General features: G+C 76.5%; 11 protein-coding genes (2 of these 11 only partly in view). 1 reads left to right on the forward strand and 10 read right to left on the reverse strand.

Annotated features, from left to right (window positions below; genetic code table 11):
- From Dvina_RS05755 to Dvina_RS05800, 10 genes are all read right to left on the reverse strand, one after another.
- Positions 1-846: the 5' end (the start) of a type I polyketide synthase gene (locus Dvina_RS05755; protein ID WP_223101303.1), read on the reverse strand. The gene continues 2,157 nt to the left of window position 1, outside the view; only the first 846 of its 3,003 coding nucleotides appear in the window; the start codon lies at positions 844-846; the stop codon falls past the left edge of the window.
- Positions 843-12,785 carry a type I polyketide synthase gene (locus Dvina_RS05760; protein ID WP_223101304.1) on the reverse strand — a complete coding sequence of 3,981 codons (11,943 nt, stop codon included), beginning with the start codon at positions 12,783-12,785 and terminating at the stop codon, positions 843-845. The genes Dvina_RS05755 and Dvina_RS05760 overlap by 4 nt, the downstream gene beginning before the upstream one ends.
- 15 nt (positions 12,786-12,800) lie before the next feature.
- Entirely contained in the window at positions 12,801-18,086 is a 5,286-nt protein-coding gene (locus tag Dvina_RS05765; RefSeq protein WP_223101305.1) for a type I polyketide synthase, read from the reverse strand.
- Positions 18,087-18,165: 79 nt separating this feature from the next.
- Entirely contained in the window at positions 18,166-29,115 is a 10,950-nt protein-coding gene (locus tag Dvina_RS05770; protein ID WP_223101306.1) for a type I polyketide synthase, read from the reverse strand.
- A 494-nt stretch (positions 29,116-29,609) separates the two neighbouring features.
- Positions 29,610-34,364: a type I polyketide synthase gene (locus Dvina_RS05775; RefSeq protein WP_223101307.1), complete on the reverse strand. Its 4,755-nt coding sequence runs from the start codon at positions 34,362-34,364 to the stop codon at positions 29,610-29,612.
- An 8-nt stretch (positions 34,365-34,372) separates the two neighbouring features.
- Complete coding sequence (locus Dvina_RS05780) at positions 34,373-40,579, reverse strand: type I polyketide synthase (RefSeq protein ID WP_425516561.1); 6,207 nt, start codon at positions 40,577-40,579, stop codon at positions 34,373-34,375.
- 66 nt (positions 40,580-40,645) lie between these two features.
- A complete protein-coding gene (locus tag Dvina_RS05785; protein ID WP_223105353.1) occupies positions 40,646-53,758 on the reverse strand; it encodes a type I polyketide synthase in 13,113 nt (4,370 codons plus the stop codon).
- 94 nt (positions 53,759-53,852) lie between these two features.
- Positions 53,853-55,490, reverse strand: a complete 1,638-nt coding sequence (locus Dvina_RS05790; RefSeq protein WP_223101309.1) for a 3-hydroxyacyl-CoA dehydrogenase family protein — start codon at positions 55,488-55,490, stop codon at positions 53,853-53,855.
- An 18-nt stretch (positions 55,491-55,508) separates the two neighbouring features.
- Positions 55,509-56,522, reverse strand: a complete 1,014-nt coding sequence (locus tag Dvina_RS05795) for a 3-oxoacyl-ACP synthase III family protein (protein WP_246656055.1) — start codon at positions 56,520-56,522, stop codon at positions 55,509-55,511.
- On the reverse strand, positions 56,516-57,292 hold the full coding sequence (locus Dvina_RS05800) for an SDR family NAD(P)-dependent oxidoreductase (protein WP_223101310.1): 777 nt from the start codon (positions 57,290-57,292) through the stop codon (positions 56,516-56,518). Before Dvina_RS05800 ends, Dvina_RS05795 begins: the two co-directional genes overlap by 7 nt.
- Positions 57,293-57,462: 170 nt before the next feature.
- Between Dvina_RS05800 and Dvina_RS05805 the strand changes: the two genes are divergently transcribed.
- Positions 57,463-57,671, forward strand: partial view of a nucleotide disphospho-sugar-binding domain-containing protein gene (locus Dvina_RS05805; RefSeq protein ID WP_223101311.1) — the 5' end (the start) only. 1,018 nt of this gene lie beyond the right edge of the window; the window shows 209 of its 1,227 coding nt (coding positions 1-209); its start codon is at positions 57,463-57,465; its stop codon lies off the right edge, out of view.

Raw genomic sequence — 57,671 nt, forward strand, 5'->3', positions numbered from 1 at the left:
CAGGCGTTCCAGGGCGATGAGGCCGGCGCCCTCGGCCCAGCCGGCGCCGTCGGCGGACGCGGCGAAGGACTTGCAGCGGCCGTCGGGAGCCATGCCGCGCTGGCGGCTGAACTCGACGAACAGGCCGGGCGTGGCCATCACGGTGACGCCGCCGGCCAGCGCCAGGTCGCAGTCGCCGGCGCGCAGGGACTGGCAGGCCAGGTGCGTGGCGACGAGCGACGAGGAGCAGGCGGTGTCGACGGTGACGGCCGGGCCCTCGAAGCCGAACGTGTAGGCGATGCGGCCCGAGGCGACGCTGCCCGCGCTGCCGTTGCCGAGCAGGCCTTCCCACTCCGAGGCGGGGGTGCCGGCCAGGCGGGCCGCGTAGTCGCCGTACATGAGGCCGGTGAAGACGCCGGTCAGGCTGCCGCGCAGCTGCTCCGGCGGCACGCCCAGGCGCTCGACGACCTCCCAGGCCAACTCCAGCAGCAGGCGCTGCTGCGGATCGACGGCCTGGGCCTCGCGCGGGCTGATGCCGAAGAAGGCGGCGTCGAAGTCGGCGGCGTCGTAGAGGAAGCCACCCTCGCGGGCGTAGGAGGTGCCGGGGTGGTCGGGGTCGGGGTGGTACAGCGCCTCGACGTCCCAGCCGCGGTCCTGCGGGAAGCCGGACACGACGTCGCGGCCGTCGCGGACCACGGCCCACAGGTCGGCCGGGCTCGCGATGCCGCCGGGGTAGCGGCAGGCCATGCCGACGATCGCGATCGGCTCGCGGTGCCGGGACTCGGCGTCCCGCAGGCGCCGGCGGGTCTCGTGCAGCTCGGTGGTGACCCGCTTGAGGTACTCGACGAGCTTCGCCTCATCACTCATTTTCGCCCGAACTCCTCATCGATGAAGTCGAACAGGTCGGCGGCCGACGCGTCCTGCAGCCGTTCGGCCACCGCCGACACCGGCGGGGTGGCCACGGCCGTGATGCGGGCCGCGAGGTCGCGCAGCCGCTCGGCGAGCCGGGCCGCACCCGGGTCGTCGGGGCTCAGGGCCGGGAGCAGGCGCTCCAGGCGGTCCAGCTCCTCGGCGCCCGTCTCGCGGGCCGGCGCGGTGGCGGCGGTGTCGTCAGGCATCGCCGGGGCCAGCTGCTCCAGCAGGTGGGTGGCTATCGCGTCGGCGCTCGGGTGGTCGAACACCAGCGTGGCCGGGAGCCGCAGGCCGCTGATGGTGTTGAGCCGGTTGCGCAGGTCGACCGCGGTCAGGGAGTCGAAGCCGAGCTCCTGGAAGGCCCGGGCGGGGTCGATGCCGCGCGGGTCGGCGTGCCCGAGCACCGCGGCGACCTGCTCCCGGACCAGGTCGGCGACGAGCCGGCGGCGCCGCTCGGCGTCGAGGCCGGCCAGCCGCTGGGCCAGCGACGGGCCGGCGGCCGCGGCGCGGGTGCGGCGGGCCTGGACGAGGTCGCGCAGGGGCGGGGTGAGCGCCCCGCCGGTCGCCTGGTCGCGCAGGGACGGCTTGTCGAGTCGGCTTGCCAGCAGTACCCCCGAAGCGTGCAGGGTCTGGTCGAAGAGCCCGAGGCCGTCGGCGGTCTCCAGGGGGAGCAGGCCGTTGCGGCGCATCCGCCGGTGATCGGTGCCGTCGAGGTGGGCCGTCATGCCGGTGCCCTCGGCCCAGAGGCCCCAGGCGATGGAGACCGCGGGGAGGCCGGCGGCCCGGCGGTGCTCGGCGAGGCCGTCGAGGAAGGTGTTCGCGGCGGCGTAGTTGGCCTGCCCGGGCGCGCCGAGTACGCCGGCCGCCGAGGAGAACAGCACGAACGCGTCGAGGTCCAGGTCCTTGGTCAGCTCGTGCAGGTGCCAGGCGCCGTCGACCTTGGGCCGTAGCACGCCGACGAGCCGGTCCGGGGTCAGGGACGTGACGGTGGCGTCGTCGATGGTGCCGGCGGCGTGCACGATCGCCGTGATCCGCTGTGGTACCGCCCCGAGCAGCGCCCGCACCTGCTCGCGGTCGGCTACGTCGCAGGCGAGCACGTCGACCGTCGCGCCGAGCTCCCGGGCGAGCGCGTCCGCGCGTGGGGCGTCGAGGCCGCGGCGGCTGGTGAGCACGAGGTGTCGGACGCCGTGCCGCTCGACGAGGTGCCTGGCGACCAGGCGGCCGAGGGTGCCGGTGCCGCCGGTGATGATGACCGCGCCGTCCGGGTCCAGGACCGTCCGGGGCGGGGCGGCGGCCGCGGGCCTGGCCAGCCGGGGCACGAGGAGGCGGTCGCCGCGCAGGGCGGCCTGGGGTTCGCCGGCGGCGAGGGCGGTGCGGGCCGCCGCGTGCAGCCGCTGCGGGTCGGTGCCGGGCTCGGCGTCGAGGATCGCGATGCGGTCGGGGTGCTCGGCCTGAGCGCTGCGCAGCAGGCCCCACAGCGCGGCGGCGGCGAGGTCGGTGATCGGCCCCGCGACCGCGCCGGTGGTGACGAACACCAGGCCGGTCGCGGTCTCGTCGAGCCGGCTCCGCAGGAGTTCGAGGGCGTGCAGGGTCAGCTCGCGGGCGCCGGTGGTGGGGTCGTCGCCGGTCCAGGTGGCGGGGATCAGCTCCAGGTCCCGCGCGGGCGCGTCCATGTCTACTGTGGACAGCTCGCGCCAGGTGAGGTCGAGAAGGCTGCTCGCGGCGGTGGTCGGGGCCGGCCGGACGGTCAGGGTGGTGATCGACCCGACCGGATTGCCGTCGCCGTCGGCGAGCTCCAGCGCCACGGCCCCGCTCGGGAGCGGGGTCAGCCGGACGCGCAGCGCCTTCGGCCCGGGGTTCGAGATCGAGACGCCCGACCATGCGAAGGGCAGGCGGACCTCCTGGGCGCTGTCCACGAAGGACATCGCGTGGAGTGCGGCGTCGAGCAGGGCCGGGTGGATGACGAAGGCGCCGGCCTGGTCGGGGGCCTCGACCTCGGCGTAGATGTCGTCGCCGGAGCGCCAGGCGGCCCGCAGGCCCTGGAACGCCGGGCCGTACTCCAGGCCCGCGGCCTCGAGCGTCGGGTAGAGCGCGTCGATGTCCAGCGGTGTCGCGTCCTTCGGGAGCCAGGTGACCTGTGCGGTCACATGGCCGCGTCCGAGCTGGCCGGTGGCGTGGGCGGTCCAGCCCTCGCCGGCGCGGGCCGAGTAGATGGTCACCGCGCTGTCGCTGACCACGACCTGGAGGCGGATCGGCTCGCGGTCCGGCAGGACCAGGGGCTCCTGCAGGGTGAGTTCGTCGACGCGGTCGAACCCGGCGCGCGCGGACGCGTGGAGGGCCAGGTCGAGGAAGGCGGTGCCGGGCAGCAGGACGGTGCCCGCGACCGCGTGGTCGGCCAGCCAGGGGTGGGTGGCGAGGCCGACCTGGCCGGTGAGGATGAGGCGGTCGTCGTCGGCGGTGCGGACCTCGTCCGTGAGCAGGGCGTGGCCGGTGCCGCTCCCGCTACCGCCGCCCGGGCGCGGCTCGAGCCAGAAGCGGGTGTGCTCGAAGGGGTACGTGGGCAGGTCGACGTGAGCGGCCGGGCCCCATTCGACAGGTGCGCCGTGGACGTATGCGCGTCCGAGCGCGGCGAGCAACGCGCCGCGGCCGTCGCGGTCGCGGTGCAGGGTGCCGGTGACGGTGGCGCGGACACCCGCCGCGTCGAGCACCTGCTCGACCGGCACCGTGAGCACCGGGTGCGGGCTGGCCTCGACGAAGAGCCGGTAGCCGTCGGCGGCGAGCGCGGTGACCGCATCGGCGAAGCGGACGGTCTGGCGCAGGTTGGTGTACCAGTACTCGGCGTCGAGGAGCGCGTCGTCGGCCAGCCGGGCGCCGGTGACCGTGGAGTAGAACGCGATCCGCGGCGGGCGCGGGGTGATGCCGGCGAGGGCGTCGAGCACCTGGGTGCGGATCGCCTCGACGTGCGCCGAGTGGGAGGCGTAGTCGACGGGCACGACCTTCGCGCGGGCGCCCTCGGCCTTGATCGCGGCGACGAACGCCTCGACGGCCGCGCGGTCGCCCGACACGACAGTGGTGCGCGGGCCGTTGCGGGCGGCGATCGAGACGGTGGTGGCGCCGGCGAGCCGCGCGGTCACGTCGGCCTCGGGAAGCTCGATCGAGGCCATGGTCCCGGTGCCGGCCAGGGCCGTGATCGCCCGGCTGCGCAGGGCCACGACACGTGCGGCGTCCTCCAGGCAGAGCGCGCCGGCGATGTACGCGGCCGCGATCTCGCCCTGGGAGTGCCCGACGACCGCGTCCGCGCGGACGCCCGCGGCCTGCCAGTGCGCGGCCAGCGCGACCATCACGGCGAACAGCGCGGGCTGGACCACGTCGACCCGGTCGAGCGACGGCGCGTCCGCGCGCTGTTCGATCACGTCGAGGAGGGACCAGCCGGTGTGCGGGGCGAGCGCGTCGGCGCACTCCGTGAGCCGGGCCGCGAACGCCGGTGAGTGCTCCAGCAGGTCGCGGGCCATGCCGGGCCACTGGGAGCCCTGGCCGGGCAGGACGAACGCGGTCCGGCCCGGCCCGGCCTCGGCGACGCCCGCGGTCACGGCCGGGTGCGGGGCGCCGCTGACGAGCGCGGCCAGCCCGTCGCGCAGCTCGGCCGGGCCGGAGCCGACGACGACCGCACGGTGCTCGAACCGGGCCCGGTGCGCGCCGAGCGCCCGCCCGGTCGCGGCCGGGTCGTCCCCGCCGGCACCGAGCATGCGGCCGGCCAGGGCCCGCAGCGCCGCCGGTGTCCGGGCCGACAGCGGCCAGGCGACCGGGCCGGCCGCCTCGGGGGTGGTCGCCTCGGGAGTGGCCGCGTCGGGGGCCTGCTCCAGCACGATGTGCGCGTTGGTGCCGCTGATGCCGAACGACGACACCGCCGCCCGCCGCGGCCGCCCGGTCTGCGGCCACGGCATCGCCTCCGCGAGCGGGGCGACGGCGCCGGCGGACCAGTCGACGTGCGGGGTCGGGGCGTCGAGGTGCAGGGAGGCCGGCAGCGAGCCGTGCCGCAGCGCCTGGACCATCTTGATGATCCCGGCGACGCCCGCGGCCGACTGGGTGTGGCCGATGTTCGACTTGATGGAGCCGAGCCGCAGCGGGCGGTCGGCGGGGCGCTCCCGGCCGTAGGTGGCCAGGAGCGCCTGCGCCTCGATCGGGTCGCCGAGGGTGGTGCCTGTGCCGTGCGCCTCGACCACGTCGACGTCGGCCCCCGTAAGCCCGGCGTCGGCGAGTGCGGCCCGGATGACCCGCTGCTGTGCGGGGCCGTTGGGGGCGGTGAGGCCGTTGCTGGCGCCGTCCTGGTTGACCGCCGACCCGCGGACGACGGCCAGCACGCGGTGGCCGCGGCGGCGCGCCTCGGAGAGCCGTTCGAGCAGGACCAGGCCCGCGCCCTCGCCCCAGCCGGTGCCGTCGGCGGCCGCCGCGAACGGCTTGCACCGCCCGTCGCCGGCCATCCCGCGCTGCCGGCTGAACTCGACGAAGATGCCGGGCGTCGACATGATCGTGACGCCGCCGGCCAGGGCGGCCGTGCACTCGCCGGCCCGGATGGCCCGGGCCGCCAGGTGCAGCGCGACGAGCGACGACGAGCAGGCCGTGTCGAGAGTGATGGCCGGCCCTTCCAGGCCGAGCGCGTAGGACACCCGGCCGGACGCGACGGAGCTGGTGGTGCCGGTGAGCAGGTAGCCGTCGACGCCGTCGGTCGCGGCGCCGACCCCGTACAGCTGGGTCGCGAGGCCGACGAAGACCCCGGTCCGGCTCCCGCGCAGTGACGTCGGGTCGATGCCGGCGTGCTCGATGGCTTCCCAGGCGGTCTCCAGCAGTACCCGCTGCTGCGGATCGGTCCCGAGCGCCTCTCGCGGGTTGATGCCGAAGAACGCCGCGTCGAACCCGGTCGCGCCGGCGACGAAGCCGCCCTGGTCGACGTACGTGCGCCCGGGGAGGCCCGGCTCGGGGTCGAAGATGGCGGCGACGTCCCAGCCGCGGTCGTCGGGGAAGCCGCCGATCGCGTCGCGGCCCTCCGCCACGAGCCGCCAGAGGTCGTCGGGGTTGGTGACGCCGCCGGGGTACCGGCAGGCCATGCCCACGATCACGACCGGGTCGTCGGCGTCGGCGCGGCCGTCCGGGTCGTCCGCGCCGCGCGCGGGCGCGTCCTCGGCGGGCGTCTCCCGGGTGAGGCTGCTCAGGTGGGCGGCGAGGGCGTCGACCGTCGGATGGTCGAAGACGAGCGTCGCCGGCAGCGCGGTGCCGAGCGCGGCGGTGAGCCGGTTGCGCAGCTCGACGGCGGTCAGCGAGTCGATGCCGAGCTCGTGGAACGGCCGCCCGGTGTCGATGCCGGCCGGTGAGTCGTGGCCGAGCACGGCGGCGAGCTCGGCCCGGACCAGGTCCCGCAGCGCGTCCGCGCCCAGCTCGGCCGGTCGTCCCCCGGCGCGGTGGCCGCTGCGGCGGGCCCCGCCGGTCAGGCCGTGCAGGATCGGCGGGAGGTCGGCCGGCGCCGCCGCGCGGAGGCGGGCCCGGTCGAGGTGCGCCGCGGCGAGCGCCGGGCGGGGGTCGGCGAGCGCGGCTTCGAGGAGCTCGAGGCCCTCGGCGACGTCGAGCGCGAGCAGGCCGGAGCGGGCCAGGCGCTCGGCGTCGGCGTGGCCGAGGCCGCCGGTCATGGCGCTCGGCCCGGCCCACAGCCCCCAGGCGATCGACGTGGCGGCCAGCCCGGCCGCGTGCCGCTGATGGGCGAGCGCGTCGAGGAGGGCGTTGGCGGCCGCGTAGTTGCCCTGGCCGGGGGCGCCGATGAGGCCGGCGACGGAGGAGTACAGGACGAACGCGGCCAGGTCGCTGCCCCGGGTCAGCTCGTCGAGGTGCCGGGCGGCGTCGGCCTTGGCCCCGAGCACTGCCGCGAACCGCTCCGGCGTGAGCGCGGCCACCGTGGCGTCGTCAACGACCCCGGCGGCGTGGATGACGGCGGTGAGGGGGCGCTCGGCCGGGATGCCCGCGAGCAGCGCCGCGACCTGCTCGCGGTCGGCGACGTCGCACGCGACGACCTCGGCGCCCAGGTCCCGGCTCAGCTGCGCGGCGCCGGGCGCGTCCGGGCCCCGGCGGCTGGTGAGGACGAGGTGGCGTACGCCGTGGCGCTCGACGAGGTGGCGGGCCGCGGCCGCGCCGAGCGCGCCCGTGCCACCGGTGATGAGGACCGTGCCGTCGGGGTCGATCGGGGCCGGGAGCGTGAGCACGACCTTGCCGACGTGCCGGGCCTGGCTGAGCATCCGGAACGCGTCAGGGGCCTGCCGCATGTCGAACGCGGTGAGCGGCGGGTGCCGCAGCGCGCCGGCGGCGAACAGCTCGAGCACCGCCGCGAGCATCTCCCCGATCCGCTCGGCGCCGGCCTCGGTGAGGTCGAACGCGCGGTAGCGTACGCCGGGGTGGCGCGCGGCGACATCCTCCGGGTCACGCACATCCGTCTTGCCCATTTCCAACAGCCGCCCACCGGGCCCGAGCAGCCGCAGCGACGCGTCCACGAACTCGCCGGCGAGCGCGTTGAGGACGACGTCGACGCGGTCGAAGGCCCGTTCGAAGTCGAGGGTGCGGGAGCTGGCGATGCGGCTGTCGGGCAGGCCGGCGGCTCGTAGGAGAGGCCATTTGGGTGTACTGGCGGTGCCGTAGACGTCAGCGCCGAGGTACTGGGCGAGCTGCGTCGCGGCCACACCGACCCCGCCGGCCGCGGCGTGGACGAGGACGCGCTCCCCGGGCCGCACCTGGCCGAGCTCGACAAGTGCGTAGTAGGCGGTGAGGTACACGGTGGGGACGGCGGCGGCCTGCGCGAACGTCCAGCCGTCGGGGATCCTCGCCAGGAGCCGGTGGTCGGTGACGGCGACGGGGCCGTAGCAGTCGGTGAAGACGCCGAGCACCCTGTCTCCGGCGGCCAGGTCGGCGACCCCTGCTCCGACGGCGGTGACGACTCCGGCGCCTTCGTTGCCGAGCGGAGGGCGATTTCCCGGGTACATCCCGAGGCTGATCAGCACATCGCGGAAGTTCACACCGACCGCGCGCATGGCGACCCGCACTTCGCCCGCCTTGAGCCCCCGCTCCTCGGCGCCTTCGCCCTCGCCTGTGATCTCGCCTTCGGTCTCGCGGGCGGTGTTGCCTGGGGTCTCGCGCTCGGTGAAGGCCAGGCTGTCGAGGATGCCGGGGCGCTGGACGGTCAGGCGCTGCCCGGGCGCGGGCGCAGGTAGCGCGGGCGGCCCGGCCGCGACGAGGCGCGGCGTGTACAGCGCCTCCCCACGCTGAGCCAGCTGGTGCTCACCGGTCGCCAGGGCCGCCGCAACCGCAAGCCCGATCGCGTCCGCGCGCTCCGTCGCGTCCGCGCATTCGGTCGCGTCCATGCACTCCGTCGCGTCCGCGCGTCCGACGGCGTCCTCGAGTTCAGCTGCGTCTGCGCGTCCGATCGTGTTCGGGCGGTCGGCTGAGTCTTTGCGTCCGGTCGCTTCCGCGCGCAGTGACGCGTCCGGGCGCGGTGTCGCGTCCGGGCGCGGTGTCGCGTCCGCGCGCGGTGTCGCGTCCGCGCGTGGGATCGCGTTTGCGTTGGGGGGCGGGGCGTCGGTGTCGATGAGGAGGAAGCGGCCCGGGTGCTCGTGCTGAGCGGAGCGGACGAGGCCGTGGACGGCCGCCGCGGTGAGGTCGGTGACGGGCTCGCCGGGCAGCACCGCTACCGCGCCTCGGGTGACGATCGCGAGGGGGCGCTCGGTGGGGTCGGCCAGGCGCTCCTGCAGTGCTTCGAGGACCGCGATCAGGTCGTCGCCCTCGAACACGTCGGCGCGGTCGGTGGCTCGCGCGGAGGCGTCGAAGAGGCCGCCCTCCAACAGCGGCCAGGTGACGCGCAGGAGGCCGGCGGGTGTGCCGTTGGCCTTGAGCTTGTCGGCGGCGACCGGGCGGGCGACAAGCGCCTCGACAGCGGCGATCGGCGTGCCGTCGGGCGCGGTGAGGGTGACGGCGACCGCGTCCGGGCCGGCCGGGGCCAGGCGGACCCGCGCCCGCGCGGCGCCGGTGCGGTAGGCCGTGACGCCGGTCCAGCTGAACGGGAGCCGGACGCCCTCGCCGCTGTCCCACATGCTCGGGTGCAGCGCGGCGTCGAGCAGGGCCGGGTGGATGACGTGGCGCCCAGCTTCGACGCCGGTGGGGAGCTCGACCTCGGCGAACAGTTCCGGCCCCAGGGTCCAGGCGCGCCGCACACCTTGGAACGCCGGGCCGTACGCGATGCCGAGCTCCGCGATCCGGTCATACAGCGCCTCGGCGTCGACAGGCTCAGCACCCTTCGGCGGCCAGACCGCGTCCGCGCGCAGTGTCGCGTCCGCGCCCGGCGCCGTGTCCTCGCGCAGCATCGTGTCCGCACTGAGTGCCGTGCCCGCGTTCGGAGTCGTGCTCGTGCCTCCGCGTTGTGTGGCATCTGCGCCCAACAGCGTGCTCGCGCCTGCGTTCGGCGTCGCGTCCGCGCCCGGCGTCGCGTCCGCGCGCAGTGTCGCGTCCGCGCCCGGCGCCGTGTCCGTAGTGAATTCCGTGTGTGCGCTGAGCGCCGTGTCCGCGTTCGGAGCCGTGCTCGTGTCCGCGGGTTGTGCGGCGGATGCGCCCAACGGCGTGCTCGCGCCTGCGTTCGGCGGCGCGCCTGCGTTGTGCTCCGCGCCTGTGTTCGGCGGCGCGTCCGCGCGTGGTTGAGGGGTGGTCCGAGCGGTGGTGTCGGTGGTCAGGCGGCCGGTGGCGTGCAGGGTCCAGGTGTCGGTGCCGTGGGGCTGGGCGTGGATGGTCAGGACGCGGGTGCCGTCCTCGGCCGGCGGGTCCAGGGCGAGCTGGAGGCGGACCGCGTCCTCGCCGGCGAGGAGCAGGGGTGCGTGCAGCGTCAGTTCGGCCACTCGGGGGCAGCCGGCCCGCTCGCCGGCGTGCAGGGCCAGGTCGAGCAGGGCGGTACCGGGGACCAGGATCGCGTCGTGGATTCGGTGGTCGGCCAGCCAGGGGTGCAGGGCGGTGGACAGTACGCCGGTGAAGATCCAGCCGTCGGCTCCGGCCAGGGCGACGGCGGCGCCCAGGAACGGGTGGTCGGTCGCGGCCAGGCCGGCTGCGGTGACGTCGCCGGTGAAGGGGGCGGTGCGCAGCCAGAACGGGCGTCGCTGGAACGGGTACGTGGGGCGGTCCCCGGGCGTCGTGTCGCGGACCTCGCCGTGCAGCGCCGACCAGTCGACCGCGTGCCCGGCGTTGTGCACTGCCGCGACGGCCGCCGCGAGCGTCGGCGCCTCCGCGCGGTCGCGTCGCAGTGCGGCCACCGCGGCCACCGCGGTCGACGCGCCAGGGCCACCGCCGGTGATCGGCGTGGTGGTGCTCAGCGCGGCCTCGACGAGGGTGGTGAGCGTGGTGTCGGGGCCGATCTCCAGGAACGTGGTGGCGCCCTCGGCGCGCAGGGTGCGGACGGCGTCCAGGAAGCGGACGGGGCGGCGGATGTGGCCGGCCCAGTAGGCCGGGGTCTGCTCGGTGCCGTCGGCCGGGCGGCCGGTGACGTCGGAGATGAACGGGGTCTGCGGGGCGCTGAAGGCGAGACCGGCGATGGCTCGCTCGAAGGGTTCGACGGCCGGGTCCATGCGGTGCGAGTGGAAGGCGTGGCTCACCCGCAGGCGGGTCGCCTTGCGGCCCTCGGCGCGCCAGTGGTCGGCCACGGCCAGGATCGCGTCCTCGTCGCCGGAGACGACCACCGCGTTCGGGCCGTTGACGGCGGCGATCTGGGCGCGGCCGGCGTACGGGAGCAGGGAGGCGGTGGCCTCGGCCTCGGTGGCGTGGATGGCGACCATGGCGCCGCCCGGCGGGAGCTGCTGCATCGCGCGCGCCCGGGCGACCACCAGCGAGGCGGCGTCGGGCAGGCTCAGGACCCCGGCTGCGTGGGCGGCCGCTATGGCGCCGATGGAGTGGCCGGTGACGAGGTCCGGGTGTACGCCCCACGACTCCAGGAGCCGGAACAGGGCCACCTCGAAGACGAACAGCACCGGCTGCGTGAAGCCGGTCTCGTCGAGCCTCGGGTCGTCCGTGGCGAACAGCACCTCCCGGACCGCCGGGTCGAAGCACGCGCACGCCGCGTCGAGGGCGGCGGCGAAGGCCGGGTAGGTGGCGTACAGCTCGCGGCCCGCGCCCGCGCGCTGGCTGCCCTGGCCGGAGAACACCATGGCCAGGGCGCCACCCGTGCGGCGGCCGGTCGCGACCGACGGGTGGGTGCGGCCCTCGGCCACGGCGCGCAGCGCGGCGGTCAGGTCGTCGCGGGTGGTGGCGACGACTGTGGCGCGGTGGCGGTGGTGGGTGCGGCCGGTGGCCATCGTGCGGGCCGCGTGAGGAAGGGCGGCGTCCGGGAGCGCTTTCAGGTGCTCCAGCCACGCCGCGGCCTGACCACGTAGCGCGTCGGGCTCCGGCGCCGCGAGGGGCCAGAGCAGCGGCCACGCCGGTTCGGTGGCGTCGGGGTCCGCGGGGGCGGGGGCCTGTTCGAGTACAAGATGCGCGTTTGTGCCGGAAATGCCGAAGGAGGAGACACCGGCTCGGCGCGCGCGGCCCGTCTCCGGCCACGGGCGGCGGGTCGTCACGGGACGGACGGCGCCGGCCGACCAGTCGATGTGCGGCGAGGGCTTGTCGACGTGCAGGGTCGGCGGGACGACGCCGTGGCGGAGCGCCTCGACCATCTTGATGACACCGGCGATGCCGGCCGCGGCCTGGGTGTGGCCGATGTTCGACTTGATCGAGCCCAGCCAGAGGGGGCGGTCGGCGGGGCGGGCGGCGCCGTAGGTGGCGAGCAGCGCGTGGGCCTCGATCGGGTCGCCGAGGGTGGTGCCGGTGCCGTGGGCCTCGACGACGTCGACGTCCGCGGTGTGCAGACGCGCGGACGCGAGGGCGGCGCGGATGACTGCCTCCTGGGCGGGGCCGTTCGGGGCGGTGAGGCCGTTGCTGGCGCCGTCCTGGTTGACCGCGCTTCCGCGCAGCACGGCGAGGACGGGGTGGCCGTGCCGGCGGGCGTCGCCGAGGCGCTCCAGCAGGATCAGGCCGGCGCCCTCGGACATCGCGGTGCCGTCGGCGGACGCGGCGAACGCCTTGACCCGGGCGTCCGCGGCGAGACCGCGCTGGCGGCCGAACTCGATGAACACGCCGGGCGTCGTCATCACGGTGACGCCGCCGGCCAGGGCGAGCGTGCAGTCGCCGCTGCGCAGGGCCTGGGCGGCCAGGTGGATCGCGACGAGCGACGCCGAGCAGGCGGTGTCGACGGTGACGGCCGGGCCCTCCAGGCCGAGCGTGTAGGCGATGCGGCCGGACAGGACGCTTGCCGAGATGCCGGTGCCGAGGTACCCCTCCACCTCCTCCTGCCCCGCCAGCGGCCGCGACAGGTAGTCCTGACCGTTGGTGCCCGCGAACACCCCGACCTTGGACCCGCGCAGGCCGTGCGCGTCGATCCCGGCCCGCTCGAAGACCTCCCAGGCCACCTCGAGGAGCAGCCGTTGCTGCGGGTCCATGGCGAGCGCCTCGCGCGGGCTGACGCCGAAGAACTCCGCGTCGAACCGCTCGACGCCGCGCAGGAAGCCGCCTCCGCGCGCGTAGGTGCGGCCGGCCGCGGACGGGTCAGGGTCGTAGAGGCCGTCCAGGTCCCAGCCGCGGTCGTCGGGGAACGCGCCCATCGCGTCGCGGCCGCCGGCGACGAGGTCCCACAGCTGCGCGGGGGTCTCGACGTCGCCGGGGAAGCGGCAGCCCATCGCGACGATGGCGATCGGCTCCCGGTCGCGGGACTCGGCGTCGCGCAGGCGCTGGTTGGCCTGCTGGAGCTCGGCGGTGGCCCGCTTGAGGTAGTCGCGCAGCCGGTTCTCGTTCATCGCGGTGGCCACCTTTCAGAGCCTTCCGAGCTCGGAGTCGAGCACGTCGAACAGGTCGTCGTCCGAGGCCGACGCGAGGTCGATCGGCGCGGTCGCGGTGTGGTCGGCGGTGGTGGTGTCGTCGAAGCGGCGCAGCAGCTCACGCAGCCGGGCGGCGACCTCGTCGCGGGCGTCGCCGGCCGGGTCCGAGCCGGCCAGGGACTGCTCCAGCCAGGTCAGCACGGCGAGCGGGTCGGCCGCCTTCGGCCCGGTCACCAGCAGCCCGGCCAGGTGGGCGGCGAGGGCGGCCGTGGTCGGGTGGTCGAAGACGAGCGTGGCCGGGAGGGGCCGGCCCAGCGCCGTGGCCAGGCGGTTGCGCAGCTCGACCGCGGTGATGGACTCGAAGCCTAGGTCCTTGAAGGCGGCGCCGTCCTCGACCGGGTCGGCCGGGTCGTGGCCGAGGACCGCGGCGACGGTACCGCGAACGAGGTCGAGCACGGCCCGCCGGCGCTCCGCGTCACCGAGGCCGGCGAGCCGCTCGACGAGCGCGACCGGGCGCTCCTCGGCCGGCTGCGCGGGCGCGCGGACCAGGCCGCGCAGGAGGGCCGGGAGGGTGCCGTGGCGGGCCCGCTCGCGCAGCGCTGTCGCGTCGAGGCGGGCGGGGATGAGGGCGGGGTGGTCGGAGTACAGACTCTGGTCCATGGCCTGGAGCGCCTGGGCCGTGGTCAGCGGGGTGAGCCCGGAGCGGGTGAGGCGGCCGAGGTCGGCACGGCTCAGGTTGTCGGTCATGCCGCCCTGATCGCTCCACACGCCCCAGGCGAGCGCCACGGCCGGGCGTCCGCGCGCGCGGCGGTGGGTGGCGAGCGCGTCGAGGAACGCGTTGCCGGCGGCGTAGTTGCCCTGGCCGGGGTTGCCGAGGGTGCCGGACAGCGAGGAGAACAGCACGAACGCCCGCAGCGGGAGGTCGGCCGTCTGGACGTGCAGCTGCCAGGCCGCGTCCGCCTTGGCCCGCAGCACCGCGCGGACGCGTGGCTCGTCGAGGGTGGTGACGAGGCCGCCGTCGACGACGCCGGCGACGTGGAAGACGGCGGTGAGGGGGCGCTCGGGCGGGACGGCGGCGAGGAGACCGGCGAGGGCCGCGGCGTCGGCGACGTCGCACGCGACGAGCTCCGCCTCCGCGCCGGCCGCGGCGAGGCCCGCCAGGAGCTCGTCGGCGCCGGGTGCGGCCGGGCCGCGCCGGCTGACCAGCAGCAGGTGCTTGACGCCGTGCGCCTCGACCAGGTGCCGGGCGACGATCGGGCCGAGGCCGCCGGTGGCGCCGGTGACGAGGACTGTGCCGCCGCCGAGGTCGCCGGGGCGTTCGACGTCGCCGGCCCGGGCCAGCCGGGGGACGGTGACGGCGCCGGCCCGGACGGCCAGCTGGGGCTCGCCGGTGCCGACGGCGCCGGCCAGGGCCGCGCGGGAGCGCGGGTCGTCGTCGAGGGCGGCCAGGACGAACTGGCCCGGGTACTCGTCCTGCGCCGTGCGCACCAGCCCCCACACGGCCGCGCCGGCCAGGTCGTCGGCGGCGCGGGTGGCGATGACGAGCCGGTGCCCGGCCGGGTGCTCCTGGGCCAGCCAGGACTGCAGCCGGTCGAGGGTGGCCAGAGTCTGGGTCGCGGCGGCGGTGGCCGGGTCGCCGGGGGCCGGGGCCACCTCGAAGACGGTCAGGTCGGTGGCCGGGGCGGCCGCGGCGGTGCCGACCCACTCGACCGCGTACAGCGGCTGGGTCTCGGCGGTGTGGATCGGCACCAGGTGCAGCGCCTCGACCCGGGCGATCGGCTCGCCGGCGGCGGTGGCCAGCAGCAGCGTCACCTCGCGGTCGCCGGTCACCGTCAGCCGCACCCGCGCGGCGGTCGCGCCCGCGCGGTGCAGGGTCACGCCCTGCCAGGAGAAGCCGGCCAGCGCCGGTGCGTCCTCGCCCGCGCTGCGGGTGGCGCCGATCGCCTGCACGGCCGCGTCGAGCAGCGCCGGGTGCAGCCGGAACTCCTGACCGGCGAGCGCCTCCGGCAGCGCGACGTCGGCGACGACCGTGTCGCCGTCGCGCCAGGCCGCGCGGAGGCCCTGGAACGCCGGGCCGTAGGCGAACCCGGCGGCGGCGAGGGTGTCGTAGAGTGCCTCGATGTCGACAGGCGTGCCGGTGCCGGCCGGGAAGTCGGCAACGGGCCCGCCCGGGAGCGGCGCCAGCGCGCCGGTGGCGTGGTCGGTCCAGTCGGCGTCGGTGCGGGAGCGGATCGTGAGGGCGCGGCGGCCGTCGGGCCCGGGCGCGGCCGCGAGCACCTGGAGGTCGGCCCGCTCGTCGAGGGCCAGCGGGGCGAGGACCGTAAGCTCGGCGACCTGCTCGCAGCCGGTCCGGGCGCCGGCGTGGAGGGCCAGCTCGACGTACGCGCTGCCGGGCAGCACCGCGCGGGTGCCGATCACGTGGTCGGCCAGCCACGGCGTGCCGGTGAGGGAGAGCCGGCCGGTCCACAGCAGGCCGCCGCCGGGCAGCTCGACGGCCGCGCCGAGCAGCGGGTGGGAGTCGGCGCGCAGCCCGAGCCCGGCCGCGTCGGTGTGCGCTGTCGCGTCGAGCCAGTACGGGCGCTCGTCGAACGGGTAGCCCGGCAGCGCGGGCGGCGGGCCGGCCGGGGCGGGCCGCAGTGCGGACCAGTCGAGGGGCACCCCGGCCGCGTGCGCCGCGGCGAACGAGGCGAGCAGGCGGTCCCGGCCGCCGTCGTCGCGACGTAGCGACTCGAGCGCCGGCTCGCCCAGGATCTGCTCGACGGCGACGGTGAGCACCGGGTGCGGCGACATCTCGATGAAGCGCCGGTGCCCGGCGGCGTGGGCGGCACGGACGGCCGGGTCGAAGCGGACGGTGCGGCGGAGGTTCTCGTACCAGTAGGCGGCGTCCAGGGCCACCGGGTCGATCCGCTCGCCGGTGACCGTCGAGTAGATCGCGACGTCGCCGGCGCCCGGCTCCAGGCCGGCCAGCACCTCGGCGAGGGCGGCCTCGATCGCCTCGACGTGCGGCGAGTGGGAGGCGTAGTCGACGGGGATCGCCTTGGCCCGCCGCCCCTCGGCCTGCAGCGCGGCGACGAGGTCGAGCACGGCGCCCCGCGAACCGGAGATCATCGTCGACTCGGGGCTGTTGATCGCGGCGATGTGGACGCCGGGCGGCAGGCGGCGGGCGACCGCGTCCGCGGGCAGCGGGGCGAACGCCATAGTGCCGCTGTCGTCGAGGGTCCCGATGAGCCGGCTGCGCTCCGCGACGATCCGGGCGGCCTGGTCGAGGGTGAGCACCCCGGCGACGCAGGCCGCCGCGATCTCGCCCTGCGAGTGGCCGATGACGGCGTCGGGTGAGACCCCGGCGTCCCGCCACTCCCCGGCGATCGCGATCATGACCGCGAACAGGGCCAGGGGCACGACGTCGATGCGCTCCAGCGGCGGCGCGCCCGCGTTGGCCTCGATCGCGTCGACGAGCGACCAGCCGATGTACGGGGCGAGCGCGTCCGCGCACTCGTCGATGCGCCGGGCGAACGCGGGCGACTCGGCCCGCAGCTGCCGGGCCATGCCGATCCACTGCGAGCCCTGGCCCGGGAAGACGAAGACGACGCCGCCGGGGTCGGCCGGTGCCCGGCCGCTGACGAGCGCCGGGTGGGGTTCGCCGGCGGCCGCGGCGGCGAGGGCGTCGAGCCGCTCCGCGCGGTCGCGCCCGAGCACGACGGCCCGGTGCTCCAGGTGGGCCCGCCCGGTCGCGAGCCGGTGGGCGACGGCGGCGGGGTCGAGGTCGAGCCGGTCGGCGGCGTACGCGTGCATCCGGCCGGCCATGGCCCGCAGCGCCCGCGGCGACCGGGCCGACAGCAGCCAGGGTGTGGCGCCGTCCTGCGGCGCGGCCGGCGTGAAGGGCGCCGCGTCGGCAAAGGCTTCCAAAATGACATGCGCGTTGGTACCGCTGATGCCGAACCCGCTCACGCCCGCGCGACGGGGCTCGCCCGTCGACGGCCACTCCCGCGCGGCGGTGAGGAGCTCGACCCCGCCGCCGGCCCAGTCCACGTGCGGCGTGGGCGCGTCGATGTGCAGCGAGGCCGGGAGCACGCCGCGGCCGATGGCCAGGACCATTTTCATGATGGCGGCGGTACCGGCGGCGGCCTGCGTGTGCCCGACGTTCGACTTGATCGAGCCGAGGTACAGGGGCCGGTCGCGCCGGGACCGCCCGTAGGTGTGCAGGAGGGCCTGCGCCTCGATCGGGTCGCCGAGGGTGGTGCCGGTGCCGTGTGCCTCGACCGCGTCGATCCGGTCCGGCGTGAGCCCGGCGTCGGCCAGGGCGGCCTGGATCACCCGCTGCTGGGCCGGCCCGTTGGGCGCGGAGAGCTGGCTGGTGGTGCCGTCCTGGTTCACCGCGCTGCCGCGGATGACGGCGAGGACGTGGTGGCCGTTGCGCCGGGCCTCGCCGAGCCGCTCGAGCACCAGCAGCGCCGCGCCCTCGGCGAAGATCGTGCCGTCGGCCGCGGCCGCGAACGGCTTGGCCCGCCCGTCCGGGGCCAGCCCGCGCTGCCGGCTGAACTCGATGAGCGCGGCCGGCGTCGCCATGACCGTCGCGCCGCCGGCCACGGCCAGCTCGCACTCGCCGCGGCGCAGCGCCTGCACGGCCAGGTGGGTGGCGACGAGCGACGAGGAGCAGGCGGTGTCGACGGTGATGGCCGGGCCGTGGAAGCCGTAGGTGTACGCGATGCGCCCGGACGCGGCGCTCGGTGCGCTGCTGGTCGCGAGGTGGCCCTCGACGCCCTCGGGCGGGTTCGGGTACAGCCGGGCGGCGTAGTCGCTGTACATGATCCCGGTGAACACGCCGGTGCCGCTCCCGCGCAGTGCGGTGGGGTCGATACCGGCGTGCTCGAACGCCTCCCAGGTCGTCTGCAGCAGGAGCCGCTGCTGCGGGTCGACGGTGGCCGCCTCGCGCGGGCTCATGCCGAAGAACGCCGGGTCGAACAGCTGCGCGTCGGGCAGCAGCCCGGCCTCGCGCACGTAGCAGGTGCCGGGGTGGTCCGGGTCGGGGTCGTAGAGCCGGTCGAGGTCCCAGCCGCGGTTGTCCGGCAGCGGCCCGATGCCGTCGCGCCCGTCGGCCAGCAGCTCCCAGAGCTCCTCCGCGGAGCGGACCCCGCCGGGCAGCCGGCAGGCCATGCCCACGATCGCGACGGGCTCCGTGGCCTGATCGGACAGCCGCTGGTTCTCCCGCCGCAGCCGCTCGTTGTCGAGCAACGATGCCCGAAGCGCCGCAACGACCTTGTCTTCCGGATCAATGCCCATCGTCAACTCCAGGTTCGGCTGCCCAAATGCTTGCCGGAGATCCTTAAGCGCAGCTTGGTTGCCTCTGGAGCGCTCGTGATCAGCCTCCGCTCAGGGCCCGCTGCACCAGCTCGTCGACGTCGGCCGCCATGATCGCGGCGCTGGCGTCGCCCGGCGTGTCCGGCTCCGCCGATCCGGCGAGCCGGGTCAGCGTCTCGACGAGCCCGGCCGCGCGGAGGCGGGCCGGGGCGATGGACGCGAGGAGGCGGCGCAGCCCCTCGTCGTCCACGGCCGCCATCTCGGCCGCGGGCGGCCCCAGAAGCGCCGCGAGATGGCCGGCCAGGGCGGCCGGTGTCGGGTAGTCGAACGTCACCGTCGCCGGTAGCCGCAGGCCGGTCTCCGCGCCCAGCCGGTTGCGCAGCTCGACCGACGTCAGCGAGTCGAAGCCGAGGTCCTGCAGCCCGCGCCCGGTGTCGACGGCGGCCGCGTCCGCGCGGCCGAGCACCCCGGCGACCTCCCGCCGGACGAGATCGAGCAGCGCGCGGTCGCGGTCGCCGGACGGCAGCGCCCCGTAGTCGGTCCTCGGCGGGCCGGCCTTGGCCGCCGCGGCCGGGACGAGACTGCGCAGTGGGGCCGGGAGCCGGTCCGCGCCAACGGCCCGCAGCGCGGCGAGGTCGAAGCGGGCCGGCACCAGCACCGGCGAGGGCGCGCCGCCGAGCGCCGCGTCGAGCAGGGCCAGGGCCTCGTCGACCGCCAGGGCGCGGATGCCGTTGCGGTGCGCGGTCGCGGCGCCCATCCCGTCCGCCCACAGCCCCCACGCGAGGGACGTGGCGGGCAGGCCGCGGGCGCTGCGGTGGTGGGCGAGTGCGTCGAGGAACGCGTTGGCCGCGGCGTAGTTGGCCTGGCCCGGGCTGCCGACGATGCCGGCGATCGAGGAGAACGTCACGAACGCGGCCAGGTCGAGGTGGGCGGTGAGGCGGTGCAGGTGCCACGCGGCGTCGGCCTTCGGGGCCAGCACCATCCTGAGCCGGTCCGGCGTCAGCGCGGGCAGTGTGGCGTCGTCGAGTACCCCCGCTGCATGAATGACCGCAGTGAGCGGGTGCTCCGCGTCGATGGAGTCCAGCAGCGCCTGCAGTGCGGCCGGGTCCGAGACGTCACAGGCGGCCACCGTCACCGCCGCACCCAGCTCCTCGACGAGGTCCTCGGCGCCGCCGCGGCGGCCCGTCAGGAGCACGTGCCGGGCGCCGTGCCGGGTCACGAGATGGCGCGCGACCGCGCGGCCCAGCGCGCCCGTGCCGCCGGTGATGAGCACCGTGCCGTCGCCGAGGTGCGGGGCCGACCCGGAAGCCTGGACCCGGGTGAGCCGAGGCGCGTGCAGCAGGCCGTGGCGGATCGCGAGCTGGGGTTCGTCCGACTGGCCGAGTGCGGTCCGCATGGCTTCGCCGGTGTCGCCGCCCGTGTCGTCGCCCGTGTCATCGTCTGTGTCGATCAGCAGCAGGCGGCCGGGGTGCTCCGACTGGGCCGAGCGGACCAGCCCCCACACCGCCGCGGCGGCCGGGTCCGGGACCGTGTCGCCGCCGACGGCCGCGACCGCGCCCCGGGTCACGACGGCGAGGCGCGCCCCGTCGGGCCGCTCCGCGGCCAGGAACTCCTGGATGCCGGCCAGGACGCCGGCCGTCGCGGTCTGGATCGCCGCGGGAAGCTCGGCCCCGGCACCGACCCGGAGCACCGTGACGGGCGCGGACGCGCCGGCCGCCGGGGTCACCACCGGCCAGTCGAGACCGAACAGCGCGTCGTGGCGGACCTTCCCGGCCGCGAGCGCGGCGGCGGAGACCGGCCGCACCGTGAGCTCGTCGACGGTGAGGACCGCCGCACCGTGCTCGTCCAGCAGGCGCACCCACAGCGTGCCCGGGGCGACCTCGGCGATCCGGACCCGGACCGCCGTCGCACCGGGCCGGTGCAGCGTGACGCCGGCCCAGGCGAACGGCAGCCGCGGCCCGTCGGTGAGGGCGCCGGGTTCGGCGGCCGGGCCGGCGGCGACGGCGAACGTGTGCAGGGCGGCGTCGAGCAGCGCCGGGTGGAGGCCGAACCCGGCGGCGCTCAGGCCGTCGGGCAGCGCCACCTCGCCCAGCACCTCCCCGTCGGCCTGCCATGCGGCCCGCAGGCCGTGGAAGGCCGGCCCGTAGTCGAGCCCGAGGTCGGCCAGGCGCAGCCGCCCCTCCTCGACGTCGAGCGAGACCGCGCCCGCCGGCGGCCAGGGGCCGTCGCTGAACGTGGGAGCCGCGCTCTCGACAAGGGTGCCGGCGGCATGGCGGGTCCACGGCGCCCCGGGCGTCCGCGCGTGCACGGTGATCGCGCGGCGACCGTCGGTGTCGGCCGGCGCGACCGCCACGTGCAGATCGCAGGCGCCGTCGAGCGCGATCGGCTCGTGGATGACGAGCTCCTCCACCCGGCCCCAGCCGACCGCCGCGCCCGCGTGCAGCGCCAGGTCGATCAGGGCCGCGCCGGGCAGCATCGGGGTGCCGAGCACGACGTGGTCGGCCAGCCAGGGCGCGGTCGCGGTGCCGAGGCGGCCGGTGAAGAGCCGCCCGCCGTCGGGCAGCTCGGCCATCGCGCCGAGCAGCGGGTGCTCCGGCGTCTCCAGCCCGGCCGCGTGGACGCCGGCGGTGCGCGGGGCGTGCAGCCAGTACGGGGTGCGCTGGAACGGGTACGTCGGCAGCTCCACCCGCCGCGCCCCGCCCGCGAAGACCCGCTCCCAGTCGACCGGCAGGTCCGCCGCGTGCACGGCGCCGAGCGCGGCCGCCACGGTCTCGGGCTCCGGCCGCCCGGCCCGCAGCGCCGGCACCGCGATGACCGGCGCCGCGTCGAGCGCGCTGCGCACCAGGGTGGTGAGCGTCGGGTCGGGGCCGAGCTCGACGTAGGCGGTGGTCCCGGCCGCGTGCAGGGTCGTGACGACGTCGTGGAAGCGGACCGTGTGCCGCAGGTGCTGCACCCAGTAGTGCGGGTTGCAGATCTGCTCCGGGGTGGCGATCCGGCCGGTCAGGTTCGACACGATCGGGACGCGCGGAGGCGCGTAGGTGAGCCGCTCCGCGACCGCGTGGAAGTCGTTGAGGATCGGGTCCATGTCGGGGCTGTGGAACGCGTGGCTGACCTTCAGCGGCCGGGTCTTGCGGCCGCGGTCGCGGAAGTGGGCGGCGATCGCGTGGGCCGTCTCGGCGTGGCCCGAGATGACGACCGTGTCCGCCGCGTTGACCGCGGCGATCGTCACGTGGTGCTGGTGGCCGGCGACGCTGTCGCGGACCTCCTCCTCGGTGGCCTGCAGGGCGATCATCGCGCCGGACGAGGGCAGGCTCTGCATCAGCCGCGCCCGCGCGGAGACCAGGGCCGCGGCGTCGGGCAGCGAGAGCATCCCGGCGACGTGGGCCGCGGTGATCTCGCCGATCGAGTGCCCGGCGAGGACGTGCGGGCGGACACCGTAGTGGTGCAGCAGCCGGAACAGGGCCGTCTGCAGCGCGAACAGGCCGGTCTGCGCGTAGAGGGTCTGGTCCAGGACCGACTCGGGGCCGGCCAGCACCTCGAGCAGCGGCGCGGGCAGGTGCGGGTCGAGATGCGCCACGACCTCGTCGAGCGCCTGTTTGAAGATCGGGCTGCTGCGGTACAGCTCCAGCCCCATCCCGGTGCGCTGGCTGCCCTGCCCAGTGAAGAGCAGCGCGAGGCGCCCGGGCCCGGCCGGCTGGGGCGCGGTGGGGCCGTCGACCCGCTCCAGGGCCGCGAGGAGCTCGTAGCGGCCCGCGGCGACCACCGCGGTGCGGTGCGGCAGCGATGCGCGCCCGGTCGCGAGCGTGTAGGCGACGTCGCGCGGCGCGAGGGCGGGGTTGGCGACGACGTGCGCGCGGAGGCGCCGGGCCTGGTCGCGCAGCGCCTGCGGGCTGCGGGCGGACAGCACGAACGGGACCGGGGCGCCCGTCGTGGCCGGCACCGGGGCGGGGGCCGGCGGCGCCTCCTCGATGATCAGGTGGGCGTTGGTGCCGGAGATGCCGAACGACGACACGGCCGCGCGGCGCGGGCGCGCGACACGCGGCCACGGCGCGGGCGCGCTGAGCAGTTCGACGCCGCCGCCGGCCCAGTCGACGTGCGGCGTGGGCTCGGTCGCGTGGAGGGTGGCCGGCAGCAGCTCGTGCTGGAGGGCCTGGACCAGCTTGATGATGCCCGCGGCGCCCGCGGCGGCCTGGGTGTGGCCGATGTTCGACTTGATCGAGCCGAGGCGCAGCGGCCGGTCGGCCGGGCGGCCCGCGCCGTACGTCGCGATGAGGGCCTGGGCCTCGATCGGATCGCCGAGCCTCGTGCCGGTGCCGTGCGCCTCGACCGCGTCGACGTCGCCCGGGGTCAGGCCGGCGCCGGCGAGGGCGGCCTGGATGACCCGCTGCTGGGCCGGTCCGTTCGGGGCGGTCAGGCCGTTGCTGGCGCCGTCCTGGTTGACCGCGGAGCCGCGGAGGACGGCGAGCACGGGGTGGCCCTCGCTGCGGGCGCGGGACAGCCGCTCCAGGAGGAGTACGCCCGCGCCCTCGCCCCAGCCGACCCCGTCCGCCGACGCCGCGAACGACTTGCAGCGCCCGTCCGGCGCCAGGCCCCGCTGCCGGCTGAACTCGATGAACGTCGCCGGCGTGGCCATCACCGTCACGCCGCCGGCCAGCGCCGCGGTGCATTCGCCGTTTCTGATTGCCTGAGCCGCCAGGTGTACCGCCACGAGCGACGACGAGCACGCGGTGTCCACGGTCACGGCCGGACCCTCCAGGCCGAGCGTGTAGGCGATGCGCCCGGACGCGACGCTGTAGGAGTTGCCGATCCCGATGTACCCCTCGAACTCCGCCGGCGCGTGCTGGACCAGCCGGCCGCCGTAGTCGCCGTACATCAGGCCCATGAACACGCCCGTCGCGCTGCCGCGCAGTGCCGGGGCGGCGATCCCGGCCCGCTCCACGGTCTCCCACGCGGTCTCCAGGAGCAGCCGCTGCTGCGGGTCCATCGCCTGGGCCTCGCGCGGGCTGATGCCGAAGAAGTCGGCGTCGAACTCGTCGGCGTCGTAGAGGAACGCACCGTGCCGGGCGTAGCTGGTGCCGGTCCGGTCGGGGTCGGCGTCGTACAGGGCGTCGACGTCCCAGCCGCGGTTGACCGGGAACTCGGCGACGGCGTCCCGGCCGCTCGCGACAAGCTCCCACAGGTCCTCGGGGGTGCGCACGCCGCCGGGGTAGCGGCAGCCCATCGCCACGATCACGACGGGGTCGTCCTCGTCCGGGGCGGCGCTTGCGATCCGGTCGGCCGCCGCCCCCGGCGTGGGCTTCGGGCCCTCGTCGCGGCCCAGGAGCGCACCGAGGTATCCGGCCACGGCGTCCGCCGTCGGGTAGTCGAACACGAGCGTCGCCGGCAGCCGCCGCCCGGTCGCGGCGTTGAGCCGGTTGCGCAGCTCGACCGCGGTGAGCGAGTCGAAGCCGAGTTCGCGGAACGCCCGCTGCGGGTCGACGCCGTCGCCGGAGTCGTGCCCGAGCACCCCGGCGGTCTGCCGCCGGACCAGCTCCAGCAGCACGGCGTGCCGCTCGGCCGCGTCGAGCCCGGCCAGCCGGGCGGCGAGCTCTCGAGCGTACGGACGGGCGCCGCCGGCCCGCCGCGCGGGCGCGCGCACGATGTCGCGCAGCATCGCCGGCACCGGGTGGTTCTTCAGCGTTCGAAGGTCCAGCAGGGCAGGCACGGCGAGCGGCGGCAGCGCACCGGTCCAGGCCCGGTCGAGGGTCCGCAGCGCCCGCGCGGTCGCGAGGGGCCGGACCCCGCCGGCGGGCTGAAGCCCGGCGGTCATGTCGCTCGCGTGCGCCCACAACCCCCACGCGAACGAGGTCGCCGGCAGCCCGTGGGCCCGCCGATGCTGGGCGAGCGCGTCGAGGAACGTGTTGCCGGCCGCGTAGTTGGCCTGCCCCGGGTTGCCGAGCACGCCGGCCGCCGAGGAGAACAGCACGAACGCCGACAGCGCCCGGTCGCGGACCGCCACGTGCAGGTTCCAGGCCGCATCCACTTTGGGCCGCAGCGTCGTGGCCAGCCGCTCGGGGGTGAGCGCCGCGAACGTCCCGTCGTCGAGCACCCCGGCCGCGTGGATGACAGCGGTCAGCGGGTGCTCGGCGGGTATCGCAGCGATGAGCGCGGCCACGGCGTGCGCGTCGGCCACGTCGCAGGCCACGGCCCGCGCGTGGGGGCCCAGCTCGCGCAGGAGCGCGACCGCCCCGGGCGCGTCGGCGCCGCGCCGGCTGACCAGCAGGAGGTGCTCGACGCCGCGCGCGGACGCGAGGTGGCGGGCGACCAACGCCCCGAGCCCACCGGTCCCGCCCGTGATGAGCACCGTGCCGTTCGGATCGAGCGGGGGGAGCACGTTCGCGCCGGCCGCTTCGATGCCGGCCGCCTGCGGACCGCCCGCTTGTGGACCACCCGCTTGCGGGCCGCTCGGCTGCTGACCGCTCGGCTGCTGACCGCTCGGCTGTGGTATCTGCGTGTCCGGGGCGTGTCCATGCGGGGTGTGCTGGCCGCTCTGCTGCGGCGCCTGCGTGTCCGGGGCGTGTCCATGCGGGGTGCGGCCGCTCAGCTGCGGCGCCTGCGCGTCCGCGCGGGCACGGCGTGGCGCGCTTCCGAGCGTCGGCGTGTCGAGGCGGGCCAGGCGCGGCGCGTAGAGCAGGCCGTCGCGGATCGCCAGCTGGGGCTCGCCCGCCGCGATCGCGGTGTTCAGCTCCCAGCCGAGCGCGTCGCGGGGCGCGTCGGTGTCGATGAGCAGCAGCCGGTCCGGGTGCTCGGCCTGCGCGGACCGGATCAGCCCCCACACGACGGACAGCGCCAGATCGGGCACGTCCTCACCGTCACCGACCGCGACCGCGCCCCGGGTCAGGACGACGAGCGTCGACTCCGCGAACCGCGCATCAGCCAGCCACCGCTGCACTGTCGCCAGCACGGCCCGCGCGGACGCGTGCGCACCCGCGACCGGATCGGCCGCCGCCGGGTCCTCGGTGTGCGCCGGAGAAGCACAGGGCAGCAGAATCGTCCGCGGTACCGCCGCGCCGAGCACAATCGTGTAGAGCAGCGCATCGAGATCGGGATGCGCGCTGACCGTCGTCTGCGGCGACTCCGACAGCACCAGGTCCCCGAGAATGGCGACGGGCCCGTCGGTCGACGGCGCCTGCGTCCGCAGCGGGGCCCACACGACCCGGTACAGCCCATCGCCTCCGTCATTGCTGAACGCCCGCGTCGCCAGCGAGCCGACGTGTGCGACCGCGCGCCCGTCGGCGTCGGCGGCCAGCAGCTCGACGGCCCCGCCACTGCCGGACTTGGTGATACGGACGCGCAGGGTGTCGGCGGTGCCGTACAGGGTCACGCCGGACCAGGCGAACGGCAGCCGCAGCTCACCCACGCCACCGTTGCCACTCCCACTGCGGTCGCCGCTGCCACTGCCGTCGCCGCCGTTGCCGTCGAGGGCGAGCACGTGCAGGGCGCTGTCGAGCAGGGCCGGGTGCAGCCCGAACCCGCTGGTGTCCGCGCCCTCCGCCGCGGTGACCTCGGCATAGAGGGTGTCGCCGTCTCGCCAGGCCGCGCGGACGCCCTGGAACGCCGGCCCGTACTCGTACCCGAGTGCGGCCAGCCCGTCATACAGCCCGTCGACGTCCACCGCGTCCGCGCCCGCCGGTGGCCACTGGGCCAGATCGCCGGCCGACTCCTTGATGCCGTCTTCGGTGAGGGCGCCGGAAGCGTGCTCCGTCCAGGGCCGCTCGGCGTCCTCGTCGTCCGCCGCTTCCAGGACAACCGCGGGCCGCGAGTGGATGTGCAGCGCCCGGCCACCGTCCTCACCTGGCGCACCGACCGTGAGCCGCAGCTGGGCCTGGGCGCCGTCGGCCAGGACGAGAGGACTGTGCAGCGTCAGCTCGGCCACCGCCGCGCAGCCGGTCCGGCGGGCGGCGTGCAGGGCCAGCTCGACGTACGCGGTACCGGGCACGAGCACGCTGCCGTCGATCGCGTGATCGGCCAGCCAGCCGTGGCCGGCGACGCCGAGCCGGCCGGTCAGGATCAGCGTTCCGTCGGCGAGCGCGGTCTCGGCCCCGAGCATCGGGTGCCGCGCCGCATCGAGCCCGAGCCCGGCGGCGTCGGCCCGGCCCTCGTCGACGACCCAGTACCGGCGCCCCTGGAACGGGTACGTGGGCAGCTCGACGTTCCGGCCGCCCGGGATCAGGTGCCGCCAGTCGACGTCGTGCCCGGCGGTGTACGCGGCACCGAGCGCCCCGAGCAGCCCGCGCACCTCCCCGCCCCGCCGATCGAACACCGCCGTGACAACGGTGTCGACGTATGGGCTGAGGGCGCCTGCACCCAGCTCGATACAGGTGTCTGCACCCTGGATCTGTGCCGCGGAGTGGGCAAAATTGACGGTGTTGCGAGCGTGGTGGGCCCAGCCGCTCGTGGTGCCGATGACCGGAATTTTCGGGGGGTGGTGGGTGATGGTGGCTTCGAGTGCTTGGAGTTGGTCGAGGATCGGGTTCATGTGGTGGCTGTGGAAGGCGTGGCTGGTGGTGAGCAGTTTCGCCTTGTGCCCGGCGTGTTTCAGGTCGGTGATGAGGGCTTCGACGGCGGCTTTGTCTCCGGCTACGACGATGTCGGCGGGGGAGTTGACCGCGGCGATCGCTGTACCGGCCGGGGCAGTGAAGCCGTCCGGTGGCTGGATGGCCGCCATGGCTCCGACGCCCGCGGGGAGGTCCTGCATGAGCCGGGCCCGGGTACTGACGAGCCGGGCGGCGTCCTCGAGGGTGAGGATGCCGGCGCAGTGGGCCGCGGTGATCTCGCCGAGGGAGTGCCCGGTGAGGATGTCGGGCTGGAGGCCGTGGTGGACCAGGGTCCGGAACAGCGCCGTCTGGAGGGCGAAGAGGGTGGTCTGGGTGTAGAAGGTCTCGTCGATCCGCGAATCGTCGGCGCTGAGAAGCACTTCCTTCACGGTCGGGTCGAAGAGCGCGCAGACCTCATCCAGCGCCGCCGCGAACTCCGGATGGGCCGCGTAGAGCGCACGACCCGCACCCGGGCGCTGACTCCCTTGGCCGGGGAACAGCAGGACCAGCCTGTTGCCGGTAGCCCCGGCAGCCCTCTCACCCGCGTCAACCTGCCCTGCGACAACCTGCTCCGTGTCGGCCTGGCCTGCGATGGCCTGAGCCGGGATGGCCTGATCTGCGGCGGGCTGGCCAACGGGCGGCAGACCTGTGGGCGGCTGACCTGTGGCCAGAGCTTGCAGGTGCGTGGTCAACTCGGCGGTGGTCTCGGCGACGACGATCGCGCGGTGCGGGTGCCGGGCCCGTCCGGCCAGTGTGTGGGCGATGTCCGCCAAGGACAGCGTCGCGGCGGGCTCGCTTGAGTGCTCGGTCTGCGCGTGGCCGGCCGACGTGGGAGGAACGATCGCCGCCGTCTCCTGGCTGTCCGCGTGCATGGGCCTACTCGCCGGCACTCCAAAGGCGGCGGCGTCTGCTGCGGGTCGGCCCGTGATGTGGTCGCGGAGGCGCTCGGCCTGGGCGGTCAGGGCCTCGGGGGTGCGGGCGGAGAGCAGGAAGGGCAGGGGGCCGCGGGGCTGGAGATCGGCGGCGGAGCCGGAGGAGGAGAGGGAGAGGGTGGGGGACGGAGGAGCTTCTTCGAGGATCAGGTGGGCGTTCGTGCCGGAGATGCCGAAGGAGGAGACGCCGGCGCGCCTCGGGCGGGTGGTCTGCGGCCACGGCTTCGGGTGCCGGAGGAGTTCGACGCCGCCCAGTGACCAGTCGGCGTGGGGAGTGGGGTTGTCGATGTGCAGCGAGGCGGGGAGTTCGCCGTGACGGAGGGACTGGACCATTTTGATGATCGCGGCCGTGCCGGCGGCGGCCTGGGTGTGGCCCAGGTTCGACTTGATCGAGCCCAGGTGGAGGGGGTGGGCGGGGTCGCGGTGGGGGCCGTACGCGTGGAGGAGGGCCTCGGCCTCGATCGGGTCGCCCAGGGTCGTGCCGGTGCCGTGGGCCTCGATGGCGTCCACGTCGGCCGGAGTGAGGCCCGCGTTGTGCAGGGCGGCCGCTATGACGCGTTGCTGGGCCGGGCCGTTCGGCGCGGTCAGGCCGTTGCTGGCGCCGTCCTGGTTCACCGCGGAGCCGCGGATCACGGCCAGCACCGTGTGGCCGTTGCGCTCGGCGTCGCTGAGGCGCTCCAGGAGCAGGACGCCGACGCCCTCGGACCAGGAGGTGCCGTCGGCCGCGGCGGCGAACGCCTTGACGCGGCCGTCGGGGGCCAGGCCGCGCTGGCGGCTGAACTCCACGAAGCCGACCGGGGTCGCCATGACCGTCACGCCAGCGGCGACGGCCAGGCCGCACTCGCTGCCGCGGAGGGCGTGCGCGGCCTGGTGGACGGCGACCAGGCCGGACGAGCACGCGGTGTCGATGCTGAGGGCCGGGCCTTCGAAGCCGAAGGTGTACGCCACGCGCCCGGAAGCGATGCTCAGCGCCGCGCTCGACATCAGGTAGCCGTCGACGGCCCGGCTGCGCATGGAGACGTACTCCTGGCCGGACACGCCGACGAAGACCCCGGTGTCGCTGCCGTGCAGTGTCGCCGGGTCGATGCCGGCGTGCTCGAACACCTCCCACGTGGTCTCCAGCAACTGCCGCTGCTGCGGGTCCATGGCCAGCGCCTCACGCGGGCTGATGCCGAAGAACTCGCTGTCGAACCGGTCCGCGTCGCGCAGGAAGCCGCCGGTGCGGACGTAGCTGTGGCCGGGCCGCTCGGGGTCAGGGTGGTACAGGTCGGGGTCCCAGCCGCGGTCCACCGGGAACGGCGCGGTGGCGTGGCGGCCGTCGGCGACCAGCCGCCAGAGGGCCTCGGGGCCGTCGACGTCGCCCGGAAACCGGCACGCCATGCCGATGATCGCGATCGGCTCCCGCCGCGCCGCCTCGGCGTCGTGCAACCGCCGCTGCGTCTGGCGCAGGTCGGTCATCGTCCGCTTGAGGTACTCCAGCAGCTTCGCCTCGTTGTCCGCCATGGCCCCGTTCACTCCCCGCCGTTGTGCTGTCGGTGGTCACGTCCGTCACGCCCGGCCGGCGCGATTGCACCCGGCGCCGCCAAGCCCAAGCCCAAATCCGAACCCAGCCCGAGCCCAAATCCGAACCGAGCCCAGCCAAAACCGAACCGAACCGAACCGAACCGAACCGAGCCAGCCCGAGTCCGAACTCAGTCGGAGCCCGAACTGAACCGAGCTCAGCCCTAACCGGAACCGGAACCGGAATCGAACCCAGTCCGAGCCCGAGCTCAGGCCCAAGCACGAACCAAGCCCAAGCCCAAGCGAGCCCGAACCGGAGCCTGAGCCCAAGCCCAAGCACGGGCCCGAGCCGCGCGGTCCGGGCCGAGCGGCGCGGTGGTGTCGGAACCGAACCGCGCTGCCGAGCTACCCGGTGACGCCGAGCCCGGCCGTCCGGTCCGTGCCGGGTCGGCCGGTGGTGCTGAGTGCTTGCTGTTCAGTCGTGGTGAAGGGCTGCCCTAGCCGGCCACGCCCAGGCCCAGTTCGCGGTCGATCAGGTCGAACATCTCGTCGGCGGTCGCGGTGGCGAAGGGCTCGTCCGTCGCGGCGGCCGGTGCTGCGCGTAGGCGGGTGGCCAGGGTCTCCAGACGCTCCGCCAGCACACGGGCATCGTCGGAGCCGGGGCTTGCCTGGGCCTCAAGTGCGGCCAGAGCGGCTGTGACCGGGTCCGGGGCGGCGGGACCGGCCAGGCGGTCGCACAGGTGCCTGGCCAGGGCGTTCGCGGTCGGGTGGTCGTACACCAGGCCGGCCGGCAGCCGTAGGCCCGTGGTGGCGGCCAGGCGGTTGCGCAGGTCTACGGCGATCAACGAGTCGAAGCCCAGATCCTTGAACGTCTGGTCGCCGGGGACATCGGCGGGAGAGCGCAGGCTGAGTACCGCGGCCACGTCGGCCCGCAGGAGTTCCAGCACCGTCTCCTGGCGCTGGGGCTCGGCCAGGCCGGCCAGGCGCTCGGCCAGCGGGTTGCGGGGCGGCGCGGCGGGTTCGGCCGGCTCGGTCAGGGCGCGGCCGGCGGCGGGGATCGTGTCCAGGAGGCGGGCCCGGCGGTGCAGGGCGAGCGCGGGGGCCAGGCGGTCCCAGTCCACGTCGGCCACCACGGCGTGCGGGTGGGCGGACCCGGCGATCTCGGCCAGAGAGTCCAGGGCCGCGGCCGGGTCCAGGGGGCGGATGCCCAGGCGGTCCAGGTAGGCGCCGACCCCGTCGGCGTCCCGCATGCCCGCGCCCGACCAGGCGCCCCACGCGATCGCGGTGGCGGTGCGGCCGGTGGCGCGGCGGCGGTCGGCCAGGGCGTCCAGGTAGGCGTTGGCGGCCGAGTATGCGGCCTGGCCGCCGCTGCCCCAGACGCCGGCGATCGAGGAGTACAGGATGAAGGCGTCGAGGTCGGCGTCGGCCAGGAGCTCGTCCAGGTGGGCGGCGCCGGTGACCTTGCCCGCGACGACGGCGGCCAGGGTGTCGAGGGTGGTGTCGGCGAGTGCCGTGCGCGGCTGCGCGATGCCGGCCGCGTGGATCACCGCAGTCAGAGGCTCCTTGTCCGGTACCGCCCCCAGCAGCGCCTCCACCTCCGAGCGCACGGCCACGTCGCAGGCCACCACGTCGACCGGCACACCTGTCTGCGCCAGATCGGCGAGCAGCGCCGGCACCCCAGGCGCGGCGAGCCCTCGCCGGCCGGCCAGGATCAGCCGCCCCGCCCCGTTGGCCGCGCACCATCGGGCCAGCGCCGCCCCCAGCCCGCCGGTGCCCCCGGTGATGAGCACAGTCCCGCGCGGACGCCACGGCGCACCGGCCCCGGCGGCGCGCACACCGTCGCCGCCGGCATGCGCACCGTCGCCGTCGGCGGGCGCAGCGGTCGAGGCGGCGCGCGCACCGGCGTGGCCGGTGGGTGCAGCGGTCGAGGTGGCGTGCGCACCGGCGTGGCCGGTGGGTGCAGCGGTCGAGGCGGCGCGCGCACCGGCGTGGCCGGTGGGTGCAGCGGTCGAGGCGGCGCGCGCACCGGCGTCGCCCGCGGGCGCAGCGGTCGAGGTGGGGGCCGGGGTGAGACGGCGGGCGTGCAGGCCGTCGGCGCGGACGGCCAGCTCCGTCTCGCCGTTGGGGCCGCCGAGGGCGGCCAGGAGGCGCGCGGTCGCGGGCGCGTCCACCGTCGGCGGGAGGTCGATCAGGCCGCCCGGGCGCGTGGGCTGCTCCAGCGCGGCGCTGCGGGCGAAGCCCCAGACAAGCGCCTGCGCGGGCGAGGTGACCGGGGCGACCGCGCCCGTCGTGAGGCTCCACAGTGGCGTCGACTCGGGCAGGGCCTGGGTCAGGGCCAGTGTCGCGGCCAGGCCGGCCGGGACCTCGGGGTGCTCGGGGTGGGGGCGCTCGTCCAGGGGGAGCAGGGACACCACCACTGTCGCGGGGCCGGCGTGATCCGCGATGCGGGTGGTGTCGTCGGCGCTGAGGACTCGCACTGACGCGCCCGAGCGGCGCAGGGCCGCCTCGGTGGCGTCGGCCCATGGGGTGGCGGGGGCGGCCGGCGGTACAACCAGCAGGAAATCGCCGTGCAGCAGCGGCTCGGGAGCGCCTGTCGGCACCCACTCGACCGTGTAGTGGAGCCGGGGCGCGGGCGGCGGCTCCTCGTGGTCGGCCAGCCAGTAGCGCTCGCGCTGGAACGGGTACTGAGGCAGCGGGAGCTCGGCGGTCGGGCCCGGGCTGCCGGTGACCCGCCGCCAGTCGATCTCGACGCCGTGCAGGTGGGCCTGGGTGAGGGCGGTCAGGAGGGACTCGGGCTCGGGTACGCCGGCGCGCAGGGTGCTCCACGCCGGCAGGCCCACGGCGTCGACCAGGCCGGTCAGGACCGGGTCGGGGCCCAGCTCGATGGCCACGTCCGCCTCCAGCGCCCGGGCGTAGTCGTGGAAGTGGACTGTCGCGCGGGCGTGGCGGGCCCAGTCGCCGGTGGTGGAGGTCACCGGGATCCGGGCCGGGTGGTGCTCGATCGCCAGCGCGCCGAGCTCGTCGAGGATCGGGTCCATGTGGTGGCTGTGGAAGGCGTGGCCGGTCGCGAGGAGCTTCGCCTTCGCGCCGCTCGCGCGGTGGGCCGTGACCAGGTCGGCGATCGCCGCGCGGTCGCCCGCGACGACGATGCTGTCCGGGCCGTTGACCGCGGCCAGCGACGTGCCCGGCGGCGGGACGAAGGCCGGCGGGGCCTGGATGGCGGCCATCGCGCCGGCGCCCGCGGGGAGCCGCTGCATGAGCCGGGCCCGGGTGGTGACGAGGCGGGCCGCGTCCGGCAGCGTGAGGATGCCGGCGCAGTGGGCCGCCGTGATCTCGCCGAGCGAGTGGCCGGTGACGGCCTCGGGCTTCAGGCCGTAGTGCAGCAGCGTGCGGTGCAGGGCGACCTGGAGGGCGAAGAGCGTCGTCTGCGCGTAGAAGGTGTCGTCGACGCGCGGGTCACCCGGGTTGAGCAGGACCTCCTTGACCGCCGGGTCCAGGTGGGCGCAGACCTCGTCGAGGGCGGCGGCGAACTCGGGGAGGGCGGCGTAGAGCTCGCGGCCCGCGCCCGCGCGCTGGCTGCCCTGGCCGCAGAAGAGCAGGGCCGGGCGGCCGTCGGTCGGGGTGCCGCGCAGCAGGCCGGGCGCGGGCGCGTCGGTGGCGAGGGCGTCCAGGGCGGTGAGCAGCGCCGCGCGGTCGGTGGCGGTGACGGCCGCGCGGACGCGGTGGTGGGCGCGCGTCGTGGCGAGGGCGCGCGCGGTCGCGGCGAGATCCGCGTCCGGGCGGGCCCGCAGGTGCTCGTGGAGGGTGCGGGCCTGGGCGCGCAGGGCCTCCGGGGAGCGGGCCGAGAGCAGGAAGGGGACGGGTCGCGCCGGAGCGCTCGTCACGTCGGGCGTCGGCGGCTCCTCGATGATGACGTGCGCGTTGGTGCCGGAGATGCCGAACGAGGACACCGCGGCCCGGCGCGGCTCGCCGGTCCGCGGCCAGTCGACGGCCGTGGTGAGCAGCCGGACGGTGCCGGCCGACCAGTCGACGTTGCGCGAGGGCGCGTCGACGTGCAGCGTCGCCGGGAGGCGATCGTGGCGCATGGCCATGATCAGCTTGATGAGCCCGGCCAGGCCGGCCGCGGCCTGGGTGTGGCCGAGGTTCGACTTCACCGAGCCGAGCCACAGCGGGCGGCCGGCCGCGCGGTCGCGGCCGTACGTCGCCAGGAGCGCCTGGGCCTCGATCGGGTCGCCGAGGGTGGTACCCGTCCCGTGCGCCTCGACCGCGTCGACCTGGGCGGCGCTCAGGCCGGCGTCGGCGAGCGCGGCCCGGATGACCCGCTGCTGGGACGGGCCGTTGGGGGCGGTGAGGCCGTTGCTGGCACCGTCCTGGTTCACCGCCGAGCCGCGGATCACGGCGTGCACGCGGTGGCCGAGCCGCTGGGCGTCGCCCAGGCGCTCCAGGAGCAGCACCGCGGAGCCCTCGGCCCAGGCGGTGCCGTCGGCGGCGTCGGCGAACGCCTTGACCCGGCCGTCGGCGGCCAGCCCGCCCTGGCGGCTGAACTCGGCGAACAGGCCCGGGTGCGGCATGACCGTCGCCGCCGCCACGACCACGAGACCGCACTCGCCGCGGCGCAGGGCCTGCGCGGCCAGGTGGGTGGCGACGAGCGACGACGAGCAGGCCGTGTCGAGCGTGACCGCGGGGCCCTCGAAGCCGTAGGCGTAGGAGATCCGGCCCGAGGCGACGCTCGTGGCCATGCCGGTCAGCAGGTGCCCGGCCGCGGGGGAGCGCCCGGGTGCGCGCAGCGAGCCGTACTCCTGCCCGATGACGCCGGCGAACACCCCGGTGTCGCTGCCGTGCAGGGTGGCCGGGTCGATCCCGGCGTCCTCGAACGCGGCCCACGTCGTCTCCAGCAGCAGCCGCTGCTGCGGGTCCATGGCCAGGGCCTCGCGCGGGCTGATGGCGAAGAACGCGCCGTCGAACCGGTCGGCGGTGCGGACGAACCCGCCCGCCCGCACGCCGGCCTGGGCGAGGTCGGCGGCGGCCCAGCCGCGGTCGGCCGGGAACGCACCGATCGCGTCGCGGCCCTCGGCGACGAGGTCCCACAGCTGCTCGGGCGTCTCCACGTCGCCGGGGAAGCGGCAGGCCAGGCCGACGACCGCGATCGGCTCCCGGCGCTCGTCCTGCACCTCCCGCAGCCGGCGGCGGGCCTGGTGGAGGTCGGTGGTGACGCGCTTGAGGTACTCGCGCAGCTTCTCCTCGTTCGCCATGTCCCCGCCTAGAGCTCGTTGTCGATGAAATCGAAGATCTCGTCGTCGGACGCGTCCTCCCGCAGGACACCACCCGGGCCTGAAGCGTCGCCAAGGCCGGCGAGCAGCTCCTGGAGCCGCGCCGCGATCGCCGCCCGCGCCATCGAGTCCACCTCCCCGCTGAGGACCGCGACCCGGTCCAGCGCGTCGAGAGCCGCAATCGCCGGGTCCTTCGTGGGCACCAGCTCGGCCCGCAGGAACTCCGCGAAGGACACCGGCGTCGGGTGGTCGAACACCGCCGTCGCCGGCAGCCGCAGGCCCACCGCGGCGCTCAGCCGGTTGCGCAGTTCGACGGCGGTCAGCGAGTCGAACCCGGCGTCCTTGAACGCCTGCGCCTTGCCGATCCCGGCGCCGCCGCTGTGCCCGAGGACGGCCGAAGCGTGGGTGCGCACCAGGTCGACGAGTGTCGCCTGCTGCTCGACAGGCGTGCTCTCGGTGAGCCGCCGCACGAGACCGGCCGCCGCGTCCCCGGCCCGCCCGCGCTCGCCGGTGGACCCCTGCGCCGCGCGGCGGGCCGAGCCCGGTGCGAGGCCGCGCAGGATGGCCGGGAGCTCGGCCGTGGTGTCGAGGGTGGCGGCGATGTGGTGCGGGCGCCCGGTGGCCAGCGCCGCGTCCAGCAGCCGCAGCGCGTGCGCGGTCGGGATCGGCGTGATCGCCTGCCCGGCCAGGCGCTGACGGTCGGCCGCGGTGAGGGTGCCGGTGAGGGCCGACGTCTCGGCCCACAACCCCCACGCGAGGGACGTGGCCGGGAGCCCCCGGGCGGTGCGGAGCTGGGCCAGGGCGTCGAGGTAGGCGTTGGCGGCGGCGTAGCCGGCCTGGCCGGGGTTGCCGACGGTGGCGGCGATCGACGAGAACAGGATGAAGTGGGTGAGGTCCTTCGTGGCCCGGTGCAGGTGTGCGGCCGCGCCCAACTTGGTGGCGAGGACGCCGTCGAGGTGCGCGGGCGTGAGGTTGGCGATGGTGGCGTCGGCGAGGGTGGCCGCGGTGTGGACGACCGCCCGCGGCGGGTGGGCGGCCAGGAGCGCGTCGAGCTGGCCGGGGTCGGTGATGTCGCAGGCCGCGATCGTGACGTCGGCGCCGTGCGCGCTCAGGCGCTCGCGCAGCTCGGCGGCGCCGGGGGCGGCCGGACCCTGGCGGCTGGTCAGGACGAGGCGGCGGACGCCCCGGGTGGTCACCAGGTGCTCGGCGACTCTCGCGCCCAGGGTGCCGGTGCCGCCGGTGATGAGGACCGTCCCCTCGGGGTCGAACGGGCGCGGCATGCTCAGCACGACCTTGCCGACGTGCCGGGCCTGGCTCAGCAGCCGCATTGCCTCCGGGGCCTGGCGCACGTCGTAGCTCGTCGTCGGCAGCGGCCGCAGTACCCCCGCGGAGAAAAGCTCCTGCAACTCGGTCAGCAGGGCACCGACCCGGGCCGGACCCTCCTGGTCGAGGTTGTAGGCCGTGTACCGCACGCCCTCGTGCGCGGCCGCGACCGCCGCCGGGTCGCGCCTGTCGGTCTTGCCCATCTCCAGGAAGTGCCCGCCCGGGCGCAGCAGCCCCAGCGACGCGTCGACGAGGTCGCCGGCCAGCGAGTTGAGGACCACGTCGAGGCCCTCGGGCGCGGACGCGCGGAAGCGGTCCGCGAACTCGGCGGTGCGGGAGTTCGCGATGTGCGCGTCGTCGAGGCCGGCCGCCCGCAGCACGTGCTGCTTGGCCGGGGACGCGGTCGCGAACACCTCGGCGCCGAGGTGCCGGGCCACCTGGAGCGCGGCCAGGCCGACGCCGCCGGTCGCGGTGTGGATGAGGACCTTCTGGCCGGGGCGCAGGCCGGCGAGGGCGTGCAGGCCGTAGTAGGCGGTGAGGAACACCACCGGGGCGGCGGCCGCCTCGGCCTCGGTCCAGCCGGCCGGGACCCGGGTCACCATGCGGTGGTCGGCCACCGCGACCGGGCCGAGCGCGCCGCGGAACAGGCCGGTCACCGCGTCGCCGGGCGCGAACCCGGCCACCGCGGAGCCGGTCTCCAGCACGACGCCGGCCGCCTCGCTGCCGATGACCTCCTGCCCCGGCACCATGCCGAGGGACACGAGCACGTCGCGGAAGTTGACGCCTGCGGCCCGGACCGCGATGCGCAGCTCGGCCGGTTCGAGCGGGCGGCCGGCGGCCTCGTTGGGGATCACGGCGAGGGTGTCGAGGGTGCGCGCGGGCGCGGCTTCCAGGCGCCACCCGTCGTGGTCGGGCAGGGTGAGCGCGCAGCCGGGTCCGGAGCGGGTCGCGCGGGGCATCAGGGCGGCGCCGCCGCGCAGCGCCACCTGCGGCTCGCCGGTCGCGAGGGCGGCGGTGACCGCCTCGTCCGCGGTGCCGGAGCAGTCGTCGATGTCGACGATCGTCACGCGGCCGGGGTTCTCGGACTGGGCGACCCGGGCGAAGCCCTGCACGGCCGCGTGGGCCGGGTCGAGCCCGTCGCCGGCGTGCGTGGCGACGCCGTGGCGGGTCACCAGGACCAGGTGCTCGGCGCCGCCGGCCAGCCAGCCCTGGACCGCTTCCAGCGCCCAGCGCACCGCCGCCTGCGCCTCGCCCGACGGGCAGATCGCGGTGACGGCCGGCGCCGGCGCCGCGTCCGCGGGAGGGCAGGGGACCCACTCCAGGTGGTACAGGCCGTCGGGGTGGGCCGCCCGGGGCCCCGCCGCGTCGAGCGGGCGCAGCGTCACCGAGCCGATCGCGGCGACCGGGTCCCCGGCCGGGTCGGCGACCGCGATGGCCACCGCGTCCGCGCCGTTCGGGGTGACCCGGACCCGCAGCCGGGTGGCGCCGACCGCGTCGAGGGAGATGCCGGTCCAGGCGAACGGCAGCCGGACCGACCATCCTTGCGGGCCGTCGGCCGAGGCGAGGGCGATGGCGTGCAGGGCGGCGTCGAGCAGCGCCGGGTGGACCCCGAATCCGTCGACGGGCGTGCCGTCGGGGAGCTCGACCTCGGCGTACACCTCGTCCCCGAGCCGCCAGGCCGCGCGCAGGCCGCGGAACGGGTCCGCGTAGCGCAGCCCGGCCTCCTCCAGCCGCTCGTAGACGCCTGACACGTCGATCGCGGTCGCGCCCGGAGGCGGCCACGCGGCCAGGCGCACGGGCTCTTGCGCGCGCCCGGGCGCGAGGACGCCGGTGCCGTGCCGGGTCCAGTCGCCGTCGGCCGTCCGGGAGTGCACGGAGCAGGCCCGGCGCCCGTGCTCGTCCGGGGCGGCCACGCTTACCTGGACGTCGACCGCGCCCTCGGCGGGCAGCCACAGCGGCGCCGCGAGCACCAGGTCGGCGATGTGGTCGCCCTCGGCCGCGTGCAGCAGCAGGTCGAGCAGCGCGGTGCCCGGCAGGAGCGCGGCGGCACCTATCGCGTGCCCGGCCAGCCAGGGCTGCGCCTTGACCGAGAGCCGGCCGGTGAAGAGCCGGCCGCCGGAGTCCGGCAGGTCGATGCCGGCGCTGAGGAGCGGGTGGGGGTCGGGGCGCAGGCCGGCCGCGGCGAGGTCGGCGCCGGGGGTGGCGTCGAGCCAGTACCTGTCGCGCAGGAACGCGTAGGTGGGCAGCGGCACCCGGCGGGCCGCGGGCAGTGCGGCGGTCCAGTCGATCCGGACGCCGTGCGCGTGCGCGTCGGCGAGGGCGGTGGCGATGCGGGCCGGGCCGCCGTGGTCGCGGCGCAGCGTGTGCAGGACGGCCGGGTCGGCGCCCGTGGACCGGATCGTCTCCTGCAGCGACACCCCGAGCATCGGGTGCGGTGCGCACTCGAGGAAGACGGTGTAGCCGTCGGCGAGCAGGGCTCGGGTGGCCCGCTCGAACTCGACGGGCTCGCGCATGTTGCGGTACCAGTACGCGGTGTCCATCCCCGCGGTGTCGAGGGCCGCGCCGGTGACTGTCGAGTAGAACGGCACCGCCGAGGTCTGCGGCTCGACCGCGGCGAGCACCGCGAGGAGGTGCTCGCGCAGCACGTCGACCTGGGCCGAGTGCCCGGCCGTGTCGATGCCGGGGATGAGCCGGGCCTGCACGCCCGCCCCGACCAGCTCGGCGACGAGCTCGACGAGGGCCGCCGGGCGCCCCGCGACCGCGCACGTGCCGGGGCCGTTGACCGCGGCGATCGACAGGTCGTCACCGAAGCGCGCGAGGCGCGGCCGCAGCGCATCGGCGTCGAGCGACACCGCCGCCATGCCACCGTGGCCGGCCAGCCGCAGCCACGCCCGGCTGCGCAGCGCCACGATCCGGGCCGCGTCGGTCAGGCTCAGGCCGCCCGCGATGTACGCGGCGGCGATCTCGCCCTGGGAGTGCCCGACGACGGCGTCGGGCTGCACGCCGTACGACTGCCACAGCCGGGCCAGGCCGACCATCATGGTGAACAGCACCGGCTGGACGACGTCGACGCTGAGCGGCTGCTCGGGCGCCGCGCGCAGGACGTCGAGCACCGAGAAGTCCACGAACTCGCGCAGGGCGGCGTCGCACTCCGCGGCCGCGGCGGCGAACACCTCCTCGCCGAGCAGGTGGGTGGCCATCCCCGGCCACTGGCTGCCCTGGCCGGGGAACACGAACACGGTCCGGGCCCGCGGCACCGCCTCCGCGCCGACGACCGGTGGCTCGCCGTCGGCGATCGCCCGCAGGCCGTCGCGCAGCTCCTCGATGCCGCCGGCGATCACGGCCGCGCGGTGCGGGTGGTGGGCCCGGGTCGTGGCCAGGCTGTAGGCGACGTCGGCCGGGCCGGCGTCGTCGCCGAGGTGCTCGAGCAGGCGGCGGGCCTGGTCGGGAAGCACCTCGGGGGTGCGGGCCGAGAGGACGAACGGCAGCGCCGTCCCCGTGTGCGCGGTGGCCCTCGCCGGCGTCTCCGGGGCCTGCTCGAGGATGACGTGCGCGTTGGTGCCGCTGATGCCGAACGACGACACCCCGGCCCGGCGCGGCCGCCCGGTCGCGGGCCACGGGGTCGCGGCGGTCAGCAGCTCGACGCCTCCGGCGGACCAGTCGACGTGGGCCGTCGGCGCGCCGATGTGCAGTGAGGCCGGCAGCTTCGCCCGCCCGATCGCGGCCACCATCTTGATGAGCGCGGCGGCGCCGGCCGCGGCCTGGGTGTGGCCGATGTTCGACTTCAGCGAGCCGAGGTAGAGCGGGCGGCCGTCGACGCGGTGCCGGCCGTACGTCGCCAGGAGGGCCTGGGCCTCGATCGGGTCGCCGAGGGCCGTGCCGGTGCCGTGCGCCTCGACCGCGTCGACGTGCTCCGGGGGCAGGCCGGCGTCGGCCAGGGCGGCGTGGATGACGCGCTCCTGGGCCGGGCCGTTCGGGGCGGAGAGCTGGCTCGTGCGGCCGTCCTGGTTCACCGCGGAGCCGCGGATGACGGCGAGCACCGGATGGCCGTTGGCCCGCGCGTCGCTGAGGCGTTCCAGGAGGAGTACCGCCGCGCCTTCAGCAAAGATCGTGCCGTCCGCACCGTCGGCGAACGCCTTCGCCCGGGCGTCGGGGGCGAGCCCGCGCTGCCGGCTGAACTCGATGAGCGTGGCCGGGGTGGCCATGATCGAGGCGCCACCGGCCAGGGCCAGCTCGCACTCGCCCCGGCGCAGCGCCGCAGCGGCCAGGTGGGTCGCGACGAGCGACGACGAGCAGGCGGTGTCGACGGTCACCGCGGGACCGTGGAAGCCGAAGGTGTACGCGATCCGGCCCGACGCCACGCTCGGTGCGCTGCTCGTCGAGAGGTACCCCTCGACCGACGGCGGCGTGTTGGGGAACAGCCGCGAGGCGTAGTCGCTGTACATGATCCCGGTGAACACCCCGGTGGCGCTGCCCTTGAGCGAGTCGGGCGCGATGCCGGCGTGCTCGAGGGCCTCCCAGGCCGCCTGGAGCAGCAGCCGCTGCTGGGGGTCGATCGCGGCCGCCTCGCGCGGGCTGATGCCGAAGAACGCCGGGTCGAACTCGCCGGCACCGTGCAGCAGGCCCGCCTCCCGCACGTAGTACGTCCCGGGGTGGTCGGCGTCGGGGTGGTACAGCGCGTCCAGGTCCCAGCCGCGGTCCGTGGGCAGCGGCCCGATCGCGTCGCGCCCTTCGTCGAGCAGCCGCCACAGGTCGTCGGGGGAGCCGACGCCGCCGGGCAGGCGGCACCCGAGGCCGACGATCGCGATCGGCTCGCGCTCGGCCGACTCGGCGGCGGCCAGGCGCTTCTGCGTGGCCTGCAGCTCGGCCGTCACGCGCTTGAGGTAGTCGCGGAGCTTTGCTTCGTTCGACATGGGCGGCATTCCTTTGCGGTGGAAGAGTCAAGAGACGCCGAGCTCGTTGTCGATCAGGGCGAAGACCTCGTCGTCGGAGGCCTCGTCGAGCCGATCGGTGCCGGTGTCGCCCGCCGGGTCCAGGCGCTTCATGAACTCGCGCAGGCGCAGGGAGAGGGCGAGGCGGTCGGTGTCGGGCAGCTCGGTGAGCCCGGCCTCGAGGCGGTCGAGCGCGGCAAGCATCGGGCGGGCCGTGATCTCCTCCTGCGGCAGCAGCCGGCCGCGCAGGTGCCGGGCCAGCAGCAGCGGCGTGGGGTGGTCGAAGACGACTGTCGCCGGCAGCCGCAGCCGGGCCAGCGTGCCCAGCCGGTTGCGCAGCTCGACAGCGGTGAGCGAGTCGAAGCCCAGGTCCAGGAAGCCCCGGTCGGCGTCGATGCGCTCGCCCGGCGCGTGGCCCAGGACGCCCGCGACCTGGGAGACGACGGCCTGGAGGACCGCCTCCTCCTGCTCGGCCGGGGAGAGCGTCTGCAGGCCGTCGAGGGAGCGGGTGGCCGCCCGGGCGCCGGTGGGCGCGGCCGGGCGAGGGCGCATGACGGCCGCGACCTGGTGGGGTCTGCCGGTGGTGATGGCGGTGTCGAAGAGGTACAGGGCCTGGCCGGTCGGGATCGGCATGAGGTCGCGCCGGGCCAGGCGGTCGGCGTGGGCCGCGGTGAGCGCCGACGACTCCGCCCAGAGGCCCCAGGCGATGCTGGTGCCCGGGCGCCCGGTGCTGCGGCGCCGGTGGGCCAGGGCGTCCAGGTAGGCGTTCGCCGCGGCGTAGCCGGCCTGGCCCGGGTTGCCGATGGTGGCGGCGATCGACGAGTACAGGATGAAGTGGGTCAGGTCGCCGGTGGCCCGGTCGAGGTGCTCGGCCGCCCGGACCTTGGCCGCGAAGGTCCGCGCGACCTGCTCGGGCGTGAGGTTGGCGACGGTGGCGTCGTCGAGGGCGGCCGCGGCGTGGACGACGGCCCGGACCGGGTGCTCGGCGAGCAGCGCGTCGAGCTGGGCGGGGTCGGTGATGTCGCACGCGACGGCGGTGACCGTCGCGCCCTGGCCGGCCAGGCGCTCCCGCAGGTCGGCCGCGCCCGGGGCGTCCGGGCCGCGGCGGCTCACCAGGAGCAGGCGGCGCACGCCGTGCCGCGTCACCAGGTGCTCGGCCAGGATCGCGCCGAGGGTGCCGGTGCCGCCGGTGATGAGGACCGTCCCGTCGCTGTCGAACGGCACCGGCCGCTCGGCGCCGGTGGTCGTCACCTTCGTGAGCCGCGGGGCCAGGACGGCGTCGCCGCGGATGGCCAGCTGCGCCTCGCCGGTGGCCACGGCGGCCCGGACGTCGGTGCCGGCGTTGATGCCGGTGTCAGTGCCGATGTCGGTGTCGGTGTCGACCAGGACGAAGCGGTCCGGGTGCTCGGACTGGGCGCTGCGGACCAGGCCCCACACCGCCGCCGCGGCCAGGTCCTCGATCGGCTCGTCCGGCCCGACCGCCACCGCGCCCCGGGTGACGATCGCCAGGCGGCCCGGCCGCTCGGCCGCGAGCGCGGCCTGCACGGCGCGGAGGGTCGCGGTCACGGCGGTGAGCGGGTCGGTGCCCGGGACCTCGAAGAGGTCGGTGACGTCGGCGGTGCCGGTATGGGGCCCGGTCCGCAGACCCGCCGCGGTGACCGGGCTCCAGACCAGCTCCAGCAGGTCGTCGTGGGTGACGGCGCCGCTCGGGCGCAGCTGGTCGGGGGCGATCGGGCGGACCTCGAGGCCGCCGATCGCCGCGACCGCGCGGCCGTCGGTGTCGGCGACGTCCACCGCCACCGCGTCGCCGTCCCGGCGCATCCGCACGCGCACCCGCCGGGCATCGCTCGGGTTGATGGCGACAGCTGTCCAGGCGAAGGGGAGCGGTACCCCGGTCTCGGGCTCGCGCAGCAGGAAGATCGGGTGCAGCACCGCGTCGAGCAGCGCCGGATGGACGGCGAAGGCTCCGGCGTCCAGGCCCTCGGGCAGCGCGACCTCGGCGAAGACCTCGTCGCCCCGGCGCCAGGCCGCGGCCAGGCCCTGGAACAGCGGGCCGTAGCCGATGCCGCGGCCGGCCAGCGCGTCGTAGAAGCCGTCGAGCGGCACCGGGTCCGCACCGGCCGGTGGCCAGTGGGTGCCCGTCCATGCGGGCGCGGGCGCGGGGCCGAGCGTGCCGGTGGCGTGCACGGTCCAGCGCGCCTCGGCGGTGTCGGGGCAGGTGCGGATCAGGACTGTGCGGCGCTCCTCGCCGTCCGCCGCGCCGACCAGGACCTGGAGGCGGACCGCGGTGCGGCCGAACGGGAGCGGCGCCTGCAGGGTCAGCTCGTCGACCGCGCCCGCGCCCGTCCGGGCGGCGGCGAACGCGGCCAGTTCGGCGAACGCGGTCCCGGGCAGCAGCGCGACACCGAATACCGCGTGGTCGGCCGGCCACGGGTGGGTGTCCGGCTCGATCCGGCCGGTGAGCAGGCAGCCGCCGTCGGGCAGGGCCGTTGCGGCGCCGAGCAGGGGGTGCCCGGCCGGGTCCAGGCCGGCCGCGCGGACGTCCGTGGCGGGCGGCGCGTCGAGCCAGTACCGGTGGTGCTCGAACGGGTACGTCGGCAGCGGCTCGGCGAGCTCGCTCGCGGCCCCGGCCCCGAGGAACGCGGCCCAGTCGAGCGCCGCGCCGGCGGCGTAGGCCCGGCCGAACGCGCGGACCAGCCGTTCGCGGCCACCCTCGCCCCGGCGCAGGGACTCCAGCGCCGTCGCGGCGACACCGACGGCCTCAGCGGTCTCCTGTACGCCGACCGTCAGCACCGGATGCGGGCTGACCTCCAGCACCAGGCGGTGGCCGGCGGCGAGCGCGGCCCGCGTGGCGTCCTCGAAGCGCACGGTCCGGCGCAGGTTGGTGTACCAGTACGCCGCATCGAGCCCGGCCGTGTCGATCGGCGCGCCGGTGACCGTCGAGTAGAACGGCACCGCCGCGCTCACCGGCCGGATCGGCGCCAGCGCCGCCAGGACCTCGTCGCGGACGGCCTCCACTGTCGCGCAGTGCGAGGCGTAGTCGACGGGGATGGTCCGGGCCCGCACACCGTCGGCGACGCACCGCTCGACGAGCTCGCCCAGCGCCCCGGCCTCGCCGGCCACGACCGTCGACGCGGGGCCGTTGACAGCGGCGACCGAGAGGCGGGCGCCCCACGGGGCCAGGAGCGCGGCGACCTCGGCGGCCGGGCGCGGGACGGAGGCCATGCCCCCGGTCCCGGCCAGCGCCACGATCGCCCGGCTGCGCCGGCACACGACCCGCGCGGCGTCCTCGAGGGTCAGCGCCCCGGCCACGCAGGCGGCGGCGATCTCGCCCTGGGAGTGGCCGATGACCGCGGCCGGGCGGACACCGTAGGCCCGCCAGAGCTCGGCCAGCGACACCATCATCGCGAACAGCGCCGGCTGCACGACGTCGACCCGGTCCAGCCCGGCCGCACCGTCGTCGCCGCGCAGGACGGCCGGCAGGTCCCAGTCGATGTGCGGGGCCATCGCGGCGGCGCACTCGGCAACCCGGCGGGCGAACACCGGCTCGGTCGCGAGGAGCTCGGCGGCCATGCCTGTCCACTGGGAGCCCTGGCCCGGGAAGACGAACACGACGCCGCCCGGGTCGCGGCCCGCGGTGCCCTGGAGCACGCCCTCGTCGGCCCCGGCGTCGGCCAGCGCCGCCAGCGAGCCGAGCAGCCCGGCCCGGTCGGCGCCGGCCACGACGGCCCGGTGCGCCAGGCCCAGCGGCGTCCGCGCGAGTGCCCGGGCGACCGCCGCGGGCTCCAGCTCGGGCCGCTCGCGCAGATGTGCGTGCAGCCGCGCCGCCCGTGCCCGCAGCGCCTCCTCGGACCGCGCGGTCAGGACGAGCGGCAGCACGCCTGTCGTCGTCGCCGGCGCGGGGCCGGTCTCCGGCAGCTCCAGGATCACGTGCGCGTTGGTGCCGCTCACGCCGAACGAGGAGACCGCCGCCCGCCGCGGCCGGCCGGCCGCGGGCCACGCGGTCGGCGCGGTCAGCAGCTCCACGGAGCCGCCCGACCAGTCGACGTGCGGCGACGGGGCGTCCACGTGCAGGGTGCGGGGCAGGACCCCGTGGCGCATCGCCTCGATCATCTTGATGACCCCGGCCGCGCCCGCGGCCGCCTGCGTGTGCCCCAGGTTCGACTTGATCGAGCCGAGCCACAGCGGGCGGTCGGCCGGACGGCCGGCGCCATACGTGGCGATGAGCGCCTCGGCCTCGATCGGGTCGCCGAGGGTGGTGCCGGTCCCGTGCGCCTCCACCGCGTCGACGTCCGCCGCGCTCAGCCCGGCGGCGGCGAGCGCGGCCCGGATGACCCGCTGCTGCGCCGGTCCGTTCGGCGCCGTGAGGCCGTTGCTCGCCCCGTCCTGGTTGATCGCCGAGCCGCGCAGCACCGCCAGCACCGGATGCCCGTTGCGCCGCGCGTCGGCCAGCCGCTCGACGAGCAGCAGCGCCGCGCCCTCGGAGAAGGCGGTGCCGTCGGCCGCGGCCGCGAACGGCTTGCATGTGCCGTCGGCGGCCAGGCCGCGCTGGCGGCTGAACTCCACGAACGTCTGCGGTGTCGCCATCACCGTCACCCCGCCGGCCAGCGCCAGCGTGCACTCGCCGCTGCGCAGGGCCTGGGCCGCCAGGTGGAGCGCGACGAGCGAGGAGGAGCAGGCGGTGTCGACGGTGACGGCCGGCCCTTCGAGGCCGAGCGCGTAGGCGATCCGCCCGGACGCGACCGAGCCGTGGCTGCCGTTGCGCAGGTACCCCTCGACGTCCTCGGGCGCCCGGCGGAGGCGGCCGCCGTAGTCGCCGTACATGACCCCGGCGAACACACCGGTGGCCGTGCCGCGCAGCGAGTCCGGCGCGATCCCGGCCCGCTCCACGGCTTCCCACGCCACCTCCAGCAGCCGGCGCTGCTGCGGGTCGGTGGCGAGCGCCTCGCGCGGGCTCATGCCGAAGAACCCGGCGTCGAAGTCGGCCGCGTCGGGCAGGAAGCCACCGCGGCGGGTGTAGCTGGTGCCGGCGTGCTCGGGGTCGGGGTGGTAGAGCTCCTCGACGTTCCAGCCGCGGTCCGCGGGGAACTCGCCGATGACGTCCCGGCCCTCGTCGACGAGGCGCCACAGGTCGGCGGCCGAGTGCACGCCGCCGGGGTAGTGGCAGCCGATGCCGATGATGGCGATCGGCTCGCTCGCGTCAGCGGCCGGCGCCGCGGCGCCGGGGGCCTGGCTCTCCGCCCCGTCGATGCGCCGCAGCAGCTCGGCGGTGAGCGCCCGGGGCGTCGGGAAGTCGAAGATCAACGTCGGCCCGAGCCGCAGCCCGGTCGCCGCGTTGAGCCGGTTGCGCAGGTCGACGGCGGTCAGGGAGTCGAACCCGAGCTCTTTGAACGCCCGCCCGTCGTCGAGGTCGCCGCCGCCGTCCGGGTCGCCACCGGCGTGCCCGAGCACCGCCTCGACCTGGGCCCGGACCAGGTCGCGCACGAACGCGGCCCGGCCCTGCGGCGTCAGCTTCGTAAGGTCGTCGGCCCCGGGATCGGCCGCGACCGCGCGGGGCGTGCGCACGAGCCCGCGCAGCAGCGGCGGGACGCCCGCGGTGGCCGCGTCCGCGCGCACGGCCGCGAGATCGAGCCGGGCCGGGACGACTGTGGCCGGCCCGGCGGCGAGGGCGGCGTCGAGCATCCGCAGCGCCTCGTCGGTGGTGAGGGCGCCGACACCGGTGCGGGCGAGGCGGTCCACGTCGCGCCGGTCGAGGTGCCCGGTGAGCCCTGACGCCTCCGCCCACAGGCCCCAGGCCAGGCTCACCGCGGGCCGTCCGGACCGGCGCCGGCGCAGGGCCAGGGCGTCGAGGTAGGCGTTGGCGGCGGCGTAGGCGGCCTGCCCCGGGTTGCCGAGCGTGCCGACGACCGACGAGAAGAGCACGAACGCGACAGGCGGGGCGTCGCGGGTGAGCTCGTCGAGGTACTGCGCCCCGTCCGCCTTCACTCGCAGCGCCGCGTCGAGCCGCTCGGCGTCGAGGGTCGCCACGACCCCGTCCTCGAGCGTCCCGGCCGCATGGACGACACCGGTGAGCGGCCGGTCGGCCGGGACGCCGCGCAGCAGGGCCGCGACGTCCTGCCGGTCGCCGACGTCGCAGGCGGCGACGGTGCAGCTCGCCCCGAGCGCCGTCAGCCGGTCCCGCAGCGCGTCCGCGCCGGGCGCGTCGAGGCCACGGCGCCCGGCGAGCAGCAGGTGCCGCACGCCGTACCGGGTCACGAGGTGCTCGGCCACGATCGCCCCGAGCGTGCCCGTCCCGCCGGTGATCAGCACGGTCCCGTCGCCGAACGCCCCCGTGACGTCGGAGGCGGGACCGGTGCGGACCAGGCGGGGTACGTAGGCGCGGCCGTCGCGGACGGCGATCTGGGTCTCCCCCTGCGCCAGCGCCCCGGGCAGGACCGAGGTGACGGCGGGCGCGACGGCGGCGGGGGAGGTGGTGTCGAGCAGGACGATGCGGCCGGGGTGCTCGAGCTGGGCGGCCCGGACGAGGCCCCACACGGAGGCCGCGGACGGGTGGATGGCGGGCGTGCCGGGCGCGTCGACCGCGCCGTGGGTCACGATGACGAGCTGCTCGTCGGCCGCCGGATCGGCCGCGAGCCAGTCCTGCAGCTGGCCGAGGGCCCGGCTGGCCGCCCACTCGTCGACACCCGGGAAGGCCGGGGCGACGTTGACCGCCCCGCCGGGCCGCTCTTCCAGCGGGGTCCAGTCCACCGTGAAGAGCTGCTCGCCGAGCGAGCCCGGCCGCAGGACCAGGCCGCCGATCTCGGCCACGGGCGAGCCGTCCAGGGCGGTGAGCGTCAGCCGCACCGCGTCGCCGGCACCCGCCCGCGCATGCACCCGCACCGCCGTGGCGCCGGTCGCGAACAGCTGCACGTCGGTCCAGGCGAACGGCAGGAGCACGCGTCCGCGCGCGTCCGCGCCGAGCGCGCCGGTCAGCCGCAGGACGTGCAGCGCCCCGTCGAGCAGCGCCGGGTGCAGCGCGAAGCCGGCCGCGTCGCCGTCGACGCGCACCTCGCCGAACGCCTCGCCGCCGTCCCCGCGCCAGGCCCGGCGGAGGGTCTGGAACGCCGGCCCGTACTCGTACCCGTCGGCCAGCAGCCCCGCATAGACCTCGTCCACGTCGACCTCCGCGCCGCGCGGACGCGCGGACACCGTCCGGCCCGGCCCGGATGCGACGACCGCGACCCCGGCCGCGTGCGTGACCCAGTCGCCGTCGCCGCGGGCCTGCACGCCGACCTCACGCCGCCCGTCCACATCGGCCGGGCCGACGCAGACCTGGATCTCCACCGCCCCGTCCGCCGCCAGCACCAGCGGCTCGCGCACGGTCAGCTCGGCCAGCCCGGAGCAGCCCACCCGCGCGGCGGCGCAGAGGGCCAGGTCGGTGAAGGCGGCGCCGGGCAGCACCACCGTCCCGGCCACCGCGTGATCGGCCAGCCAAGGCAGATCCCGCAGCGACACCCGGCCGGCGGCCACGACCCGGTCCTCGCCCGCGGGGGCCACCAGCGCGCCGAGCAGCGGGTGGGCGGCGGCCGCGTGCGCCCGCGCGGGCGCGTCGAGCCAGTAGCGGGCGCGCTGGAACGGGTACGTGGGCAGGGCCACCGGCGCGGTCGCGGCGGGCAGTGCCGGGGACCAGTCGACAGCCACCCCGCGCACGCTCGCCTCGGCCAGCGACAGCAGCATCCGGGCCGGCCCGCCCTCGTTGCGGCGCAGTGAGCCGAGCACCAGCGCCGGCTCGGCGGTCGCCTCCTCGACGGTCTCCTGGACGGCCCCGGTCAGCACCGGGTGCGGGCTGCACTCGACGAACACGCGGTAGCCGTCGGCGACGAGGGCCCGGGTGGCGTCGTAGAAGCGGACCGTTTCGCGGACGTTGCGGTACCAGTAGCCGGTGTCGAGCGCCGAGCCGTCGATCGGGGCGCCGGTGACGCACGAGTAGTACGAGACGGCGCACCTGCGTGGTTCCAGGCCGCCGAGCGTCGCGAACATCTCGTCGCGGACCGCCTCGACGTGCGGCGAGTGGGAGGCGTAGTCGACCGGGATGCGGCGCGCGCGGACGCCGTCGGCCTCGTACCGCGCCTGCAGCTCGTCGAGCGCGGCGACGTCCCCGGCGACGACCGTCGCGCCCGGGCCGTTGACCGTCGCCACGTTCAGCCGCCCGGGCCGGTCCGCGATGTCGAGCGCCACCTGGGTCGCGGGCCGGGCCACCGACATCAGGCCCCCACCGCCCGCGACGGTTGTCAGGGCGCGGCTGCGCAGGGTCACGATGCGGGCGGCGTCCGGCAGGGACAGCGCGCCCGCGACGTACGCGGCGGCGATCTCGCCCTGGGAGTGCCCGACGACGGCGTCGGGGTGCACGCCGTACGAGCGCCAGAGCGCGGCCAGGGAGACCATCACGGCGAAGAGCGCGGGCTGGACGACGTCGACCCGGTCCAGCGTGGCCGCGCCCGGCGCCGAGCGCAGGACGGCGTGCAGGTCCCAGTCGGTGTGCGGGGCCATCGCCGCGGCGCAGTCGTCGATGGCGCGCGCGAAGACCGGCTCGGTGTCGAGGAGTTCGGCCGCCATGCCGGCCCACTGGGAGCCCTGGCCGGGGAAGACGAAGGCGACCTTGCCGCTGACGTCGGCGGTGCCGAGGACGACGCCGGGGACGGGCGCGTCGGCCGCGATGGCCGTGAGGGCCGCGGCGGCGGCGTCCCGCGACCCGACCACGGCGACCGCGCGCCGCTCGAACGGCGACCGGGTGCGGATCAGGGCGGCCGCCGTCGCGCCCGGTCCGGCGTCGGTGCGGGCCAGTGCGGTCGCCAGCGCGCGCAGTGCACCGGGGGTGCGGGCCGACAGCACGAGCGGTACCACCGCCGGGTCCGGCTCGGCGACAACGGGGCGCGGCGCCGCCTCTTCGAGGATCACGTGCGCGTTGGTGCCGCTGATGCCGAATGACGAGACGCCGGCCCGGCGGACGTGGGAGCCGCCCGGCCAGGGCCGCGCGGTCGCGAGGAGTGAGACGCCGCGAGCCCAGTCGACGTGCGGCGACGGGTCGGCGGCGTGCAGGGTGGCCGGAAGCCGCTCGTGGCGCAGCGCCTCCACCATCTTGATGACGCCGCCGATGCCCGCGGCGGCCTGCGTGTGGCCGATGTTCGACTTCAGCGAGCCGAGCCACAGCGGGCGGCCGTCCGGGCGGTCCGCGCCGTACGCGGCGATGAGGGCCTCGGCCTCGATGGGGTCGCCGAGGGCGGTACCCGTGCCGTGGGCCTCGACCGCGTCGACGTCACGGGGCGCGAGGCCGGCCGCCGCGAGGGCGCGGGCGATGACCCGCTCCTGGGAGCGGCCGTTCGGGGCGGTGAGCCCGTTGCTGGCGCCGTCCTGGTTGATCGCCGAGCCGCGCAGGAGCGCGAGCACCGGGTGGCCGTTGCGCTCGGCGTCGCCGAGCCGCTCCAGCACCAGCACGCCGACGCCCTCGGCCCAGGAGGTGCCGTCGGCGGCGGCCGCGAACGCCTTCGACCGGCCGTCCGGTGCCAGCCCGCGCTGCCGGCTGAACTCGACGAACATGCCCGGGGTCGACATGATCGACGCACCCGCCGCGAGGACCAGCCCGCATTCGCCGTGTCGCAGTGCCTGAGCCGCCAGGTGTACCGCCACGAGCGACGACGAGCACGCGGTGTCCACGGTCACGGCCGGCCCGGTCAGGCCGAGCGTGTAGGCGATGCGCCCGGACGCGACGCTTGCCGTGTTGCCGGTGAGCAGGTAGCCGTCGACGCCGGCCGGCGCCTCGGCGAGCCGCGGCCCGTACTCCTGCGCGACAGCGCCCACGAACACCCCGCCGTCCGTGCCGCGCAGGGAGGCCGGCGCGATCCCGGCCCGCTCCAGCGCCTCCCACGCGGTCTCCAGGAGCAGCCGCTGCTGCGGGTCCATGGCCAGGGCCTCGCGCGGGCTGATGCCGAAGAACGCCGCGTCGAACCGGTCGGCGTCGTAGAGGAAGCCGCCCTCCCGCGCGTAGGAGGTGCCGGGCGCCTCGGGGTCGTCGTCGAACAGCGCCGCGGTGTCCCATCCGCGCCCGGCCGGGAACGGCCCGATCGCGTCGCGCTCCCCGGCCACCAGGTCCCACAGCGCCTCGGGGGTGTCGGCGCCGCCGGGGTACCGGCACGCCATGCCCACGATGGCCAGGGGCTCGTCGGTCGGCGGGGCGGCCGGTCGGGCGGGCGGCGCGAGCGGGCCGTCGCCCAGCCCCTCCAGCAGCTCGGTGACGGCCGCGGGCGTGGGGTGGGAGTAGGTGAGCCCGGTGGGCAGCCGGAGCCCGGTGCTGGCGGCGAGGGAGTCGCGCAGCGCCACCCCGCCCAGCGAGTCGAGGCCGAGCTCCTTGAACGTCCGCGCCGGGTCGACGGCCGCGGCGTCGGCGTGGCCGAGGACGGCGGCGACGTGGGCCCGGACGGTGTCGAGCAGGCCCGCACCCGCCGCGGCCGGGGCCCGACGCCCGGACGCGTCTCCGGAGGCATCTGCGAGGGCGTCCGCCGGCCCGTCGGCGGGGATGTCCCCGGGCCAGAACCGCTGGTGCTGGAACGCGTACGCCGGCAGGTCGACGGGCGCGGCCGGGGCGAGACCCCAGTCGACGGCGACGCCGTTGACGAACAGCCGGGCCAGCGCGCTCACGACCGCGTCCGCCTCGCCGTCGGCGCCGCGGAAGGCGGCCACCAGGGCGGCGTCGCCGTCCAGGCTCTCCTCGGCCATCGCGGTCAGCGCGCTCGGCCCGAGCTCCAGGAATACGCCGGCCCCGTGCGCCCGCGCGGCCCGCACCCCGTCGGCGAAGCGCACGGTCGCCCGCACGTGCCGCACCCAGTAGTCCGGGTCGGTCAGCTCCTCAGGCGCGGCGAGCCGCCCGGTCACGTTGGAGATCACCGGGGTCTGTGGCGGCGCGTACGTCAGGGCCCGCGCGACCGCGCGGAACTCCTCGAGCATCGGCTCCATCCGGGCCGAGTGGAACGCGTGGCTCACCTGAAGCCGCTTCACCTTCACGCCGGCGGCGCGCCAGCCGTCGGCCAGGGCGAGCACGGCCGCCGCGTCGCCGGACACGACCACCGAGTGCGGCCCGTTGACGGCGGCCAGGTCCACCCCGGCCGGCAGCGTGATCTCGGCCTCGGGCAGCCGCACGGCGACCATCGCGCCGCCGCCCGGGAGGGCCTGCATGAGGCGCCCGCGCGCGGCGACCAGGCGGGCCGCGTCGGCCAGCGACAGGACCCCGGCGACGTGCGCGGCCGCGATCTCGCCGACCGAGTGCCCGACGAGCACGGCCGGGCGCACGCCGCGGTGCTCCAGCGCCCGGTACAGGGCCGTCTCGACCGCGAACAGGGCGGCCTGCGTGTACACCGTCAGGTGCACGAGTGCGGCGGCCTCGGAGCCGGGCGCGGCCGCGAGCACGTCCCGCAGCGGTACGTCGACCCCGCCGGCCAGATGCCGATCGAGCTGCTCGACGGCGGCGTCGAAGGCGGCCGCGAAGACCGGGTCGGCGGCGGCCAGGCCGCGTCCGAGCGCCGGATACTGGCTGCCCTGCCCGGTGAAGAGCGCGGCGACGGCGGGTGCCGGATGAGCGGCTCCCCGGATGAGATTGCCGCCGGGCGCACCCCCGGCGAGCGCGTCGAGCCCGCCGAGCAGGTCGGGGCCGAGGACCACCGCGCGGTGCGCGAACGCCGTGCGGTGGTTGGCCAGCGTCCAGGCGACACGCGCGGGGCTCGCGTCCGGGTGGCTGTCGAGGTGCGCGCGGAGGCGGCGCGCCTGGTCCCGCAGCGCCGCCGGGGTCCGCGCGGACAGCTGCCACAGGGCCGCGGACGCCGCGGCCACCGGCGCTTCCGGGGCGGGCGCGTCGGTGACCACGAGATGGCAGTTGGTGCCGCCCATGCCGAACGAGCTCACCCCGGCCACCAGCGGCGCGGACGGCCGCGGCCACCCGGTGAGCTCGGTCTGCACCCGCAGGCGCAGCGACTCGAGGTCGACTGCGGGCGAGCGGAAGTGCAGGCTCGGCGGCAGCTCGCGGTGCCTGATGCTCAGGGCCACCTTCAGCAGCCCGGCCAGCCCGGCCGCGCCCTCCAGGTGCCCGATGTTGGTCTTGACCGACCCGACCGGCAGCGGGGTCTGCCGCACGCTTCCGAGCGCGCCGCCGAGCGCGGCCGCCTCGATCGGGTCGCCGACGCGGGTGCCGGTGCCGTGCAGCTCGACGTACTGCACCGAGCGCGGGTCGACGCCCGCGCTCGCGTAGGCCCGCCGCAGCACGTCCTCCTGCGCGGCGGCGCTCGGGACCGTCAGCCCCGGGGTCGCGCCGTCGTTGTTCACCGCGCTCCCGGCCACCACGCAGTAGATCCGGTCGCCGTCGGCGAGGGCCGCGTCGAGGGGCTTGAGGACGACGAACCCGCCGCCCTCGCCGCGCACGAACCCGTCGGCGTCGGCGTCGAACGTCCGGCAGCGCCCGGTGGGGGACAGGGCGCCGAACGCGTCGGCCCGGGCCGCCCCGGCCGCCCCGATGATGAGGTTGACGCCGCCGGCCAGGGCCAGCTCGGACTCGCCGCGGCGCAGGCTCTCGCAGGCCAGGTGGACCGCGACCGCCGAGGAGGCCTGGGCCGCGTCGACGGTGATGCTCGGGCCGGTGAGGCCGAGCGCGTAGGAGACCCGGTTGGCGATGACCCCGCGCGCGGCGCCCGGCAGCGTGTGCCGGTTGGCCGCGCCGGGCCCGCGGGCGTCGAGCAGGGCCGCGTAGTCGCCGCTCATGGCGCCGACGAACACCCCGGCCGGCCGCCCGGCGACGGTGGCGGGCACGATCGCCGCGTCCTCCAGGGCGGCCCAGGCCAGCTCCAGCATCAGCCGCTGCTGCGGGTCGAGCTCGACCGCCTCCAGCGGCGAGATCCCGAAGAACTCGGCGTCGAAGCCGTCGACCCGGTCCAGGTAGCCGCCGGGGCGCCGGCCGGATGCGCCGGGCTCGTCGCGCCGCCACCGCTCGCCGTCGCTGTGCCCGACCGCGTCCACGCCGGCCCGCAGGAGCCTCCAGAAGGCGTCCGGCCCGTCGGCCTGTGGCAGCCGGCACGACACTCCGATGATCGCGAACCCCGACATGTCGTCCACGCCCCTCCGGTCGAGTGACCGCAGCCTCTCCGAGCGGGCTTGCCACCCTCTAGGCGCGCCCTAAAGCGCGGGCCGCGATCCCGGCTCAGTCGTGGCGGCGGAAGCCCTGGCCGGTCTTGCGGCCCAGGTGCCCGGCGGTGGCCAGCGCGCGCAGCGTCGCCGCCGGGGCGAGGTGGGCGCCGCCGAGCCCCGCGTGCAGCCGCTCCTGGATCGCCAGGGCCACGTCCAGCCCGATCACGTCGAGCAGCTCGATCGGGCCCATCGGCCAGCCCAGCCCGTCGCGCACGGCGGCGTCGAGGGCGTCGGCCGAGGTGCAGCCGCTCTCCAGCAGGCCGACGGCGTGGTTGAGGTACGGCAGCAGCAGCGCGTTCACGATGAAGCCGGTCCGGTCGGGCACCGGCACCGCGTGTTTGCCCACGCCCGCGCAGAACGCCAGCGCCGCCCGCCTTGTCGCTTCGGAGGTCAGCGGGGTGCTCGCCACCTCGACCAGCCGCATCACCCGGGCCGGGTTGAAGAAGTGCAGGCCTATGACGTCCTGCGGGCGCCCGGTCGCGGCGGCGCACTCGGCCACGGCCAGGCTCGACGTCGACGTGGCCAGGACCGTGCCCGGCGCGCAGACCCGGTCGAGCATCCGGAACTGCTCCCGCTTGACCGCCGCGTCCTCGGCCACCGCCTCGATGACCAGGCCGCACTGCGCGAGCGCCGCCGGCCCGGCCGCCCCGCTGAGCCGCCCCGCGATCTCGGCCAGCGCGGCCCGGGTCAGCTTGCCCTTGCGCACGCTGTGCTCCAGGGAGCGCTCGACGGCGGCGATGGCCTCCTTGGCCTTCACCTCCGTGCGGGCGACGATCACGGTCGGGTGGCCGGCCCGGGCGCAGACCTCGGCGATCCCGGCCGCCATCACCCCGGACCCGAGCACCCCGACCGGCCCGCGCGCGTGCGGCCCGTCGGGCCGCTCGGCGAGGTCGGGCCGCTCCTGGCGATGGAGACCGCGGCCGGCCGCCACCAGCTCGCTGAGCAGCGGAGGCGGCGCGTACCTGTCGTCCGAGGTCTGCGCGTAGAGCTCGCGCAGCGTGTCCAGGGCGACCTGCGGACCCATCGCGTCGAGCTGTGCGAGCGGCCCCATCGGCAGGCCGCAGCCCAGCATCATGGCGGTGTCGATGGCGTCGCGGTCGGCGTAGCCCTGGTCGAGCATCGTCAGCGCGCTGTTGAGATAGGCCATCGTGAGCGCGCCGGTGATCAGCCCCGGCCGCGCGGGCGCGGGCAGCAGCGCGGCGCCGATCCGCTCGGCCACCGCGCGGACCAAGGTGAGCGCCTCGGGGCCGGTCTGCGGTCCGGCCGCCAGCTCGAGGACCGGGCCGACCGGGTGCAGGCCGAGCGTCCGCGTGGGCCGGCCGCCGGCGAGGGCCAGGCGGGCCAGGGGCAGGGCCGTCGTGGTCGTGGCGAAGACCGTCGCCGGTGGGCAGAGCGCGTGCGCGGTCCGCAGGACCGAGGCCTTGACCGCAAACCGCTCCGGCACCGCCTCGACGACCAGCTCGGCCGGGGCGACCTGGTTGAGGTCCACGGTGCAGCGGACCCGGCCCGGCGCGGCCGCGGTGGCGAAGGCGAGCCGGCCGAGCGGGCCCGGGTCGGGGTCGACCGCGATGACCTGCAGGCCCGACTCGGCGAAGCGGGCGGCCAGCGCCGCGCCGACGGTTCCGGCTCCGATGACGGCGACTGTCTGCATGGCGAGGGTCCTCTCGGATCACGGGGTTGGCGCGGATGAACCGTCCCAGCGCAGCAGGGCCGTGCCGACGGACATGCCGCCGCCGAAGCCGGCCAGGACGATGCGGTCCCCGTCGCCCAGGGCGCCGCGGCGCCAGGCCGTGTCCAGGGCCAGGGGGATCGAGGCGGCGCTGGTGTTGCCGTGCTCGGCCACGGTCACGTGCATGCGCGCCCGGTCCAGGCCCAGCAGCGGGCGGACCTCGTCGAGCATGACGCCGTTGGCCTGGTGCGGGACGAAGTGCTCGACGTCGCCGCGGGCGACGCCGCAGCCGCGCAGGAGCCGGTCGACGGCCGGGGGCAGCTCGCGGGTCACGAATTCGCGGACCCCGCGGCCGTCCATCTCGAAGTGGTGCCGGCGGTCGGCGACGGTCTTCTCCGACGCGGGCAGGCGGCTGCCGCCGGCCGGGACCCGGATCAGCTCGTGGTCGTCGCCGTGGCCGGTCAGGTCGGAGCCGAGCAGCCCGTACCCCGGCCGCACCGGGCCGAGCACCACCGCGCCCGCGCCGTCGCCGAAGAGCACGGCCGTGCGCCGGTCGGCCGGGTCGATGATGCGGGAGTACACGTCCGCGCCGATCACCAGCCCGAACCCGCCCCGGTTCAGCAGCCGCGCGCCGGTCACGAGCGCGTAGACGAACCCGGAGCACACGGCGTTGAGGTCGAACGCGGCCGCGCGCCGGGCGCCGATGCGGTGCTGCACCAGGTTGGCCGTCGGCGGCTGCGGATGGTCGGGCGTCGAGGTGGCCACGACGACCCACTCGAGCGCCGCCGCGCGCACCCCGGCCGCGGCCAGGGCGTTGCGGGCCGCCTCGACCGCCAGGTCGGAGGTGGCCTCGCCCGGCGCGGCGTAGCGGCGCGAGCGGATGCCGGTCTTGCGGACGATCCACTCCTCGGTGCACCCGGCGCGGGCGGCCACCACCCGGTTGCTCACGGCGTCGGCGGGCAGGTACGAGCCGACGCCGCGAACCCCGACGTCGGCGAAGGATGCGCTCAGCACACGCCGATCCCGCCGTCGACGCGCAGGACGGAGCCGGTGAGGTACGACGCCTCGGGCCGGGCCGCCTGCACGATCCACCAGGCGATCTCCTCCGGCTGGGCGGTGCGCCCGAGCGGCACGCGGGCGTTGTACCGCCGGCGCCGCGCCGCCCGCTCCTCGGCCGGGAGGTCGGCGTGGACGAGCACCGGGGTGTCGGTGACCCCCGGCGCGACGGAGACCACCCGGATGCCGCGCCCGCCGAGCTCGACCGCCCACGTGTTGGTGAAGAAGTCGAGGGCCACCTTGGTGCTGCCGTAGACGCAGTTGCCCGGCCACCCCTTGCCGGCCGGGTTGGAGGTCACGTTGACGATCACGGCGCCCGGCCGCATGTGCGGAAACGCCTCCTGGGCCAGGAACAGCGGCGCGATCAGGTTCGTCGCGATCTGCCGGTGCGCCCGGTCCCAGTCGACCTCGCCAAGCATCGCGGGCCGGATGATCCCGGCGTTGTTGACGAGCACGTCGATCCGGCCGAACGCGTCGAGCGCGGCCGCGACAACGGCGGCCGCCCCGCCCGGCGCAGTGATGTCCTGGACGAAGGTCCGCACGGCCGGGTGCCCGGCGGCGGTCTCCTCCAGCGGACCGGCCTGGCGGCCGACGACCAGGACGTCGGCGCCCTCCTTGGCGAACAGGTGCGCGGTGGCCCGGCCGATGCCGGTCCCGCCGCCGGTCACGACGACCGCGGGACGCTGCGGCGCGGGGCGGGGTGGCTCGGCCCTCACAGGCTGCGACATGGGTGCCTCCTTGCGGCCGGGGGTCGCACCGGGCCACCATCGGTGAGCTCGCTAAAGACGAGCTAACGCGCGGGCGTTTCAGCCCGGCCCAGTGGCGCCTTTAGCCCCGCTCGGTGAGGTCGTCCCGGCAGGGTGTCGGCGACCGGCCGACGGGCCAGAGTGGAGCTGCGATGCGCGTCCTCTTCATCCCCGCCGCGGTGTCGAGCCATCACTATCCGATGGTGTCGCTCGCGTGGGGCTTCCGAAGCGCCGGGCACGAGGTCTACGTCGCCGGCCAGCCGCCGGTCGTGGACTCGGTCGTGTCGACCGGCCTGACCGCGGTGCCGGTCGGCGCCGCCTACGACCTCCTGGGTGGGATCACCGCCGCCGCGGACCAGGT

Origin of the sequence: Dactylosporangium vinaceum (assembly GCF_019904175.1) — a bacterium.
Lineage (GTDB): Bacteria > Actinomycetota > Actinomycetes > Mycobacteriales > Micromonosporaceae > Dactylosporangium > Dactylosporangium vinaceum.

Coding starts and splice junctions, on each gene's coding strand:
- Dvina_RS05760 (WP_223101304.1), bottom strand. CDS start 12,785: ATGAACGAGAACCGGCTGCGCGACTACCTCAAGCGGGCCACCGCCGAG.
- Dvina_RS05765 (WP_223101305.1), bottom strand. CDS start 18,086: ATGGGCATTGATCCGGAAGACAAGGTCGTTGCGGCGCTTCGGGCATCG.
- Dvina_RS05770 (WP_223101306.1), bottom strand. CDS start 29,115: ATGGCGGACAACGAGGCGAAGCTGCTGGAGTACCTCAAGCGGACGATG.
- Dvina_RS05775 (WP_223101307.1), bottom strand. CDS start 34,364: ATGGCGAACGAGGAGAAGCTGCGCGAGTACCTCAAGCGCGTCACCACC.
- Dvina_RS05785 (WP_223105353.1), bottom strand. CDS start 53,758: ATGTCGGGGTTCGCGATCATCGGAGTGTCGTGCCGGCTGCCACAGGCC.
- Dvina_RS05790 (WP_223101309.1), bottom strand. CDS start 55,490: ATGCAGACAGTCGCCGTCATCGGAGCCGGAACCGTCGGCGCGGCGCTG.
- Dvina_RS05800 (WP_223101310.1), bottom strand. CDS start 57,292: ATGTCGCAGCCTGTGAGGGCCGAGCCACCCCGCCCCGCGCCGCAGCGT.